General features: G+C 67.6%; 64 protein-coding genes (1 of these 64 cut by a window edge). 23 read left to right on the top strand and 41 right to left on the bottom strand.

The features are described from left to right. The 3 genes from ACREEF_RS03780 to thiE form a co-directional block, all read right to left on the bottom strand. Positions 1-222: hypothetical protein (locus ACREEF_RS03780; protein WP_431564278.1), on the bottom strand; the 222-nt coding region annotated here is incomplete at its 3' end. A gap of 41 nt (positions 223-263) precedes the next feature. Then, positions 264-1,943 (bottom strand): ATP-binding protein, encoded by a 1,680-nt coding sequence (locus ACREEF_RS03785; RefSeq protein ID WP_431564279.1) that lies wholly within the window; start codon positions 1,941-1,943, stop codon positions 264-266. Between the two features lie 64 nt (positions 1,944-2,007). After that, the gene (thiE, locus tag ACREEF_RS03790; protein ID WP_431564280.1) at positions 2,008-2,667 is read right to left on the bottom strand and encodes a thiamine phosphate synthase; all 660 of its coding nucleotides are present in this window, start codon (positions 2,665-2,667) and stop codon (positions 2,008-2,010) included. Positions 2,668-2,789: 122 nt separating this feature from the next. On the opposite strand from thiE, the gene ACREEF_RS03795 reads away from it, so the two are divergent. Together ACREEF_RS03795 and bfr are read left to right on the top strand one after the other, a co-directional pair. Then, entirely contained in the window at positions 2,790-2,975 is a 186-nt protein-coding gene (locus ACREEF_RS03795) for a (2Fe-2S)-binding protein (protein ID WP_431564281.1), read from the top strand. 169 nt (positions 2,976-3,144) lie between these two features. After that, complete coding sequence (bfr, locus tag ACREEF_RS03800; RefSeq protein ID WP_431564282.1) at positions 3,145-3,645, top strand: bacterioferritin; 501 nt, start codon at positions 3,145-3,147, stop codon at positions 3,643-3,645. A 103-nt stretch (positions 3,646-3,748) separates the two neighbouring features. Here the strand turns inward: bfr and ACREEF_RS03805 are convergent, their stop codons facing one another. Continuing rightward, a complete protein-coding gene (locus tag ACREEF_RS03805) occupies positions 3,749-4,432 on the bottom strand; it encodes an ABC transporter permease (RefSeq protein ID WP_431564283.1) in 684 nt (227 codons plus the stop codon). Beyond that, on the bottom strand, positions 4,432-5,367 hold the full coding sequence (locus ACREEF_RS03810) for an ABC transporter ATP-binding protein (RefSeq protein WP_431564284.1): 936 nt from the start codon (positions 5,365-5,367) through the stop codon (positions 4,432-4,434). Before ACREEF_RS03810 ends, ACREEF_RS03805 begins: the two co-directional genes overlap by 1 nt. 149 nt (positions 5,368-5,516) lie before the next feature. Between ACREEF_RS03810 and ACREEF_RS03815 the strand changes: the two genes are divergently transcribed. From ACREEF_RS03815 to ACREEF_RS03835, 5 genes are all read left to right on the top strand, one after another. After that, complete coding sequence (locus tag ACREEF_RS03815; RefSeq protein WP_431564338.1) at positions 5,517-5,951, top strand: DUF2975 domain-containing protein; 435 nt, start codon at positions 5,517-5,519, stop codon at positions 5,949-5,951. Continuing rightward, entirely contained in the window at positions 5,951-6,196 is a 246-nt protein-coding gene (locus tag ACREEF_RS03820) for a helix-turn-helix domain-containing protein (RefSeq protein ID WP_431564285.1), read from the top strand. The genes ACREEF_RS03815 and ACREEF_RS03820 overlap by 1 nt, the downstream gene beginning before the upstream one ends. Before the next feature lie 135 nt (positions 6,197-6,331). Beyond that, complete coding sequence (gene efp / locus ACREEF_RS03825) at positions 6,332-6,898, top strand: elongation factor P (protein ID WP_431564286.1); 567 nt, start codon at positions 6,332-6,334, stop codon at positions 6,896-6,898. 136 nt (positions 6,899-7,034) lie between these two features. Next, positions 7,035-7,841 (top strand): inositol monophosphatase family protein, encoded by an 807-nt coding sequence (locus ACREEF_RS03830; protein ID WP_431564287.1) that lies wholly within the window; start codon positions 7,035-7,037, stop codon positions 7,839-7,841. A 106-nt stretch (positions 7,842-7,947) separates the two neighbouring features. Then, positions 7,948-8,982, top strand: a complete 1,035-nt coding sequence (locus ACREEF_RS03835; RefSeq protein ID WP_431564288.1) for a glycerophosphodiester phosphodiesterase — start codon at positions 7,948-7,950, stop codon at positions 8,980-8,982. Between the two features lie 3 nt (positions 8,983-8,985). On the opposite strand, the gene ACREEF_RS03840 is transcribed toward ACREEF_RS03835, so the two are convergent. Further along, positions 8,986-10,845 carry an ABC transporter transmembrane domain-containing protein gene (locus ACREEF_RS03840; protein WP_431564289.1) on the bottom strand — a complete coding sequence of 620 codons (1,860 nt, stop codon included), beginning with the start codon at positions 10,843-10,845 and terminating at the stop codon, positions 8,986-8,988. Positions 10,846-10,976: 131 nt separating this feature from the next. On the opposite strand from ACREEF_RS03840, the gene rpmE reads away from it, so the two are divergent. Beyond that, on the top strand, positions 10,977-11,201 hold the full coding sequence (rpmE, locus tag ACREEF_RS03845; RefSeq protein WP_105562861.1) for a 50S ribosomal protein L31: 225 nt from the start codon (positions 10,977-10,979) through the stop codon (positions 11,199-11,201). Positions 11,202-11,354: 153 nt separating this feature from the next. Beyond that, positions 11,355-12,911: a L,D-transpeptidase family protein gene (locus ACREEF_RS03850; protein ID WP_431564290.1), complete on the top strand. Its 1,557-nt coding sequence runs from the start codon at positions 11,355-11,357 to the stop codon at positions 12,909-12,911. A gap of 18 nt (positions 12,912-12,929) precedes the next feature. On the opposite strand, the gene ACREEF_RS03855 is transcribed toward ACREEF_RS03850, so the two are convergent. Together ACREEF_RS03855 and ACREEF_RS03860 are read right to left on the bottom strand one after the other, a co-directional pair. After that, positions 12,930-13,421: a DUF1465 family protein gene (locus tag ACREEF_RS03855; protein ID WP_431564339.1), complete on the bottom strand. Its 492-nt coding sequence runs from the start codon at positions 13,419-13,421 to the stop codon at positions 12,930-12,932. Positions 13,422-13,562: 141 nt separating this feature from the next. After that, positions 13,563-13,766 (bottom strand): DUF1192 domain-containing protein, encoded by a 204-nt coding sequence (locus ACREEF_RS03860; protein ID WP_114818774.1) that lies wholly within the window; start codon positions 13,764-13,766, stop codon positions 13,563-13,565. A 79-nt stretch (positions 13,767-13,845) separates the two neighbouring features. Here ACREEF_RS03860 and ACREEF_RS03865 point away from each other — a divergent pair, with 79 nt between their 5' ends. After that, a complete protein-coding gene (locus tag ACREEF_RS03865; RefSeq protein WP_431564340.1) occupies positions 13,846-14,817 on the top strand; it encodes an NAD(P)H-quinone oxidoreductase in 972 nt (323 codons plus the stop codon). A 46-nt stretch (positions 14,818-14,863) separates the two neighbouring features. Here ACREEF_RS03865 and ACREEF_RS03870 read toward each other — a convergent pair whose 3' ends face one another. Then, positions 14,864-15,469: a beta/gamma crystallin-related protein gene (locus tag ACREEF_RS03870; protein ID WP_431564291.1), complete on the bottom strand. Its 606-nt coding sequence runs from the start codon at positions 15,467-15,469 to the stop codon at positions 14,864-14,866. Between the two features lie 214 nt (positions 15,470-15,683). On the opposite strand from ACREEF_RS03870, the gene ACREEF_RS03875 reads away from it, so the two are divergent. Beyond that, positions 15,684-16,349: a DUF1013 domain-containing protein gene (locus ACREEF_RS03875; protein ID WP_431564292.1), complete on the top strand. Its 666-nt coding sequence runs from the start codon at positions 15,684-15,686 to the stop codon at positions 16,347-16,349. 88 nt (positions 16,350-16,437) lie between these two features. On the opposite strand, the gene ACREEF_RS03880 is transcribed toward ACREEF_RS03875, so the two are convergent. Continuing rightward, positions 16,438-16,611, bottom strand: a complete 174-nt coding sequence (locus ACREEF_RS03880; RefSeq protein WP_431564293.1) for a YdcH family protein — start codon at positions 16,609-16,611, stop codon at positions 16,438-16,440. A 115-nt stretch (positions 16,612-16,726) separates the two neighbouring features. On the opposite strand from ACREEF_RS03880, the gene ACREEF_RS03885 reads away from it, so the two are divergent. Genes ACREEF_RS03885 through ACREEF_RS03895 form a run of 3 tightly spaced genes read left to right on the top strand, consistent with a single transcriptional unit; the run spans position 16,727 to position 18,072 of the window. Next, complete coding sequence (locus tag ACREEF_RS03885; protein WP_431564294.1) at positions 16,727-17,344, top strand: UbiX family flavin prenyltransferase; 618 nt, start codon at positions 16,727-16,729, stop codon at positions 17,342-17,344. Continuing rightward, positions 17,341-17,808: a TIGR02444 family protein gene (locus ACREEF_RS03890; protein ID WP_431564295.1), complete on the top strand. Its 468-nt coding sequence runs from the start codon at positions 17,341-17,343 to the stop codon at positions 17,806-17,808. Before ACREEF_RS03885 ends, ACREEF_RS03890 begins: the two co-directional genes overlap by 4 nt. A 39-nt stretch (positions 17,809-17,847) precedes the next feature. Further along, entirely contained in the window at positions 17,848-18,072 is a 225-nt protein-coding gene (locus ACREEF_RS03895) for a YdcH family protein (RefSeq protein WP_431564296.1), read from the top strand. Here the strand turns inward: ACREEF_RS03895 and ACREEF_RS03900 are convergent. Further along, on the bottom strand, positions 18,069-18,380 hold the full coding sequence (locus ACREEF_RS03900) for a hypothetical protein (protein WP_431564297.1): 312 nt from the start codon (positions 18,378-18,380) through the stop codon (positions 18,069-18,071). The genes ACREEF_RS03895 and ACREEF_RS03900 overlap by 4 nt on opposite strands. Continuing rightward, positions 18,380-18,946, bottom strand: a complete 567-nt coding sequence (locus ACREEF_RS03905) for a GGDEF domain-containing protein (protein ID WP_431564341.1) — start codon at positions 18,944-18,946, stop codon at positions 18,380-18,382. The genes ACREEF_RS03900 and ACREEF_RS03905 overlap by 1 nt, the downstream gene beginning before the upstream one ends. A gap of 137 nt (positions 18,947-19,083) precedes the next feature. On the opposite strand from ACREEF_RS03905, the gene purE reads away from it, so the two are divergent. Continuing rightward, the gene (purE, locus tag ACREEF_RS03910) at positions 19,084-19,575 is read left to right on the top strand and encodes a 5-(carboxyamino)imidazole ribonucleotide mutase (RefSeq protein WP_431564298.1); all 492 of its coding nucleotides are present in this window, start codon (positions 19,084-19,086) and stop codon (positions 19,573-19,575) included. Between the two features lies 1 nt (position 19,576). Further along, the gene (locus ACREEF_RS03915) at positions 19,577-20,650 is read left to right on the top strand and encodes a 5-(carboxyamino)imidazole ribonucleotide synthase (protein WP_431564299.1); all 1,074 of its coding nucleotides are present in this window, start codon (positions 19,577-19,579) and stop codon (positions 20,648-20,650) included. Positions 20,651-20,741: 91 nt separating this feature from the next. On the opposite strand, the gene ACREEF_RS03920 is transcribed toward ACREEF_RS03915, so the two are convergent. Next, positions 20,742-21,095 (bottom strand): endonuclease domain-containing protein, encoded by a 354-nt coding sequence (locus ACREEF_RS03920; protein WP_431564300.1) that lies wholly within the window; start codon positions 21,093-21,095, stop codon positions 20,742-20,744. A 115-nt stretch (positions 21,096-21,210) separates the two neighbouring features. Further along, on the bottom strand, positions 21,211-21,891 hold the full coding sequence (locus ACREEF_RS03925; RefSeq protein WP_431564301.1) for a COQ9 family protein: 681 nt from the start codon (positions 21,889-21,891) through the stop codon (positions 21,211-21,213). Positions 21,892-22,081: 190 nt separating this feature from the next. On the opposite strand from ACREEF_RS03925, the gene rpsU reads away from it, so the two are divergent. Then, a complete protein-coding gene (gene rpsU, locus ACREEF_RS03930) occupies positions 22,082-22,324 on the top strand; it encodes a 30S ribosomal protein S21 (protein ID WP_105562988.1) in 243 nt (80 codons plus the stop codon). An 88-nt stretch (positions 22,325-22,412) separates the two neighbouring features. Here rpsU and ACREEF_RS03935 read toward each other — a convergent pair whose 3' ends face one another. The 5 genes from ACREEF_RS03935 to ACREEF_RS03955 all read right to left on the bottom strand — a co-directional run bounded on the left by ACREEF_RS03935 (position 22,413) and on the right by ACREEF_RS03955 (position 26,678). After that, positions 22,413-22,709 (bottom strand): hypothetical protein, encoded by a 297-nt coding sequence (locus tag ACREEF_RS03935; protein ID WP_431564302.1) that lies wholly within the window; start codon positions 22,707-22,709, stop codon positions 22,413-22,415. A gap of 130 nt (positions 22,710-22,839) precedes the next feature. Beyond that, a complete protein-coding gene (gene dxs / locus ACREEF_RS03940; protein WP_431564303.1) occupies positions 22,840-24,750 on the bottom strand; it encodes a 1-deoxy-D-xylulose-5-phosphate synthase in 1,911 nt (636 codons plus the stop codon). A 65-nt stretch (positions 24,751-24,815) separates the two neighbouring features. Beyond that, positions 24,816-25,721, bottom strand: a complete 906-nt coding sequence (locus ACREEF_RS03945) for a polyprenyl synthetase family protein (protein WP_431564304.1) — start codon at positions 25,719-25,721, stop codon at positions 24,816-24,818. Positions 25,722-25,731: 10 nt separating this feature from the next. Next, positions 25,732-25,989 (bottom strand): exodeoxyribonuclease VII small subunit, encoded by a 258-nt coding sequence (locus tag ACREEF_RS03950; protein ID WP_431564305.1) that lies wholly within the window; start codon positions 25,987-25,989, stop codon positions 25,732-25,734. A gap of 50 nt (positions 25,990-26,039) precedes the next feature. Next, positions 26,040-26,678, bottom strand: a complete 639-nt coding sequence (locus tag ACREEF_RS03955) for a histidine phosphatase family protein (protein WP_431564306.1) — start codon at positions 26,676-26,678, stop codon at positions 26,040-26,042. Positions 26,679-26,890: 212 nt separating this feature from the next. On the opposite strand from ACREEF_RS03955, the gene ACREEF_RS03960 reads away from it, so the two are divergent. Together ACREEF_RS03960 and ACREEF_RS03965 are read left to right on the top strand one after the other, a co-directional pair. Then, entirely contained in the window at positions 26,891-27,418 is a 528-nt protein-coding gene (locus ACREEF_RS03960) for an N-acetyltransferase family protein (protein ID WP_431564307.1), read from the top strand. A 20-nt stretch (positions 27,419-27,438) separates the two neighbouring features. After that, positions 27,439-28,617, top strand: a complete 1,179-nt coding sequence (locus ACREEF_RS03965; RefSeq protein ID WP_431564308.1) for a vWA domain-containing protein — start codon at positions 27,439-27,441, stop codon at positions 28,615-28,617. An 811-nt stretch (positions 28,618-29,428) separates the two neighbouring features. Here the strand turns inward: ACREEF_RS03965 and ACREEF_RS03970 are convergent. The 15 genes from ACREEF_RS03970 to ACREEF_RS04040 form a co-directional block, all read right to left on the bottom strand. After that, positions 29,429-29,872, bottom strand: coding sequence for an NUDIX domain-containing protein (locus tag ACREEF_RS03970; protein WP_431564309.1), 444 nt, complete (start codon positions 29,870-29,872; stop codon positions 29,429-29,431). 56 nt (positions 29,873-29,928) lie between these two features. Further along, entirely contained in the window at positions 29,929-30,978 is a 1,050-nt protein-coding gene (locus ACREEF_RS03975; RefSeq protein ID WP_431564310.1) for a sensor histidine kinase, read from the bottom strand. Further along, a complete protein-coding gene (locus ACREEF_RS03980) occupies positions 30,975-31,397 on the bottom strand; it encodes a response regulator (RefSeq protein ID WP_431564311.1) in 423 nt (140 codons plus the stop codon). Before ACREEF_RS03980 ends, ACREEF_RS03975 begins: the two co-directional genes overlap by 4 nt. Then, on the bottom strand, positions 31,394-32,926 hold the full coding sequence (locus tag ACREEF_RS03985) for a sensor histidine kinase (RefSeq protein ID WP_431564312.1): 1,533 nt from the start codon (positions 32,924-32,926) through the stop codon (positions 31,394-31,396). Before ACREEF_RS03985 ends, ACREEF_RS03980 begins: the two co-directional genes overlap by 4 nt. 55 nt (positions 32,927-32,981) lie before the next feature. Beyond that, complete coding sequence (gene flhA, locus ACREEF_RS03990; RefSeq protein WP_431564342.1) at positions 32,982-35,063, bottom strand: flagellar biosynthesis protein FlhA; 2,082 nt, start codon at positions 35,061-35,063, stop codon at positions 32,982-32,984. 68 nt (positions 35,064-35,131) lie between these two features. Then, positions 35,132-36,010, bottom strand: coding sequence for a class A beta-lactamase (gene bla / locus ACREEF_RS03995; RefSeq protein ID WP_431564313.1), 879 nt, complete (start codon positions 36,008-36,010; stop codon positions 35,132-35,134). A gap of 2 nt (positions 36,011-36,012) precedes the next feature. Further along, complete coding sequence (gene flbD / locus ACREEF_RS04000) at positions 36,013-37,425, bottom strand: sigma-54-dependent transcriptional regulator FlbD (RefSeq protein WP_431564314.1); 1,413 nt, start codon at positions 37,423-37,425, stop codon at positions 36,013-36,015. A 44-nt stretch (positions 37,426-37,469) separates the two neighbouring features. Beyond that, complete coding sequence (fliN, locus tag ACREEF_RS04005) at positions 37,470-37,802, bottom strand: flagellar motor switch protein FliN (RefSeq protein ID WP_431564315.1); 333 nt, start codon at positions 37,800-37,802, stop codon at positions 37,470-37,472. Next, on the bottom strand, positions 37,802-38,458 hold the full coding sequence (locus ACREEF_RS04010) for a flagellar assembly protein FlbE (protein ID WP_431564316.1): 657 nt from the start codon (positions 38,456-38,458) through the stop codon (positions 37,802-37,804). Before ACREEF_RS04010 ends, fliN begins: the two co-directional genes overlap by 1 nt. A 1-nt stretch (position 38,459) precedes the next feature. Beyond that, positions 38,460-39,494 carry a flagellar motor switch protein FliG gene (gene fliG, locus ACREEF_RS04015; RefSeq protein WP_431564317.1) on the bottom strand — a complete coding sequence of 345 codons (1,035 nt, stop codon included), beginning with the start codon at positions 39,492-39,494 and terminating at the stop codon, positions 38,460-38,462. After that, a complete protein-coding gene (gene fliF, locus ACREEF_RS04020; protein WP_431564318.1) occupies positions 39,494-41,131 on the bottom strand; it encodes a flagellar basal-body MS-ring/collar protein FliF in 1,638 nt (545 codons plus the stop codon). The genes fliG and fliF overlap by 1 nt, the downstream gene beginning before the upstream one ends. Before the next feature lie 308 nt (positions 41,132-41,439). Beyond that, positions 41,440-42,537, bottom strand: a complete 1,098-nt coding sequence (locus tag ACREEF_RS04025; RefSeq protein ID WP_431564319.1) for a Glu/Leu/Phe/Val family dehydrogenase — start codon at positions 42,535-42,537, stop codon at positions 41,440-41,442. 95 nt (positions 42,538-42,632) lie between these two features. Further along, a complete protein-coding gene (locus ACREEF_RS04030; RefSeq protein WP_431564320.1) occupies positions 42,633-43,640 on the bottom strand; it encodes an alpha/beta fold hydrolase in 1,008 nt (335 codons plus the stop codon). A gap of 32 nt (positions 43,641-43,672) precedes the next feature. Beyond that, positions 43,673-44,278 (bottom strand): uracil-DNA glycosylase family protein, encoded by a 606-nt coding sequence (locus tag ACREEF_RS04035; protein ID WP_431564321.1) that lies wholly within the window; start codon positions 44,276-44,278, stop codon positions 43,673-43,675. Next, positions 44,262-44,582, bottom strand: coding sequence for a DUF3253 domain-containing protein (locus ACREEF_RS04040; RefSeq protein WP_431564322.1), 321 nt, complete (start codon positions 44,580-44,582; stop codon positions 44,262-44,264). The genes ACREEF_RS04035 and ACREEF_RS04040 overlap by 17 nt, the downstream gene beginning before the upstream one ends. Before the next feature lie 47 nt (positions 44,583-44,629). Between ACREEF_RS04040 and ACREEF_RS04045 the strand changes: the two genes are divergently transcribed. Then, positions 44,630-45,064: a PaaI family thioesterase gene (locus tag ACREEF_RS04045; protein ID WP_431564323.1), complete on the top strand. Its 435-nt coding sequence runs from the start codon at positions 44,630-44,632 to the stop codon at positions 45,062-45,064. 18 nt (positions 45,065-45,082) lie between these two features. On the opposite strand, the gene ACREEF_RS04050 is transcribed toward ACREEF_RS04045, so the two are convergent. The 4 genes from ACREEF_RS04050 to ACREEF_RS04065 all read right to left on the bottom strand — a co-directional run bounded on the left by ACREEF_RS04050 (position 45,083) and on the right by ACREEF_RS04065 (position 48,352). Beyond that, on the bottom strand, positions 45,083-45,358 hold the full coding sequence (locus ACREEF_RS04050) for a hypothetical protein (RefSeq protein ID WP_431564324.1): 276 nt from the start codon (positions 45,356-45,358) through the stop codon (positions 45,083-45,085). Between the two features lie 50 nt (positions 45,359-45,408). Beyond that, positions 45,409-46,026, bottom strand: coding sequence for a glutathione S-transferase family protein (locus ACREEF_RS04055; protein WP_431564325.1), 618 nt, complete (start codon positions 46,024-46,026; stop codon positions 45,409-45,411). Between the two features lie 31 nt (positions 46,027-46,057). Continuing rightward, positions 46,058-47,332 (bottom strand): NupC/NupG family nucleoside CNT transporter, encoded by a 1,275-nt coding sequence (locus tag ACREEF_RS04060; RefSeq protein ID WP_431564326.1) that lies wholly within the window; start codon positions 47,330-47,332, stop codon positions 46,058-46,060. Between the two features lie 141 nt (positions 47,333-47,473). Continuing rightward, positions 47,474-48,352, bottom strand: coding sequence for a branched-chain amino acid aminotransferase (locus ACREEF_RS04065; RefSeq protein ID WP_431564327.1), 879 nt, complete (start codon positions 48,350-48,352; stop codon positions 47,474-47,476). A gap of 88 nt (positions 48,353-48,440) precedes the next feature. Here ACREEF_RS04065 and ACREEF_RS04070 point away from each other — a divergent pair, with 88 nt between their 5' ends. The 3 genes from ACREEF_RS04070 (at position 48,441) to ACREEF_RS04080 (ending at position 51,097) form a co-directional block, all read left to right on the top strand. Next, positions 48,441-49,172 carry a response regulator gene (locus tag ACREEF_RS04070; protein WP_431564328.1) on the top strand — a complete coding sequence of 244 codons (732 nt, stop codon included), beginning with the start codon at positions 48,441-48,443 and terminating at the stop codon, positions 49,170-49,172. 7 nt (positions 49,173-49,179) lie between these two features. Beyond that, positions 49,180-50,523, top strand: a complete 1,344-nt coding sequence (locus ACREEF_RS04075) for an ATP-binding protein (protein ID WP_431564329.1) — start codon at positions 49,180-49,182, stop codon at positions 50,521-50,523. An 82-nt stretch (positions 50,524-50,605) separates the two neighbouring features. Beyond that, positions 50,606-51,097: a hypothetical protein gene (locus ACREEF_RS04080; RefSeq protein WP_431564330.1), complete on the top strand. Its 492-nt coding sequence runs from the start codon at positions 50,606-50,608 to the stop codon at positions 51,095-51,097. A 12-nt stretch (positions 51,098-51,109) separates the two neighbouring features. Here ACREEF_RS04080 and ACREEF_RS04085 read toward each other — a convergent pair whose 3' ends face one another. The 3 genes from ACREEF_RS04085 to ACREEF_RS04095 form a co-directional block, all read right to left on the bottom strand. Next, positions 51,110-51,904, bottom strand: coding sequence for a pyrroline-5-carboxylate reductase family protein (locus ACREEF_RS04085; protein ID WP_431564331.1), 795 nt, complete (start codon positions 51,902-51,904; stop codon positions 51,110-51,112). Next, entirely contained in the window at positions 51,904-52,407 is a 504-nt protein-coding gene (locus ACREEF_RS04090; protein ID WP_292032930.1) for a YbjN domain-containing protein, read from the bottom strand. The genes ACREEF_RS04085 and ACREEF_RS04090 overlap by 1 nt, the downstream gene beginning before the upstream one ends. Before the next feature lie 78 nt (positions 52,408-52,485). Further along, positions 52,486-52,744 carry the 3' portion of an accessory factor UbiK family protein gene (locus ACREEF_RS04095; protein WP_431564332.1) on the bottom strand. The gene runs 29 nt beyond the window's last position, so 259 of the gene's 288 nt are visible here — the last part of the coding sequence; the start codon falls outside the window, past its right edge; the stop codon is at positions 52,486-52,488.

Genomic DNA, 52,744 nt, shown 5'->3' on the forward strand with positions numbered 1-52,744 from the left:
CGACTGTCCGGGTGCTGGCGCAGGCCTCGGCGTGGGCGCCACCGTCGGCCGAACGGGCGCCGCCGCCGTCGGCGCGGGGGTCGGCGTAGGCGTGGTCGCAGGGGCCGGGCGCGTCGCCGCCGGCGGCCCGCCGTTCAGCCGCCGCGTCAGATCCTCGGCGCTCGAAGATTGGGCATGAGCCGCCATCGGCGCGGCGCTCAACAGGACGGTAGCGAGAAGCACGGTTTTCATCCCCGAACCTTGGCGCGCGCCTTGGTCAATGGTCAAGCCGCCGGCAGTTCGACCCAGAAGGTCGCGCCCTCGCCCGACACCGAGATCACGCCGATCTCTCCGCCCTGAAGCTCGGTCAGACGTTTGGCCAGGGCCAGACCGATGCCGTGCCCCTCGATGGCCGAGCGTTCTAGGCCCAGCCGGTTGAACGGCTCGAACAACTGCGCCTGTTTCTCGACCGACAGACCGGGGCCGCGGTCGATGACCTCGATCCGCACCCGGTCGTCGGCCCAGGCTGCGCGCAGCCGCACCATTCCGCCCGCAGCGCCGTATTTGACGGCGTTCCCGGCCAGGTTGCCGATGACCTGGGCCAGACGCTGCGAATCCGCCTGGGCGATCAAGGCGTCGCCCTCGACCACCACTTCGACCGACAGCCCCCTGGCCTCGGGCTTCAGGATCAGGGCGCGCCGCACGTCCTCCAGCAGACCCGGCACGTCCGTGGGGCGCAGCTCAACCTTGACCGCCCCGGACTCGGCGCGCGCCACGTCCAGCAGGTCATGGGCCAGGGTCTCGACCTGACGCGCCGTCTTGACCAGCATCTGCGCCATTTCAACCTGGGTCGCCGAGACCCCGCCCAGCTGGCCGCCGGCCCACAGTTCGCCGATGCCGATGATGCCGCCGACGGGGCTCTTGATCTCATGCGCCACGTTGGCCAGCAGACGCGACTTGGCCGCGGAGGCTCGCTCGGCCCGTTCACGCCCGGCCCGCGCCCGCTCGGCCAGCCGGTCGCGTTCCTCCAAAAGGGCCGCCACCATCAGGATCGGCATATAGCCCAGCAGCACCAGAAGCTGAGCCAGCAGGGCCCGGTTCGCGGGTGTAAATGAATGATAGGGACCGTGCCCCGCCATCGTCCCGGCGATCGCCACGACCGAGACCACCACCAGGGCGGCGGCGATCCCGACGACCCGGAACCGCACCGCCATCATCAGCAGCAACGGCATCAGCAGGAAGCCGTAAGGCAGGCTCAGATGCGAGAAGATGGCGTAGCAGGCGCCGCCGATCAGCCCCAGCAGGGCCGCGCTCTCGGCCAGGCGGGCGGGCTGACGCACGATCAACAGATGCCGACGCTGCAAGGCCAGCCCAAAGGCGCCGACCACCACGAATCCCAACGCATGGCCAAACCACCAGATGCGCAGGTTGTTGACGATGTCCGATCCGTTCAACGCATTCAGCGCCAGGGCGCTCAGGATGGCCGCCGGCAGAGGCGCGGCGGCGCAGACGGCCAGGAAACGCGTCAGCCCCTCAACCGAATTGACGCTCAGCCCTGAAACGAAACGGCGCGTCAGAACCACCGCCAGAACGATCTCCAGCAGGTTCATCGCAGTGAACATGACCGACAGGAGCGGCCCGTTTCCGACTAGGAACTCGCCCGCCAGAACCCCGGTGGTCAACAGGACGCCGAAACCCAGGTCATAGGTCAGGCCGCGCCCGCCTCGCAGCCAGACCGCCAGCGCCAGACCGCCCGCGCCCCACAGGGCGGCGATCAGGCCGTTGGTCCGGGCGAAACTGATCGCCAGGACAACCAGCACGGTCACGCCGACAGCCGTCAGGATCGGCGCAAGCGGTTGGCGGAAGAAGGCGGCGCTGGGCGCAGTTGCGATCGCGCCCTTGCCGTCTGCGGAGGCAATGTCGAGAATGGGCTCAGGCCTGTCGAGCGCGGGGCTCATTGTCATGATCGGGTCCGATGTACGCGACTAACACCCCATCCTGCCCAAGCTTCCTAAACATCCTCTGAAGTCAGAAGGCGTTCGCGAGGACCGCGTTGAACGCCCGCACGGCCTCCGCCGGCCCCTTCGGATGTTTCCAGACCCCGGCGCTGACGGCCACGAAATCGGCCCCCGCCGCAGCCAGTCCGGCTGCGTTCTCGACGGTGATCCCACCGATGGCGACGCAGGGGGTCTCCATCGTTTCCTGCCAGATGGTCAGATCGGCCAGCTCGGGCCGATGCGTGGTTTCCTTGGTGTCGGTCGGGAAGAAGGCGCCGAAGGCGACATAGTCCGCGCCCGCCTCGGCCGCCTCCATCGCCAGATGGCGGCTGTCATGGCAGGTGGCGCCGATCATGGCGTCCGGGCCCATGATGCGCCGCGCCTCGGCCACCGGCGTATCCTCCTGCCCGACATGAACCCCGTCGCAGCCCGTGGCCTTGGCCAGGTCCGGGCGGTCGTTCAGGATCACCGCCACGCCGTGCGCCTGGGCGACCGGCGCCAGCCGCGCCGCGGCGGCGCGAATCTGATCGTCCGAGGCGTCCTTGAGGCGAATCTGGAGGGCCGCGACGGGTCCCGCCGACAGGGCCTGGTCCAGCAGGCCGGCAAAGGCCTCCAGGTCGACGATGACCGGGGGCGTGATCAGATACAGCTGACAGGGCGGGCGGGGCGGAAGAGCGGGTTGACGAGCCATGTCCCCGCCCTGCCCGTCCCCGCGCCGGGCGTCAATGTCGCAACCCCATGCGAACGATTTGCACTCGCCTTAATAAATGCTATAGCGAGCCATTCTCAGTAACTGCCTCGGGGCGCGTCGCCTTGTACGTCTGCAACTGTAACGGTCTTCGCCAGCGTGACGTCGCCCAGGCCATCGAAGCCGGCGCCACTCGCCCGCGTGAGATTTTCGCGTCCAATCAATGCACTGCCCAGTGCGCCAAATGCGTCTGCGAAATGCGCCAGATGATTCAGGACACCCAGGCCGCCTTCGCCCTCGCCGCCGAGTAATCTGGCGCGTCGAAAGACGAAATTCACTCGCACTATCAATGCAGTGATAAATACTCGCAAATAAATTTCGCCGCCTTTGCCGTGGTAAAAGCTCTCGCGACAGGCCGTGGATCGAGTCTGGACGCCGTTCGGGCGTCCGTTCCGCCGCCGACGACGAAAGGCGACGACCATGAAGGGCGACCCGGCGATCATCCGCACCCTCAACGCGGTTCTGACCAACGAACTGACGGCGGTTAATCAGTACTTCCTGCACGCCCGCATGTTCGAGAGCTGGGGCCTCAGCCACCTCGGCGAGGTGATCTATCAGGAATCGATTGGCGAGATGAAGCACGCCGACATGCTGATCAAGCGCATCCTCTTCCTGGACGGCCTGCCCAACCTGCAAGACCTGCACAAGCTCAAGGTCGGCGAGGAGCCGATCGAATGCCTGGGTGCCGACCTGAAGCTGGAGATCGACAGCCGCGCCACGACGCGCGACGCCGTCACCCAGTGCGAGGAAGCCCGCGACTACGTCAGCCGCGACCTGCTGATGAAGATCCTGGCCGACACCGAGGAACACGTCGACTTCCTGGAAAACCAGCACAAGCTGATCGAACTGCTGGGCGCCCAGAACTACCTCCAGTCCGCCATGAGCGAGATCAAGACCGACGGCGCCGCCACCGGCGGCTGATCGCTCACTGAACGTCCGCAAGATGAAGGGGCGGCCGGTCTTCGGCCGCCCCTTTTCGTTGGCTAGAGCACTTCGCGTCGCGCCAGATGCGCCACGGCCAGGATCAGAACGACCAGACCCAGCCCCCGCCCAGCCCCAGGGCCGCCTGCATTCGCCACGCCTCGCCGGCCAGGATGTTGACCGGCATCTGCCAGGGCATGAAGACGCCCTGCTTGGCCGAGGTCGCCACCACCGCGAAGAAGGCGCCGCCTATGCCCACGATCAGGGCGGGGACAAAGCTGGCGAAACGCATGGCCACCCAGAACTGGATGGCGATCATCAGCGTGCCCGCGACAAGCATCAGCCCCAGAGCCCGTGCGTAGCTCGCCAGATCGAACGCCCCCGTCGGCGCGACAGCGGGTTTGATCAGGGCCGCCAGCGACACCGAGGCCGTCGACAGCGCCAGCACGCCGGCGCTCATCAGCACCACCAGACCGACCACGCAGGCCGCCTTGGCGGCGTACAGACTCCACCTCGGGATCGGCAGGGCGCGCAGGTGATCCCAGGACTTCGGCCCGTGCTCCATATGCGCCACCAGGGCGGTCAGAGCCGTCACGCTCATCGGCATCATGAAATAGGCCCAGATGGCCGAGCCCGTCCCGATCCACATATCCCAGGGCGAGGGTTGCTTGGCGCGCAGCATCATGAAGAAGGCGAAGACGGCGATCAGGCTGGGCGCGGCCACCGCCAGCAACAGGGCCAGCGACCGGTTCAGCTTGCGAACCTCGACGGACAAAACGGACAGCATCACGCGGCCTCCGGCAGGGGTTGCACGGTTTCCGTGACCTGGCGGTACAAGGCCTCCAGCGAATGCTCGCGCGCGCCGACGGCGAAGACGGCGACGCCCTGCTCGACCAGGGCCCGGTTCAGGCGCGCCGTCACGGCGTCGTGGTCCTGCCCCGCGCGCAGCCGCGCCGTCAGGCCTTCGGCGCTCTTCGTCACGGTCAGGTCGTGTCCGGCCAGCACCGCCGCCGCTCGCTCATGGTCGTCCACGCGTAGATGGATTTCCGGCGCCTCGGCCGCCTTCAACGCCGCCAGTTCGCCCTCCAGCACCAGCCGCCCCTGATGGATGACGCCGACATGGGTGGCGATCTGCTCGATCTCGCCCAGCAGGTGGCTGGACAGCAGGACCGTCGCTCCGGTCCGGGCCGGCAGGTCGCGCAGAAAGCGGCGCATCTCGGCGATGCCGTCGGGGTCCAGACCGTTGGTCGGCTCGTCCAGCACCAGAACCTGCGGCGCGCCCAGCATGGCGCGCGCCAGACCCAGCCTCTGCCGCATCCCCAGGGAATAGCCCGCGACCCGGCGGCCGCCATCGGCCCGCATCTCGACCACGCCAAGCACACGGTCGATCTCTGTCGTCGGCCGGCCCAGCAAGCGGCGGCTGATGTCCAGGTTCTCGCGCCCGGTCAGGTTGCCGTAGAAACCGTGCGTCTCCAGCAAGGCGCCGACCTTGCGCGCCGCCGCGATCCGGTCCCGCGCCACATCGACGCCGCCGATCCGCGCCGTCCCGGCGGTCGGCCGGATCAGGCCCAGCAGCATCTTCAGCGTCGTCGTCTTGCCCGCACCGTTGCGGCCCAGGAAGCCATAGACCGCCTGATCCGGCACGGTCATCGACACCGCATCCACCGCCGTCCGCGCGCCGAAGCGCCGCGTCAGCTCCTCCGTCTCCACCATTCCGGCCATCGCCGCCTCCATTTAACTCTTAGATAAAGTTGCGAAGCAGTGATCTTTAAGTCAAGATTAAAGAAACGTCAGAATCGGAGACCCTCGTGACCCGAGACCTCGACCGCTTTCGCCGCCTCTGCGGCCAGTACCGCTGGCTGGCGATCTTCATGGTGGCCAGCGTGGGCGGCCTGCTGGCGCTGATGCACGTCGTCGCGCCGGCAGCGCATTGGCTCCGCAACCCGTCGCCCGACTTTCCATGGCGGTTCGGAGGTGACCTGATCTGGGCCTCCCCTGCCGTCTGTTACCTGCTCGGCGTCTGGTTCATCGGGCGGGCGATGGGGCAGCTGGCGCGCGGACGGCTGATCCAGCCGACCCTGGCCTCGGCCCTGCGCCGTGTCGGCCTGTCGCTCGGCTTCGGCGGGGTGATCAGCGTCTTCGTCGTCACCAACCTGCTTCGCCTGCTCGGGCACACCAGCGGCGGCTACCTGCATTTCGACGTGGCGGGCATGACGCTCGGCATGATCGGCGGCGCCCTGTTCCTGCTGGGTCGAGTGGTCGATCAGGCCGGGGCCGTCCAGGCCGAACTGGACGAGATGATCTGATGGCCGTCCGCGTCACCCTCGACGCACTGATCGTCGCCAAGGGGATCAAGGCCCGCGATCTCGCCGCCCAGGTCGGGCTCAGCGAGACCCAACTTTCATTGTTCCGTTCGGGCAAGGTGAAGGGCATCCGCTTTCGCACCCTGGCCCGACTGTGCGCGGCCCTGGGCTGCCGGCCCGGCGACCTGCTGGACTATGACCTCGATCCCGCCGATCTGGAGCCGCCCGGCGGGGAAGAGGCGGACTGACGAGGCCGGTTCAATCGACCGCCGATCGGCGCCCCATTGCCCTTTTTCCGCTGTTCCTCTACGGCTCGCCGCGATTTCGCGCGCCCGCCTTTGATGCGGCCGGGCCGCCCCCAGCCCTCAGATCCAGCGGTTTCTATGAAAATCAACGGCAACAACATCAAGCCCGGCATGGTCCTGCAGCACAACGGCGGCCTCTGGGTCGTCACCAAGGCCAGCCACGTCAAGCCCGGCAAGGGCGGCGCCTTCGCCAACGTCGAGGCCAAGAACCTCGAAACCGGCAACAAGCTGTCCGAGCGCTTCCGGTCGGAAGACAAGGTCGAGCGCGTCACCCTGGAACAGAAGGACTTCTCCTACCTGTTCGACAACGGCGACAGCCTGGTCTTCATGGACGACGCCACCTACGAGCAGATCGAACTGCAAAAGGGCTGGGTCGGCGACGAGCGCATCCCCTACCTGCAAGAGGGCATGAAGGTCATCATCGAGATGCACGAAGAGCGTCCGATCGGCCTCGAGCTGCCGGAACAGGTCACGCTGGAAGTGGTCGAGACCGAGCCCACCGTGAAGGGCCAGACGGCCTCGTCGTCCTACAAGCCGGCCAAGGCCAACAACGGCGTCCGCATCATGATCCCGCCCTACATGGGCGTGGGCGAGCGCATCGTCGTCGACACCTCAACCGGCGAATACGTCCGCCGCGCGGACTAACAAACACCGTCTTTCCCGGCCAAGGTCGGGCGCTGTAAGACGTATCTACAGGGGCGCGGATGGTCCGCGCCCCTTTTGCTTCTCCGTCTCTCCGGGCCGACAGGGCCTTCAAGGATAGCCGGACCAGGAGAACCCCATGGCCCTCGCCTCTGCTCTCGTTCAGGTCATCATCAGCGCGGTCCGCAAGACGGCCCGCCCCATGCTCCGCGATTTCGGCGAAGTCGCCCAGCTTCAGGTTTCGCGCAAAGGGCCCGGCGATTTCGTCACGGCCGCCGACCTGAAGGCCGAAGACACCCTCTACGAACTGCTGATGAAGGCCCGCCCCGGCTACGGCTTCCTCGGCGAGGAACGCGGCCTAGTCGAAGGCACCGACAAGTCGCACACCTGGATCGTCGATCCGATCGACGGCACCACCAACTTCATGCACGCCATGCCCCACTTCGCCATCACGGTGGGCCTGGAGCGCAAGCACCCCGACGGCTCGTCCGAGATCGTCGCCGGCGTCACCTACAACCCGGTGATGAACGAGCTGTTCTGGGCCGAAAAGGGCAAGGGCTGCTATCTGAACGACCAGCGCATCCGCGTCTCGGGCCGTCGCGACCTGTCGGAAAGCCTGATCTCGACCGGCCTGCCCTTCATCGGCAAGTCGGGCCACGCCCAGTCGATCAAGGACATCCACGCGGTCGGCCAGCGCGTCGCCGGCATCCGCCGTCTGGGCGCCGCCTCGCTGGACTTCGCCTGGGTCGCCGCGGGCCGCTACGACGCCTTCTTCGAGCGTAACCTGCAGCCGTGGGACGTGGCGGCGGGCATCCTGTTCGTCACCGAAGCCGGCGGCGTGGTCACCACCATCGACATCGACGGCGACCCCAAGAACGGCAAGCAGATCGTCGCCGCCAACCCGGAACTGCACCCGCAGCTGCGCAAGCTCCTGCAAGCGGCCTAAGACCCGGCGTCCATCGACATCGGCAAGAGGCGGCGCGGCGAAAGCCCCGCCGCCTTTTCCTTGCGCCCTTCACAGCCACGTCGTGCGCGCCCCCTACCCTCGGCGCATGATCCGTCTCATCCTGAGCGCCGCTCTCGTTCTCAGCGGAACCCCTGCCATGTCTGCGCCCCATCCACAGGTCATCGCCCATCGCGGCGCGTCCGGCGAACGGCCCGAGCATACGGCCTTGGCCTATCAGCTCGCCGTCGAACAGGGGGCGGATTTCATCGAGCCGGATCTGGTCATGACCCGCGACGGACAGTTCGTGGTCCGCCACGAAAACGAGATCGGTGGCACGACCGATGTAGCCGAGCGGCCCGAGTTCGCGGATCGCAAGACGACCAAGACCATCGACGGCGTCGACACCACCGGCTGGTTCACCGAAGACTTCACCCTGGCCGAGTTGAAGACCTTGCGCGCCCGCGAGCGCCTGCCGCTGCTCCGCCCCGCCAACACCGCCTGGGACGGTCAGGAGCTCATCCTGACCTTCGACGAGGTCGTCGCCATCGCCCGCGAGGAAACCGCCCGCACGGGGCGCGTCATCGGCGTCGCGCCGGAGCTGAAGCACCCCTCCTATTTCGCCGGCATCGGCTTGCCGATGGAGGACGCCTTTGTCGTCGCGCTTGAGCGTCACGGCCTGACCGAAGCAGACGCCCCGATCCTGGTCCAGTGCTTCGAGGTCGGACCGCTGCAACGGCTGAAGGCCCGCATCGACGCGCCCCTGCTACAACTGATGAGCGTCTCTGGCGGCCCCGCCGACCGTCCCGACCTGACCTACGCCGCCATGAGCACGCCGGACGGCCTGGGCGCCGTCGCCGCCTATGCTGATGCGGTCGGGGTCGAGACCGGGATGATCCTGCCGCGCGACGACATGGCCCGCAGCCGACCCGCCACTTCGCTGGTCGCCGACGCCCATGCGGCGGGGCTGAAGGTCGTGGTCTGGACCTTCCGCGCCGAGAACGCCTTCCTGCCGCTAGACCGCCGCCACGGCGACGCACCCGCCGACCACGGCGACCTGAGCGGCTATCTGCAGGCCTTCTACGCCCTCGGCGTCGACGCCGTGTTCAGCGACTTGCCGGGCGCGGCGGTCGGAGCGCGCTAGGCCTTACGTCCCCTGGAACTGCAGGGCCGCCAGACGCGCATACAGGCCGCCGCGCGCCGTCAGCTCGGCGTGGGTGCCTTCTTCGACCACCTTGCCGCCGTCCATGACGACGATGCGGTCGGCCCGCAGAACCGTCGCCAGACGGTGGGCGATGACCAGGGTGGTGCGCGCCTCCATGGCCTGATCCAGCGCCGCCTGCACCAGACGCTCGTTCTCGGCGTCGAGCGCGCTGGTGGCCTCGTCCAGCAGCAGGATGGGGGCTTCACGCACCAGGGCGCGAGCGATGGCCAGGCGCTGGCGCTGGCCGCCCGACAGGCTCTTGCCGCGCTCGCCCAGCGGCGTGTCGAAGCCCTGCGGCAGGGCCTCGATGAAGCCCAGAGCCTGGGCCTCGTCGGCCACGGCGCGGGCTTCGGCCAGGCTTGCGACTTCACGGCCGAAGCGGATGTTCTCCAACGCCGAGCCCGAGAACAGGGGCGCCTCTTGCGACACCCAGGCGAAGCGCTCGCGCACTTCGATCGGATCGGCGGCGCGCACGTCCACGCCGTCCACCGACACCAGACCCGATTGCGGATCATAGAAGCGCAGCAGCAGACGGAAGACCGTCGACTTGCCCGCCCCCGACGGCCCGACCAAGGCCACGGTCTCGCCCGGACGCACGGTCAGGCTGAAGCCCTTCAGCGCCGGCAGGTCGGGACGGCCCGGATAGGCGAAGTCCACCGCCGACATCGACACCTCGCCCAGCGGCGGCTGCGGCAGGGCGACCGGCGTCGCGGGCGGGGCGATGGCGGGGACGGCCCGCATCAGTTCGTCGATCCGCTCCATGGCCCCGGCGGCCTTCTGCACGTCGCCCCAGCTTTCGCCTAGCGCGCCGACAGCCCCCGCCGCGAAGACCGACAGCAGGACGAACTGCAGCAGCGCCCCCGGCGTCATGCTTCCGGCGATCACGTCCTGCGCGCCCAGCCATAGCACCAGGGTCACGCCGCCGAACATGACGACGATGATCAGGGCGGTCATCACCGCCCGCGCCCGCATCCGGATCAGGGAGACGCCGAAGGCCTCCTCCACCGCCGCGCCAAAGCGGCCGATGGCGCTCTTTTCACGGCCAAAGGCCTGGACCGTCTCGATGGCGTCCACGCTCTCGCCGGCGAAGCCGACAGCATTGGCGAAGGTGTCCTGCGACTTGACCGTCAACTTGCGCACCTGACGGCCGAAGACGAACAGCGGCACGATCAGCACCGGCACGATCAGCAGCACGAAGCCGGTCAGCTTGGGGCTGACGAAGAACAGCAGGATCACCCCGCCGATTAGGGTGAAGAAGTTGCGCAGGGCATAGCTGACCGAGGTGGTCAGCAGGGTGTCGACCAGTTGGATGTCCGTGGTCAGGCGCGACAGCACCTCGCCGGTCCGCATATGGGCGAAGAAGACCGGATCCAGCGTCAGGATGCGCTTGAACAGGGCGGTGCGCAGGTCGGCGATGACCCGCTCGCCGGTCTTGGTGACGTAGAAATAGCGGAAGGCCGTCGCCAGCCCGAGAATCAGGGCATTGGCGCCCAGAATCAGGAACCACAGATTGATGTCGCGGCCGCCGTTATCGAAGCCGTTGTCGATGGCCCCCCGCGCCGTCGCGGTCAGCGCCAGCGACGCCGCGGTCGAGCCGATCAGCCAAAGGCCGGCGATCCCCGCGTCCAGCCGATGGCGCATCATGAAGGGCAGCAGACGCCCCAGGGGCTTGATGTTGCGGGTCTTGGCGCGCTTGCCGCCCGCCTCGTCCATCTGCTCGACCAGAAGGGCGCCGGCGCCGGGGCGGCCCCGAGCCGCTGAGCTGGCTTCTTGAGGAGCGGAAGGTGAGGAAACCTGGGTCATACCCGCGCTCTTGCCCCGGAACGCCCCCCGGTGTAAACGCCGCCCCTCATTCCCGCCGCAGCCTCGGCGGGTTTCTCTATTTACGCGCACTGACGGTCGGCATCGTCGCCGCGCAGAGACGGATCAGACCTATGAAAGCGGACACGCACCCCGACTACCACTTCATCACGGTTGTGAAGCCGGATGGCAGCACCTTCCAGACCCGTTCGACCTACGGCAAGGAAGGCGCCTCGCTGGCCCTCGACATCGATCCGTCGACCCACCCCGCCTGGACCGGCGGCAACGCCCAGATGCTGGACCGCGGTGGCCGCGTGTCGCGCTTCAACAACAAGTTCGGCGGCTTCATCAAGAAGTAAGCCTTACAGCCTGCGACATAGTCGCCACAGAAGCGCCGGTCCGATGGGCCGGCGCTTTTTGTTTGCCCGGAACGTCGATAACATGGCTGCGTTCGATCCTTCGGGGCGCAGGCGACGGGTCTGGCGCCGGACCGGACTTAAGAGCTTTTGCATATGAACCGACGGGAATTGGGCTTTGGCGTCGCCACGACGACCCTGACCCTTGGCGCGGCCTCCTCCGCACTGGCGCAGAACCGACCGGTCGATCCCCAGGCCTTTATCGCCGGCTTCGACGCCCAGGCCAGCCGCCTGCCCGAGGCCGTGCAGGCTGACGTCCGCGCCGTCTATCAGCTGACCGGCGGCAAGCCGATCTGGACCGCCGATCGCCTGCGCGTGCTTCAGGAAGTCGCCGCCGGCGCCGAGCGTCACGCCCTGCCCGCCGGGGACTTCTTCGACTTCGTCGGCCTGGCCGCCGATCCCGCCTCGGCCGAGATCCGCACCACCGCCGCCGCCGTGACCTACGCCCGCGTTCTGGCCGAGGGCCGCGTCCGTCCCGAGACGGTCGAGGACCTGTGGGAGATGAACAAGAACAGCGTCGACATTCCCGCCGGCCTGACCCAGGCGATCAGCGCCAACCGCCTGAGCCAGTGGTTCGACGGCCTGGCCCCGACCGACATCGGCTACACCAATCTGTCGGCCGGCTATGCCCGCTATCGTCGCATCACGCGCGCGGGCGGCTGGCCCGCCTTCCGGTCCGGTCCCACCATCGAACCGGGCGCCAGCGACAACCGCATCCCCGCCCTGATCGCCCGCCTGGTCGCCGAAGGCGACCTGAGCGCCGCCGCCGGCGAACGGCTCAAGGGCAATCTGGCCTATGGCGCTGAACTGCAACAGGCCGTGCGCGGCTTCCAGACCCGTCACGGCCTGGGCGCCGACGGCCGGGTCGGCCCCGGCACCCAGCGCTCGCTCGGCGCCTCGGCCGAAGACCGCGCCCGCCAGATCGCTCTCAATCTGGAACGCCGCCGCTGGCTGAAGCGCGAACTGAATCCCGAGCGGATCGAGGTCAACACCGCCGCCGCCATCATGGTCTACTGGAAGGACGGCAAGCCGGTTCACTCCAACCGCGTCGTCGTCGGCACGGCCGAGAACCAGACCCCCAGCCTGGAGAAGCCCTTCGCCTCGGTCGTGGCCAATCCGCCGTGGACCGTGCCCATGGGCATCGCCCGCCGCGAGATCCTGCCCAAGGGTCCCGGCTATCTGGCCGCCCACGACATGTACATCAACGCCGACGGCTGGGTGGTGCAGCGCGCCGGTCCGCAATCCTCGCTGGGCTATGTGAAGTTCGAGCTGCGCGACAGCTACGCCATCTTCCTGCACGACACCCCGGGCAAGGCCGCCTTCAACCTGACGGTGCGCCAGCGCAGCCACGGCTGCGTGCGGGTGCAGAACGCGGTCGAATTCGCTCGCCTGCTACTGTCGCCCGATCCGACCAAACTGGCTGAGTTCGACGTCGCCCAGGAAAGCCGTCAGACCACACGCGTCACCACCGGCCGCGAGATCGCCGTCCGTCTGCTCTACTGGACCGCCTTTGTGGACGGACAGGGGCGGGTCGCCTTCCGCGAAGACGTTTATCAGCGGGACGCCAAACTGGCCGACGCCCTCGGCATCGCCGTCAACCTGCCGCGCGTGATCGCCGACGGACCGAGCGACGCCAACGACGTCGGGCCGTAGAACTAAAGTTTCGGGGGCTCAGCCCCCGAACGCCGCCTGCAAGCGATCCAGCTGGCTCTGCACCGGATTGACGGGCTGCTCCTCGCTGCCTTCCACATACATCCGCTGGTCCAGATGCAGGACGCGGTCGTACAGCTTCTCGGCGCGCACGGCGTATTCGATCAGGGCGATGGGCAGCTCGCGGTGGCTGGGTTCGCTCTCGATCTTGCGGTCGGCCAGCCGATAGCGCGGCTCGCAGGCCGCAGCGGCGCTCATGTCGTCCTCGCGCACGGCCCGCTGCACCAGCAGCCAGGACGCGATCTGCATCAGCCGCGTGGTCAGCTTCATGCTCTCGCCAGCGTAGGCCAGGGCCGCGGCGCGCGACAGCAGACGCGAATCCTGGCGTCCGTCGCCGTCCAGATAGGCGGCGGTCTCCTCGACCAGCTCCATCCCCTCGCGGAAGGTGCGCTCGAACAGTTCCGAGCGCGCGAAATCCAGCACCTCAGCGCTGCGCGAACGCAATCCGACCATGTCAGCGTCGATGGCAGTCAACTCGATTCTACCCATGAAACGTCACGCGCGTCCGTCAAAAACTCGCGGGTCGAAAGGACGCCGCACGGACCGGAACTGCAATCGTCATGCCACGGATTACGAAATCGCGGGAGAGGCTTCTCAGCGGAAATTGAACAGGGCGTCGGCGGCGCTGCGCTTGGAGGACTTGCCGTCGATGGCGGCTTTCGACCGAGCGATCTCGGCTTCCAGCGCGGCGATCCGCTCATGCAGTTCGTCCACGGCGTAGAGGTCCAGGTCCTCGCGCCCCAGCGCCCTCAGCGCCTCGCCGCCTTGGGGTCTGGGCTCCAGATCTTCGAACGTCATCACCGCCTCCGTGGCCAGAAACCACACGAACCCGTATGAAAACGCCCCAATGACGACGATTGCAAGCGGCGGAGGCATCATGCGGGTCATCGAGATCGAAGGCGGCAAGGGCCCGGCCGAGGCCCTACGGCTCGCCGAACGGCCCATGCCGACGCCCGCGCCAGGCGAAATCCGCATCCGCCTGCGCGCCGCCGGGGTCAATCGGCCCGACATCGTTCAGCGCCTGGGCCTCTATCCGGCCCCGCCCGGCGCCTCCGACATTCTGGGGCTGGAGGTCGCCGGCGAGGTAGACGCGCTGGGCGACGGCGTGACCCGCTGGAATCTGGGCGACCGGGTCTGCGCCCTGCTAGGCGGCGGCGGCTATGCCGACTACGCTGTGGTGGACGCTCGGCACGCCCTGCCCGTCCCCGCCGGCCTCGACTTCGTTCAGGCCGCGGCCCTGCCCGAGACCGCCTTTACCGTCTTCGCCAACGTCTTCGAGGGCGGCGGGCTGAAGGCGGGCGAGACCCTGCTGATCCACGGCGCCACCAGCGGCATCGGCGTCATGGCCATCCAGATGGCCAAGGCGGCGGGCGCCCGCGTCATCGCCACCTCGCGCGGCGCGGCCAAGGCCAAGGCGGCCTACGAGCTCGGCGCCGATGTCAGCCTGGACGCCGTGACCACGGACCTGGCCGTCGCCATCAAGGCCGAGGGCGGCGCCGACGTGGTGCTGGACATGGTGGGCGCGGCCTATGCCGAGCTGAATCTGAACGCGCTTAAACCCGGCGGCCGCTGGGTGGTCATCGCCACATTGACCGGCGCCCTGGCCCAGATCGACCTGATGCGGATCATGCTGAAACGGATCGTGCTGACCGGCTCGACCCTGCGCAGCCGCTCAGGTGACGAGAAGGCGCGTCTGGCCGCCGCCGTCGAACAAACCGTTTGGCCCTGGGTCGCCGACGGCGCCGTGCGTGCGCGGGTCGAGGCGACCTTTTCCCTGGACCAGGCCGCCGCCGCGCATCAGCGGCTTGAGGCTGGCGACCACGTCGGCAAGATCGTCCTGACGCTCTGAGCGCCCCAAAGAAAAACGGGAGGCCGAAGCCTCCCGTTTCATACGCTTACCAGTTGCCGCCGCGGCGGGCCGGCCGCAACGAAGAAATCCGGTCGTTCAGGCCATTGGAACGCAGGTCGCGGACATCGCCACTGATGATCTGGCAGTTGCCGCGGAAATAGGCGTCGGTGCAGACTTCCCAGTCGCCGCGGCCCAGACGCAGGGAGCTGATGACGTCGTTCAGACCGCTGTTGCGCAGGTTCGAGACCTCCTGACGGAAGGTCATCGACTGGCCGCGATAGTTGGCGTCGCGATAGACGGTGATGGAGGCGTTGCCCCAGCCGCCGCCGCCGCCGCCGCCGCCGCCGCCGGGGCGTCCGTCCTCATAGTCGCCGCGATGGCTGCCGCAGACCAGAAGGCCGTTGTCGTTGCCGATGTCGCTGCTGGAGCAGCGAGCCAGTTCGATCGACGTCTCGCGCACCTGATTCCGCGTGTTGCGGCAATCGGCATACAGGCGCCCCTGGTTGACGTAGGAACCTGTGCAGGACTGGGCGTAGCTGCCGCGCGGCGCGCCGCGCACCTGGGCCTGAGCTTCGGCCGGCCCCGAGGGGACGGCGACGAAGCCTGCGGCGGCCACGACGGCTCCTGCCGCCATACTCACGAACTGTCTCATGAACTGTCCTCCTGTGAATCTCCTGGCGCACAACGCACCACAAGCGAGACTGTTCAACATTCTGCATGAACCTTTGCTGTACGCCACATTCGGACAGCGTTTTCTTTTGTCGCGAATGCGCCTATACAGAAGGCCTCAGCGCCCGGCCGAAAGGTCGGGCGCCGTCGATTCAAACGCCCGATTTTCGGGCCGCAAACGCCGGGACGCACGCCCCATGACCGACATCCTGATGCCCAAGGCCACCGCGGTCTGGCTGGTGGACAACACCTCGCTCTCGTTCGAGCAGATCGCCGCCTTCTGCGGCCTGCACCCGCTGGAAGTGCGCGGCATCGCCGACGGCGACGTGGCCCGCGACATCCGCGGCGTGGACCCGGTCACCGGCGGCCAACTGACCCGCGAAGAGCTGGAAAAGGCCCAGGACAACCCCGACTACCGCATGAAGGCCGTGGTCAGCCGCCACGCCGAACTGCTGAAGCCGACCAAGACCGGACCGAAGTACACGCCCGTTTCGCGGCGCCAGGACCGCCCGGACGCCATCGCCTGGTTCGTGCGCAACCACCCGGAAGTGACCGACGCCCAGATCGCCAAGCTGCTGGGCACGACCAAGTCCACCATCGAAAGCGTGCGCAACCGCACCCACTGGAACTCGGCCAACATCAAGCCGGTCGATCCCGTGACCCTGGGCCTGGTCGGCCAGCTGCAGCTTGACGAAATCGTCAAGAAGGCCGCCGACAAGAAGGCCAAGGACGACATCAAGACCGGCGGCGCCGCCCTGCAATCCATCGAAGCCGAACCGGAAGAGCCGGAGTTCGTCCCGGAAGAGCGGGTGCGCCCCGGCGCCGAGCCGACCGCCGAGTCGGTCTTCGGCAAGAACGACTGATCGTTCTGCTCTGAAACAGGAAACGGCCCCGAAGATCGCTCTTCGGGGCCGTTCTCGTTTTGGGAGGGGCGTTTTCGGGAGGTCCGCCCTATTGGGCTCCGGCCTCCAGACTAGTGATTTCTTCCTTGAGCCTGAGCTTTCTCTGCTTGAGTTCCCTGAGGTGTGTCGGGTCCGCGGTGGGGCGGCGCGCCTCCTGCTGGATCGTCTCATCCAGCGACCGGTGCCGATTTCCCAGTTCGCGAATACGAGCCTCGATGGTCATGGCTTGCGCCTCCATGTCTAAGGGACCACTACACTGAGCGCCCGGAACGACGGCCTGTGGAATCACATTGCAGTGACCCTCCGTCGCTCCGAACACGGAGACTGTGGAAGTCAAAATGGCCGATGATGTGAACTCGACCATACGGAACCCGAAGCCGTCGCGGTTGGTCGTTGGAATCTCTGGCGCTTCCGGCGCGATCTATGGCGCGCGGGTGCTGGACGCCCTGCGCGAACTGGGCGTGGAGAGCCATCTGGTGGTCACGAAAGCCGCCCTGCTCACATTGTCGCAGGAGACGGAACTGAGCCCCGACGATCTGATGTCGAAGGCGGACGTGACCTACAAACTGGCCGACGTCGGCGCCGCTATCGCCTCGGGCTCGTTCCGCACGCTCGGCATGATCGTCGCCCCTTGCTCGGTGCGGACCATGAGCGAGATCGCCACCGGCGTGACCTCGACCCTGCTGACCCGCGCCGCCGACGTGGTGCTGAAGGAGCGCCGCCCGCTGGTGCTGATGGTGCGCGAGACGCCGCTGCATCTCGGCCATCTGCGCACCATGACGGCGCTGGCCGAGATGGGCGCGACCATCGCCCCGCCCCTGCCCGCCTTCTACGCCAAACCGACCAGCATCAACGAGATGGTGGACCAGTCGGTCGGCCGGGCCCTGGACCTGTTCGGCCTGGACTGGTCCGCCGTGCGCCGCTGGGAAGGCCTGAACGCCGGCCCCCAGGCATGAGCGATCTGTGGACCTGGGCCGTCACGGCCTATGAGGCCCCAGGCGTGGCCGAGGCCTGCCTGAGCCTGCAGGATCACAACGAGCAGAACGTGCCCCTGCTGCTCTGGGCCGCCTGGGTCGCCGTCACCGGCCGCCGCCCGGACGAGGAAACCCTGGAAGCCGCCTGCGATGCGGCCCGCGCCTATGATACCGTGATCGTGGCCCAGTTACGCGCCGTCCGCCGCACCCTGAAGGCGCCCATCCCCGACATCGACGACGACCACCGCGAAGCCCTGCGCCAGCAGGTCAAGGCGCTGGAACTGGACGCCGAGCGCCGCCTGATGCTGGAGCTTGAAGAACTGGCGCCGGCCCCGTCGGGCGCCCCGCGCCGCGCCATCGACGGCCTGGCCGAGACGGCGAAGCTGTGGGCTCGCGTCGTGCCGCGCCCGGCGCTGACCACACTGGCCGAACGCCTTCCCGCCTGACCGCCGGTCGGCTATAAGCAGGGACGTCCGGGGCGAGCCATGAACGACGACCAACCTTTCCTGTCCGATGAAGACCAGCAGCTTCGGGCCGAGCTGAAATCGCTTCAGCAGGAACACGCCGACCTGGACGCCTCGATCGAGGCGCTGAACCTCATGCCAGCCAAGGATCAACTGCTGATCGCACGCCTCAAGCGCAAGAAACTGGCCCTGCGCGATGACATCGTGAAGGTCGAAGACCGCATCCTGCCCGACATCATCGCCTAGCTGTCGACTGGCGCCTGCAGGGTCCAGCTTGAAAGCAGGTCCGGGTCGCGAACGATCTCGCCGGTAGATCTCAACCGATATTCGCCGGGCCGAGCCGCCTCGAAGGCGCCGAGTTCAGGCGGAAGCCAGTAGCTTTCGCCCATCCGATTGCCCGACAGGTCGAGCTCGATGCCGTTCACGGGATCAACGGACACGATCAGGCCATGCACCTGCTCCTGGCGAAGGAACTCTCCGCCCGCGTCTACATAGGTCAGCCCCACGACAACCACGGCCCCGATCCATTCGCGTTCAGCCGTCGCCCAATCCATCAGCGCGCCTTCTTCCTCAGCCACATGGCGGCGTCGGCTTCCGACAGCCAGGCCTCGGGATCGGTCTGGCCCGCATAGGCGCGAACGCCGAACGAGCCGCCCAGCGCCACGGTCGAGCCCTCCCAGACGAAGCCCTCGGTTTCCAGCGACGCAGCCAGGCGCCTGGCCTTTTCACGCCCCTCGTCCGCGCCCGCGTTCATCAGCAACAGGGCGAACTCGTCGCCGCCCAGGCGCCCGACCGCATCGGATCCGCGCACATTGGCCAGCAACAGGTCCGCGACGGCCATCAGGGCGGCGTCGCCCGCGGCATGCCCCAGACCGTCGTTGACGCCCTTGAACCCGTCCATGTCCAGATAGAGCAGCGCCGCCTCGACCTCGTGACGGCGGCAATAGGCCATGCTGCGGTTCAGCACTGTCATGAAGCCGCGCCGGTTCAGCGCCGGCGTCAGAACGTCATGGTCCGCCAAGGCCTCGGCCGTCTCGGCGCGGATGGTCAGGGCGGCGACTTCGGCGCGCAGCCGTTCGATCTCGGCGTGCAGATCGGTCTCTGCAGTCGGTTCGGCCACGTCGGTCAAGTCAGGCTCCGGTGTCGCGAATCGCGGACGACTCAGGCCCTCGCGACGCAGATGATTCTAACGACCTTGGTTGCGGGCGCAACGCGCGTGCTGTAACGGGCCGCTTTCCGTGTGGGGAGCCTTTGCGCATGACCGCCTCGACGCCACCTGTCGCCATCATCATGGGCAGCCGTTCCGACTGGCCGACCATGAAGCTGGCCGCCGAACGCCTGGATCAACTGGGCGTCGCCTGGGAAGCCAAGGTCGTCAGCGCCCACCGCACGCCGCAACGCCTCTATGACTTCGCCACGACCGCCAAGGCCAAGGGCCACAAGGTCATCATCGCCGGCGCCGGCGGCGCGGCCCACCTGCCCGGCATGGCCGCCTCGATGACCGACCTGCCCGTTCTGGGCGTGCCGGTCCAGTCCAAGGCCTTGAAGGGCATGGACAGCCTGCTCTCCATCGTCCAGATGCCCGGCGGCGTGCCGGTCGCTACCCTGGCCATCGGCGAGGCGGGCGCCGCCAACGCCGGCATCCTGGCCGCGCAGATCCTGGCCCTGTCGGACCCCGCCCTGGCCGAACGCCTCAGCGCCTTCCGCGCCGCCCAGACCGATTCCGTCGCCGAAACCGTCGAGGACTGACTTGCCCAACCTGCCCCTGCCCCCCGGATCGACCCTCGGCATTCTCGGCGGGGGCCAGTTGGGCCGGATGCTGAGCCAGGCCGCCTCGCGCCTGGGCTTCGACGTGGTGATCCTCGATCCCCAGCCGGACTGCCCGGCCGCCCGGGTTTCGCGCGCCCAGATCACCGCCCCTTACAACGATCCCGACGCGCTTCAGGCGCTGGGCCGGCTGTGCAACGTCGTCACCTTCGAGTTCGAGAACGTCCCGGCCTCTTCGGTCGAGACTCTGGCCGAGGCCGGCGCCCTGGTTGCGCCGGGCCCGACGGCGCTTGCCGTCGCCCAGGACCGGGTGGACGAGAAGACCTATCTAAACGCCGTCGGCGCGGTAACCGCCGACTTCGCGCCCGTCACGACCCTGGACGACCTGACCAACGCCATTGGCAAGCTTGGCCTGCCCGCCGTGCTGAAAACCCGCCGCGAAGGCTATGACGGCAAGGGCCAGGTCTGGATCCGCGACGCCGCCGACGCCGAGGCCGCCTTCGACGCCATCGGCCGCCGCCCCGCCGTTCTGGAAGCCGCCGCTGTCTTTAAGCGCGAACTGTCGGTGATCGCCGCGCGCGGCCGCGACGGCGCCGTCGCCGTCTATCCTCTGGGCGAGAACATCCACGCCAACGGCGTGCTGAAGACCACCCTGGCCCCCGCCGCCGTCGATGCGAAGACGCAAGGACGCGCCCATGAGATCGCCGCCGCCGTCCTCGACGGCCTCGACTACGTCGGGGTCATGGGCATCGAACTGTTCGACATGGGCGACGGAGTCCTGCTGGTGAACGAGGTCGCCCCGCGCGTCCACAACACCGGCCACTGGACCCAGGACGGCTGCGTCTGCGACCAGTTCGAGCAGCACATCCGCGCCATCGTCGGCTGGCCTCTGGGCCCCACCGAAGCCCACGCGCGCATCGAAATGACCAATCTGCTGGGCGACGAGGTCGATCAGTGGCGCGCCCTGGCCGCCGAGCCCAACGCCCGCCTGCACCTCTACGGCAAGCACGAGGCCCGCGCCGGTCGCAAGATGGCGCACGTGAACCGCATCCTCTGAACTCCCTCCCCGACATCCCTCTCCCGATGGGAGAGGGCTTGAGCCTCCGAGAGCGAAGCGATTGGCAAGGCGAAAGGGTGAGGGGCGGCGCTCAGCCGTGAAGACGCCGCGCGTGCATCCTTACGGCTTCGAGTAACCGCTCTGGCGCTTCATAGACCTGGTCATTGGTCACGCGGATCACAGTCCAACCCAACGCCTCAAGCGCCTGCTGCCGCTCAAGGTCGCGCGCCGCGACCTCATCCAGCCGATGCACGCCGCCATCAACCTCGATGATCAGGCGTAGTGGATCGCAGGCGAAGTCCGCAAAATACGGTCCCACAGGATGCTGACGGCGGAACTTGTACCCGTCGATCCTTCCCCCGCGCACGGCCGACCAGACACATTCCTCGGCGCGTCCGGAAGCTTGGCGCAACACACGCGCACGGTGGGCTCGTGGGGATGTCATGGTTCGAGTGTGCGGGCCACGAGACACAACGGCAAGCCGCGAACCCTCACCCTTTCGCGCAAGAACGATCGCTTCGCTCTCGTGCGCTCAAGCCCTCTCCCATCGGGAGAGGGAACTACGTTTCCTTCGCCCCATAGCGCAGCCGCCCCAAGGCGTCCGTGACGGCCTTCATCGGCGCGTCGAAGTCCTTTCCCGCCTTCCACTTCTCGAAGGCCATGACGTTCTCGATGCGGCGGGCGACGAAGGCCTCGGCGGCTTCGCGTCCCTCGAACCAGCGCATGGTCAGGGCGGGGATCAGGATGCCGCCCAGGATGGCGCGCTTGGAATAGTGGTTCTGGTCCGTCGCCGTGTCTCCGGCCCAGCGCCACAGATGGTCGGCGCTCTCCCAGGCCAGCTTGAAGCCCAGGTCCACATTGGTCGGCAGGGTCAGGAATCCGGCGCAGCGTTTGGCCGCCTCGATGTCCTGCGCCCCCGCCTCCATCCGCGCTGAGACGGCGGCGGCGATTCGTTCGCGAATCTTCATCGTAGCGGCGGGCGTGGCCTCCAGCGCCTTCAAGGCCCGCGAATCGTGACGCCGCGACAGCAAGACGGCCAGGTCGCGCGCCCCATTCGGCAACAGCAGCTCCTCGTCGCCCAGAGACAGGCCGTTCGCCTCGCAGGCCGCGCGGACCAGTCGGCTGTTCCAGCCCAGCGCTGGCGCGCGCTCTATGGCGGCGTCCAGCACGGCCTGCTCCATACGAGAGGCCCAGTCGTCCTTGGGGGCGGATTTGGGAGCGGCGTCGGCGGTATCGGTCATATCCCCAGAATAGTCCGCTCCTCCGGGCTTTTCGACCCATCACGATTGCCTGTGTCGATCTGGACAGGCCCCCGCGCGTCGTGTATCAGCGCGCCTTCATCCGAGAGCCCAGTCTTTCGGGAGAGGTTTTTATTTTGTCTGCCCGTCTCCCTTCGAAAGGACGCGGCGGGCGGCCAAAGGAGAGATAACCCTGGTTCAGATTTTCGTCCGCGACAACAATGTCGATCAGGCGCTCAAGGCCCTGAAGAAGAAGATGCAACGCGAAGGCAGCTTCCGTGAAATGAAGCGCCACGTGCACTTCGAAAAGCCGTCGGAAAAGCGCGCCCGTCAAAAGGCTGAAGCTGTCCGCCGCGCCCGCAAGCTGGCTCGCAAGCGCGCCCAGCGCGAAGGCCTGCTGCCGGCTCCGAAGCCCCGCACGCCGGGCGGCCGTTAATACGGCCCCAGCTTCGGCTGAAAGATCAAGGCCCGCCCCGGGAAACCGGAGCGGGCCTTTTCTTTGTCTGATCGGCCAAGCGTGCGGCCTAGAAAACGCCGACGGCGGCGTCGGCCCAGATGATCAGAACGGCAAGCAGCAGAACAGCCCCGATGGCCAGTCGCCATGCCAGGCTCCGCGTCGCTCTGGCGGCCAGCTCAAACAGAATCCCTGCTCCAACCAGCAGGACGCCCGCAAAGGCGAAGTCAGCGCCGTCCCAGGCGACCTCGCGGGTGAACTGCATGGCGATGAGCGGCGTCAGCAGAAGCACCGCAATAAGGCTCCACAGACCCAGCCGCCAGAACCGGCTTAGGCGCTCGCCCCCCTTCTTCGTCGTACTCGTCATCCTCCGCCTCCATGCATGAAAGACGGCCTCAGTATGACTGAAGACCGGGCGCTCTCGTGTGGAGGTTTCAAGGATTTTCGGCGCGCTCCCGAGGACCGCAACGGGGCCAGGAGCGCCGAGGTATCGGGACCTACGCCCGCACAGCCCGGCTGGCGTCAACGCCCAGGGCGGTCAGAGCCGTCGCCGCGATGTGGTCGGCGTCGAGGCCGGCCTGGGCGTACATGATCTCGGGCTTGTCCTGGTCCTGGAAGACGTCGGGCAGGGTCAGGGTGCGGATCTTGAGGCCGCCGTCCAGCGCGCCCTTCTCGGCCAGAAGCTGCAGCACGAAGGCGCCAAAGCCGCCCATGGCGCCCTCTTCCACCGTGATCAGGCATTCATGCTCGCGCGCCAGACGCAGGATCATGTCGGCGTCCAGCGGCTTGGCGAAGCGGGCGTCGGCGACGGTGGCCGAGACGCCGCGCGCGGCCAGCATGTCGGCGGCCTTGAGCGATTCCTGCAGGCGGGTGCCCAGCGACAGGATGGCGACGGACGTGCCTTCGCGGACGATGCGGCCCTTGCCGATCTCCAGCGGGGCGGCCAGTTCGGGGATTTCCACGCCGACGCCGTCGCCGCGCGGATAGCGGAAGGCGCTGGGGCGGTCGTCGATGGCCAGCGAGGTCGAGATCATGGCGGCCAGTTCGGCCTCGTCGGCGGCGGCCATAAGCACCATGCCGGGCAGAGCCCCCATGAAGCCGATGTCGAAGCTGCCCGCGTGGGTCGCGCCGTCGGCGCCGACCAGCCCGGCGCGGTCCATGGCGAAGCGCACCGGCAGGGACTGGATGGCCACGTCGTGGACAACTTGGTCATAGCCGCGCTGCAGGAAGGTCGAGTAGATGGCGCAGACCGGCTTGATGCCGTCCGCCGCCAGACCGGCCGCGAAGGTGACGGCGTGCTGCTCGGCGATGCCGACGTCGAAGGTGCGGTCGGGGAAGGCCTGACCGAACAGGTCCAGACCCGTGCCAGTCGGCATGGCGGCGGTGATGGCCACGATCGAGGGGTCGATGCGGGCGTGCTTGATCAGCTCGGTGCCGAAGACCTTGGTGTAGCTGGGGGCGTTGGAAACGGCCTTGGCCTGCTTGCCCGAGACCACGTCGAACTTGACCACGCCGTGATACTTGTCGGCGCTGTCCTCGGCCGGAGCGTAGCCCTTGCCCTTTTGCGTCACGACGTGGACCAGCACCGGTCGGTCGGTGATGGCGGCCGCGTTCTTAAGAATCGGGACCAGGTTCTCCATGTCGTGACCGTCGATCGGACCGATGTAGTAGAAGCCCAGCTCCTCGAAGAAGGTGCCGCCCACGATCATGCCGCGGGCGTATTCCTCAGCCTTGCGCGCCGCGTCGCGGAAGGGGCGCGGCATGTGGTCGACGAACTTCTTCCCGACCTTGCGGATGTTCTGATAGGCGCCGCCCGAGACCTGCTTGGCCAGATAGGCGCTCATGCCGCCGACGGGCGGGGCGATCGACATGTCGTTGTCGTTCAGCACCACCATCAGCTGGCCGTGGGTGGCCTCGGCGGCGTTGTTCATCGCCTCATAGGCCATGCCCGCCGACATGGAGCCGTCGCCGATGACGGCCACGACGCGGTTCTTCTCGCCCTTGGCGTCGCGGGCGGCGGCGAAGCCGAGCGCGGCGCTGATCGAGGTCGAGGCGTGGGCCGCGCCGAAGGGGTCGTATTCGCTCTCCGAGCGCTTGGTGAAGCCCGACAGACCGCCGCCCTGACGCAGGGTGCGGATGCGGTCGCGCCGCCCGGTCAGGATCTTGTGCGGGTAGCACTGATGGCCGACGTCCCAGATCAGGATGTCCTTGGGCGTCTCGAACACATGGTGCAGGGCGACGGTCAGCTCGACCACGCCGAGCGCCGAGCCCAGGTGGCCGCCGGTGACGGAGACAGCGTCGATGGTCTCGGTCCGCACGTCGTCGGCCAACTGCTTCAGCCGCGCGATGTCGAACCCGCGCATGTCGGCGGGAACGGTGACGGTGTCGAGAATGGGGGTGTCGGGCATGGAGATCGGGGGCCTTTGACGCAGGACGTCATTCAGTAACCCGCGGGAGGCGGGCGCGTTTCCTATCAGGACCGGCGTTTGAGCACAAAGTCCACGCTGGCCTTGAGGATTTCGCCCTCATGGCCGAACAGGTCAAGGTGCGAGCGGGCCTGATCGGCCAGGTGCGCGACCCTCTGTCGCGCCGCCTCGACGCCCAGCAGGGTGACGAAATTGGTCTTGCCGAGGGCGGCGTCCTTGCCGCCGGCGGCCTTGCCCATCTCCTCGGCCGAGCCTTCCGCGTCCAGAACATCGTCGATGATCTGATAGGCCAGACCCACGTCGTGGGCGAAGCTGGTCAGGGCGTGCCAGGCGGCGTCGTCGGCGCGCGAGATGATCAGCGGGATCTCGAAGGCGTAGGCGAACAGGGCGCCGGTCTTCAGGCGCTGCATCCGGGCCACTCCGCCCAGGTCGTCGCGGACGCCCAGCAGGTCGATCATCTGGCCGCCGGCCATGCCGCGCGCGCCGGACGCAAAGGACAGGCGCCGGGCCAGCTCGCAGCGGATCGCCGCGTCGTCGTGGGTGTCCTCGTCCAGAATGATGTCGAAGGCGGCGGTCTGCAGCGCGTCACCCGCCAGAATCGCGGTCGCCTCATCGTAGGCGATGTGCAGGGTCGGCCGGCCGCGCCGCACGTCGTCGTCGTCCATCGCCGGCAGGTCGTCATGCACCAGCGAATAGGCGTGGACGCATTCCAGGGCGCAGGCGGCGCGCAGGACGGCGCGCTCGTCGACCTCCAGCATCCGGCCCGCTTCGATGGCGAAGAAGGGGCGCAGGCGCTTGCCCGGGCCGAGCGCGGCATAGCGCATGGCCTCGGTCAGTCGGGATTCCGGGCCGTCGGCGCGGGGCAGCAGCTCGTCGAGCGCAACGGTGACCAGATCAGCGATCTCGGCCACCCGGTCGATGACGGCCTGTTCCGGGGAATTGGCGGCGAGCATGGTCAGGCCGTCAGCCGAACTCGGCGGGTTCGACGCCCTTGGCCTGGCCATCGGCGCCAACGACGATCTTCTCGACGCGCAGCTGGGCAGCCTTCAGTCGGGCCTCGCAGTGGGCCTTGAGGCGCGCGCCCTCTTCGTACAGGGCGATGGATTCTTCCAGCGGGGCCTGCCCCGACTCCAGTCGCGAGACGATGCCCTCCAGACGCGACAGGGCGTCCTCGAAGCTGAGATCGGCGGAAACGGCGGGGGCAGCGGAGGCGTCGGTCATGATGCGGGCAACCTAGAGACGCCCGCGCGGCGCATCAACGACGAAAGGCGTCAGCGCTTCTCGTAGCGACGTTGTGACCAGTATTTGAAGCCCTGGTTTTCGGCCAGACGCCAGCCGTGGAGCTTCAGCTTCTGGCCGACCATGTGGTTGAAATAGCCGTGCGCCAGAACCAGGACGTCGCGGCCTTCGCCGGCGCGGGCGATCAGGATGCGGGCGGCCTGATCGGCGCGGACCTCAGCCTCGCGGCGGGTTTCCTGGCCTTCGTGGTGATTGAAGGCGTGCCACCAGATGCGCGAGACTACGCCCCAGTAGCGCGGCGACAGCTTGAGCCAAGCGGGGAATCGCGGCGGCGGCAGGGGCGCCTCGATGAACAGGGCGTCGACCAGGACCTCGCGGTCGCGGGCCACGGCGCGGGCCGTTTCCTGAGCGCGCGGACGGGTCGAAGCGTAGATGGCGCCCGCGCCCTCGGCGGCGGCCAGCAGGGTCTGCGGCGGCGTCTGGCCGGCGCGCAGGCCGCCGACCTCGTAACGGCCCCACCAGTCGCGATACTGATCCGAGGTGATCATGCATTTGCGCGACAGCGCCGGCTCGCCGTGCCGCGCCAGGATGATGGCGCCGACAGCCGGCGTCGCCTTATGGACGTTCGTCGCCTCGGACGGCGTGGGTGCAGCGGATTCGGAATGAGTCATGAGCGCAGGAGAGGTCATAGCACGGGGAGCGGCCTGTCAAATCAAGGCGTTGGCGTCCCTCAATCCTCCCCGGAGCCGGTAAGACGAACGGCCGTGAAACACGCCGTCCAGAGCAGGTGGTAGCCCCCCTCACGCGGCGACACAACCACGAACGGATGACACCCTCGCGAGCGGCTCTCGACCACCGCACCGCGCGGCGCTAAGGCCGACCCATGAGCGACATCGTGATCCGCCCCGCCCGCCTCGAAGACGCCGCCGCCCTGAGCGTGCTGGGGCGCCAGACCTTCGTGGACACCTTTGTCGAGGGTTTCGACATTCCCTACCCCGCCGCCGACCTGACCGCCTTCCTCGACAAGAGCTTCAGCGTTGAAACCATCCAGACCAAGCTGGCAGAGCCCGGCGCCGCCTGGTGGGTGGCCGACCGCGACGGCGAGATTCTGGGCTTCGCCAACACCGGGCCCAACACCCTGCCCCATCCCGACGCGCAGCCCAGCCACGCCGAACTGCGCCGCCTCTACATCGGCCGCGACGCGCAAGGGTTGGGTCTGGGCACCCAACTGCTGAAGATCGCCCTGGAATGGATGGAGGCCCACACCGACGGCCCCCTGTGGGTCGGCGTCTGGAGCGGCAACGACAAGGCCCAGAAACTCTACGCCGCCTACGGCTTCGAGAAGGCCGGCGAGTACGACTACCCGGTCGGCGCCTGGAACGACCACGAGTTCATCTTGCGGCGCGGCTGATCCCGGCCCAGTCTGATCCCATGCTCCTGCCCTTCTTCACCGCCCTGCGCGAAGCCCGTGTTCCGGTTTCGCTGAAGGAATGGCTCCATCTGATGGAGGCCATGGACAAGGACGTGGCGGGCCGGGATGTCGAGGCCTTCTACCACCTGTCGCGGGCGGTGCTGGTCAAGGACGAGAAGCACTATGACCGCTTCGATCAGGTCTTCGCCAAGGTGTTCAAGGGGCTGGAGACGGTCGGCGCGGGCGAGGACCTGACCACCGATATTCCCGAGGAATGGCTGCGGCTGCTGACCGAGAAGTTCCTGACCGACGAGGAGAAGGCCCAGATCGAGGCCCTGGGGGGCTTCGACAAGCTGATGGAGACGCTGAAGCAGCGTCTGGAGGAGCAGAAGGAGCGCCACGCGGGCGGCAATCGCTGGATCGGCACCGGCGGGACCAGTCCCTTTGGCCACGGCGGCTACAACCCCGAGGGCGTGCGCATCGGCGGGCCGGGCAAGCATGGCCGCGCGGTCAAGGTCTGGGAAAAGCGCGAATACAAGAACTTGGACGACACGGTCGAGCTGGGCACCCGCAACATCAAGGTCGCCCTGCGCCGCCTGCGCCGCTTTGCGCGCGAGGGCGCGGCCGAGGAACTGGATCTGGACGGCACCATCGACGGCACGGCGCGTCAGGGCTGGCTGGACATCCAGATGCGGCCCGAGCGACGCAACACCATCAAGGTCCTGCTGTTCCTCGACATCGGCGGCTCGATGGATGGCCATATCAAGCTGTGCGAGGAGCTGTTCTCGGCGGCCAAGACCGAGTTCAAGAACCTGGAGTTCTTCTACTTCCACAACTGCCTCTACGAAGGGGTGTGGAAAGACAACCGGCGGCGGCACACCGAGAAGATTCCGACCTGGGACGTGCTGAACAAATACCCCGGCGACTGGCGGGCCATCTTCGTCGGCGACGCCACGATGAGCCCCTATGAGATCACGATGCCGGGCGGCTCGGTCGAGCACTGGAACGAGGAAGCCGGCGCCGTCTGGCTGAAGCGCGCCCGCCAGCAGTGGGACAAGTCGGTCTGGCTGAACCCCGTGACCGAACGCTACTGGAGCTACACCCAGTCGGTCGGCCTGATCCGCGAGGTCATGGACCAGCGCATGTTCCCCCTGACGCTGGACGGGCTGGACAAGGCCATGCGGGCGCTGACGCGCTGAGGGCTGCGCCCCATTGCGGACGCTTGCCTTTTGGTGGCACGGTCGAGCTATGAATAGCGGGACCCTATCTGCTGTCGCGTTGTTCGCGGCGACGCTGTCCGGATGCGCTTCCCTGCCCCGACCAATGCAGGCCGTCGAACGGATTTCTTTTCAACCTCAGCCAGCCCCTTTCTGTGGCCGCTGCGAAGTTACGAATTTAGAGGTCACGGCCGACGGCCTTGTCATCGAGGCCGGGCACTGGGGTGGCAACTATCGCAACTGGAAGCAGAGGCGCAGCGTCAGGCCAATCACGCTAGCGCAGTTCGCGGATTTCAAACGGCGACTGGAGCCCTACAGGCCCGCCGAGGATGTCTTGCGAGGCGATGCAGCCTGCGTGAACTACGTCACCGACCAAGACGGCGTCCTCGTCGAATGGACCAACGGTGAAGAACGTCGAACTCGCGTTTTTGACTTCGGATGTCTGGATGACCGAGCAATGAACGAGGCCGTTCGCACAGCGCCGAGGGCTTTGGGACTGTAAGCCCCCGCAGCGCCTTTATGAACTGGCGCCCAACTTCGCCCTGAGGCTGAGCGTCGTGGACGGCAAGCTGATGACCCAGGCGACCGGACAGCAGCCGCTGGAGCTGTCGGCCGAAGCCGCAGACGCCTTCTTCCTCAGCGTCATGGACGCCCACCTTCACCCGCGACGCGGCGGGCGCCATCGACGGTCTGGTCCTGCATCAAGGCGGGCGCGAGATGCCGGCGAAGAAGACGTAGGGGCTGCGTTCAGGCGGGCTCTCAAGCCTGAAAACCCGCCGTCCGCGCGCGGTCCCTAGACCCGCGCGCGCAGCCATTTGGCCACGGCCCAGGCGTGGGCTTCGTGGCGCAGGCGGGAGATGGCCTCCAGCGGGTCCAGCCAGACCAGTTCGTGATCGGCCTCGCATTGCGTCGAGGCGTCGAAGCCGGTGACGCGCACGGTCCAGAAACCACCGGCGTTGTTGACCGGCGAGCCGTCGGTGCGGCGGAAGTACTGGGCGGCCTCGGCCAGACGGTCTTCGGGCTCGACGATCAGGCCGGTTTCCTCGGCGAACTCCCGCACCAGGGCCTGCTGTTCGCTTTCCTCGCCGTCGACGGCGCCGCCGGGCAGATCGAAATAGCCGCCGCCGCGCTCCACGCGCACGCAGGCCAGCTTGCCGTCCTGTTCGACCAGACCGAAGGTCGCGGGACGGTGAACGTAGTCGAGGCCCGGGCGGGCCGTTCCAAACTGAAGCTTCATCGGAGCAGACTAACGCGCGCCGAAGCCGAAGCGAAAGGGCCTAAAAATCAAAGGTCCTAAAGATCAAAGACCAGGCGCGCGCGCACGCCGGGGTGGTCGGGATCGAACTCGACCGCCGAACGCAGGCCGCCGGCCATGGCCGAAATGATCTTGGCGCCCAGGCCGGTGCCCTTGGGGGTTCCATCGCCCAGGCCGGGGCCGTCGTCCTCGACGGTCAGCATGGCTCGCCCTTCGGCGGCGGTTTCCAGCACCACGCGGATTTCGCCACCCTCGCCCGGCTCATAGGCGTATTTGACGGCGTTGGTGACCAGTTCGGTGACGATGACGCCCAGCGACACCGCCTGATCCGTCGTCACCCGCATGGGCTCGGCGCGCAGGGTCAGGCGGGGCGAGGTCTCGTCCGGACCGACCGACTTGCCCAGTTCCTCGACCAGGCCGGTCAGGTATTCGTCCATCGCCACGGTGGCGAGGTCCGAGGAGGTGTAGAGGCGGCGGTGGACGTGGGCGACGGCCTCGATCCGCACCTGGGCCTCGCGCAGGGCCGAGCGCGCGCCCTCGTCGGCCAGCTGGCGCAGTTGCAGGGAGATGAAGCTGGACACCAGTTGCAGCGAGTTGCCGACGCGGTGATTGACCTCGCGCAGCATGGCCTCGGCGCGGTCTCGAGCCAGGCGGATCTGCTCCTGGACCTCCTCGTTCTCGCGCTCCAGACGGCGGCGCAGCAGGGCGTCCTCGATGGCCGAGCGCAGCAGGGCGGTGAAGTCCTCGGACACGTCCTTGATGACGTAGTCGGCGGCCCCGGCGCGCAGGGCGGCCACCGCGATCCGCCCGTCCTGGGCTCCGGTGACATAGACCACCGGCGGCGGGGTCGGCAGGGCCAGGATGTCGGGCAGGACGTCCAACCCCTCGCGGCCCGGCATGTAGTGATCCAGGGCGCAGACATCGAACGTCCCGGCGCGCAAGGCCTCCAGCCCCGCCTCGCCTTCGGGCGCGCAGGTCACGTCATAACCGTGACGGGCGAGCTCCTTCTGGACCAGCCGCGACAGGCCGCGGTCGTCGTCGATGTAGAGCAGGCGGATAGGCTCCCCCATGTCGTTCAGGTCGCTCAAATCTCGGGCGCCTGCATGACGGACAGGAAGAGGCCCAGTTGCTGGATCGCTCCAGCGAAGGCTTCATAGTCCACCGGCTTGGTGATGTAGACGTTGCAGCCCAGGTCGTAGCAGCGCTGGATCTCGACCTTGTCGTCGGTCGTGGTCAGGATGACGACGGGGGCGCGGCGCAGGCGCTCGTCCGACTTGACCTTCTCCAGGATGTCGGTGCCCGACATATCCGGCAGGTTAAGATCCAGCAGGATCAGCAGCGGCCCGTGGGCGCGCACCTCGTCGCTGAACAGATAGTCCAGAGCCGCCCCGCCCTCGGCGAAGTGGACGATGTCGTTGGCGATATTGGCGCGACGGATGTTCTTTTCGATGAGCTTGGCGTGCCCGTGGTCGTCCTCGACCATGACGATCTTCACGGAGTGGCTCATAGGCGGTCTCCTGCGTCCCCCGGCACGATCAATCGTGTGGGGAATTTCAGATGGAATGTCGAGCCTTGCCCCAGCTCGGACTCCAGGGTGATGGTTCCGCCCAGGCGGCGCACGCTGTTGCGCACGAAGGCCAGGCCGAGGCCCTCGCCGGGCAGGTCCTGCTTCCCGGCGCGGCGGAACAGTTCGAAGATGCGCTCGTGGTCGCGATCGGACACGCCACGACCGTTGTCGACGATGCGGTAATGGACGCGGCCGTCGTCGTCCGCCTCGCCCTCGACCACGATGCGGATCGGTCGGCCCGGCTGCTGATACTTGACGGCGTTGTCGAGCAGGTTGCCGAAGATCTGCTCGATCGACAGCCGGTCGCTTTCCAGCACCGGCAGGGCGCGCACGACGATCTCGCCGCCGGTCTCGATGGCCTGATGGTGGACGCTGTCGGCGATGGACTGGACCACGGCGGTCATGTCCAGGGTCTCGGGGACCAGCCGACGACGGCCGTCGCGCGACAGTTTCAGGATGGCGTTGATCAGACGATCCATCTTGGCGGTCGAGGCGCGGATGAAGCCGACGGCCTCGGGCACATCCTCGCGCACGGCGCGGATCGCTTCGGGCTCGATGGCGTCAGGGTGGGTCTGGGCCAGGGTGGTCAGCTGATGATCGAAGATCTTGCCGACCTGCTCCAGCTCGGAGGTGTAGCCCATGACGTTGACCAGGGGCGCGCGCAGGTCGTGGCTGACGATATAGGCGAAGCGCTGAATCTCCTCGTTGGCGCGGGTCAGTTCGGCGGTGCGGTCGCGGACCTGGTTCTCCAGCCCGGCGTTGACCCGGTCCAGCTCAAGATGCGCGTCCTCGATCTCCTCGACATAGCGCCGCACCAGCCAGGTGCTGATCCCGGCCAGGATCAGGATCAGCACCGCCGCCAGGGCGTTGACCGAGACCGTCACCGCCGAGGCGCGTTCGGACTGACGGGTGCGGTCGGCCAGACGTCGGGCCTCGACCGCGTCGATGGCGGTCAGTTCGATCCGCATCTGATCCATCAAGGTCTTGCCCTGACCGCTGCGGATCACCGACACCGCCTCGCCGATCCGGCCCGTTCGGGTCATCTCGATCGTGCTTTCCAGCAGGTTCAGGCGTTCCTGATAGAGCGAGCGGACGCGAGCCAGGCGCGGCGTCAGTTCGTCATCGGTTCCGATCAGGCTGTCGAGACGAGTGAACACTGCAGGAAGCGCGGCGATCGCCCGGTCATGCACCGCCAGATACTCCGGCCGCGCCGTCAGCATGAAACCGCGCTGCCCCGTCTCGGCGTCGGCCAGCAGGGTCAGGACGTCCTTGGCCGCCAGCCGCACCTGCTGACTGTGATCGACCGTGTCGTTGTAGGCCGAGGTCCGCCGGATCATGACGAAGGTGGCGGCGTTCACCGCCAGCAGGAGCAGGATGGCCAGGGCCAGCAAGGCGATGATGGAGCGGCTGAGCGTCGGCGTGCGCAGGAAGGCGCCAAAGGTCCGCAGGGCCGGCCGAATGCGTTTCATGATTCGAGCATCCGCGACCCAACCCCTTGAGTCCAGTCGTTAACCTCGTTGCCGGTCAGACGGTGCCGATGGTTCGCAGACGGGCCTTGGGGTGGACCTCGTTCTGGCTCATCACCACGGTCTGGCCGCGGAAACGCTCGATGATCGAACGGACATAGGGGCGGACCTGCGGCCCGGTCAGCAAGACGGCGTTCTCGCCTGCCATGGCCGCGCGCTCGAAGGTGTCGCGGACGGCGCGGATGAAGTCCTGCAGGCGGCTGGGGGCCATGGCCAGTTGCTTGTCCTCTCCGGGACCGATCAGGGCCTCGGCAAAGGCCTGCTCCCACTCCTGGGACAGGGTGACGATGGGCAGGGCGCCGTCGTCGCCCCGGTTGGCCCAGCACAGCTGACGCGCCAGACGGGTGCGGACGTGCTCGACCAGGGTGGTGACGCTGGTGGTGTGGGGCGCCGCCTCGGCCAGACCTTCGAGGATGGCCGGCAGGTCGCGGATCGAGACCTTTTCGCGCAACAGGGTCTGCAGCACGCGCTGCAGGGTGGTGACGGTGACGACCGTGGGGATCAGTTCGTCGACCAGCTTCTTCTCCTCGCCCTGCAGTTCCTTCAGCAGCTTCTGCACCTCGGCATAGGACAGCAGCTCGGCCATGTTCTCCTTGAGGATCTCGGTCAGGTGCGTGGTCAGCACCGTCGAGGGGTCCACCAGGGTGTAGCCGCGGAAGGTGGCCTCTTCGCGCAGGCTCTCGTCGATCCAGGTGGCGGGCAGGCCGAAGGCGGGCTCGCGCGTGTGTTCGCCCGGCAGTTCGACCTGGCGGCCCGCCGGGTCCATGGCCATCAGTTGGGCCAGACGCACCTCGCCCGCCCCGGCCTCCATCTCCTTGATGCGGATGGCGTAGCCCTGGTTGGGCAGGCGCATATTGTCGAGGATGCGGACGCTGGGCATGACGAAGCCGTATTCCTGGGCCAGCGAGCGGCGCAGGGCGCGGATCTGATCGGTCAGGCGGCGGCCCTCCAGATCATTGATCAGCGACAGCAGGGCGTAGCCCAGCTCGATCTTGACCTCGTCGATGGTCAGGGCCGTGGCGATCGGCTCCTCGACGTCCTCCTTGGGCTTGCCCAGGTCCACGGTCTCGACCTGGGCGGGCTTGAGACGATCACGCCCCAGTTTCCACGCCATGAAGCCCGAGCCGATGGCCAGGGCCGCGAACGGGATCAGCGGCATCCCCGGGATCAGGCCGATCAGGCCCGCCGCGCCGGACACCACGCCCAGGCTGACGGGGTTGCTCGCCAACTGGCTGACCAGGGCCTTGTCGGCGGAGCCCTCGACGCCGGCCTTCGACACCAGGAAGCCGGCGGCGACCGAGACGATGATGGCCGGGATCTGGGTCACCAGACCGTCGCCGACGGTCAGCTGGACATAGGTGTTGGCGGCCTCGCCTACCGGCATGCCGTGCTGCAGCACCCCGATCAGCAGGCCGCCGATGGCGTTGATGAAGGTGATGATCAGACCGGCCACGGCGTCGCCGCGCACGAATTTGGAGGCGCCGTCCATGGCCCCGAAGAAGGTGGATTCCTGCTCCAGTTCCTTGCGGCGCAGCTTGGCCTGGTCCTCGGTGATCAGGCCCGACGACAGGTCGGCGTCGATGGCCATCTGCTTGCCCGGCATGGAGTCCAGGGTGAAGCGGGCCGAGACCTCGGCGATGCGGGTCGAGCCCTTGGTGATGACGACGAAGTTCACCACCAGGATGATGGCGAAGATGATCACCCCGATGATGAAGTTGCCGCCCATCATCAGTTCGCCGAAGGCGTTGATGACCTGACCGGCGCTGTCGTGGCCTTCCTGGCCGTGGGTCAGGATCAGGCGCGTCGAGGCCAGGTTGAGGCCCAGACGGAACAGGGTCGAGACCAGCAGGACCGTCGGGAAGATGGCGAAGTCCAGCGGCCGCTTCATCATCACGGCCGTCATCAGGATCAGCACGCTGGACACCAGCGAGATCGCCAGCAGCAGATCCAGAAGCATCTTCGGGATCGGCAGGATCAGCAGCATGATGACCGCGATCACGCCGACCGCCAGCCCCACGTCGCCGCGCAGCAGCCAGCCGAGCGCGTCGCGCCCGGTGGGGCGCGCATAGCCGTCCTTCATCAGGATCGGCGCATCAACCATGGCGGCGGACGAAGTTCATCCGGCCAGATGACAGGATTCGCGGATTCTCAGCCATGCCCCAGCGCCTTGAGCGCCAGACGGGTCGCCTCGGCGATGACCGCTTCGCGCTGGGCGTCGGTCTGGTCAGCGGTTCCTGCGTAATAGACGGCGATGCGGATTGGTTCGCCGGATGGGGGATAGATAACGCCAATGTCGTTGGCCAAGCCGTCACCGCTGGTGCCGGTCTTGTGCGCCACGCGCCAGCCGGCGGGGACGCCCGCCTTGATCCGCCCCAAGCCGGTCGGGCTATCGAACAGCCATTGCTCCAGCATGGTGCGATGATCGTCGTTCAGCAGGCCAGGACGTTTGGTCAGAACGGTCCAGAGGTTGGCGACTGTCTGCGCCGGCGTTGTGGTGTCGCGCTCGTCGCCGGTCTGATTCAGTTGAGGTTCCAGCCGGTCCACCCGCGTAACCGCATCACCAATGGACGGATACCAGGCTTTCCATGCCTCCAGCCCGCCCATTTCGCGAATCAGAATGTTGGCGGCGGGGTTGTCACTGACCTCGACCGTCGCCTTGCATAGATCCCGGATCGTCAACGTTCTCCCGACAGCGGGTTCCGTGACCGGGGCGTGGGAGATCATGTCGGCGAAGGTGATCGGGATGGCGCGATCCAGACGCTCCTCGCCATTCTGCGCCCGCTCCAGGGTGGCGGCCGCGAGGAAGAGTTTGAAGGTCGAGCAGTAGGTGAACCGCTCGTCGGCACGCCATGAAACCATGTCGTCGCCCATCGCGTGAAGACCAATGCGACCGCCATGCTGGACTTCGAGTTGCCGTAGGTCGACTTCCCATGCGCCGGGATCGGACCTGATCTCCAAAGCTTCCCCGCAGGCCGCCAACGTCAGCGCGCCCGCGCCCAGCAGAACCGTCCGGCGGTCGGCGCGCATAATCAGCCCGCCGCGCCGTAGGCGGCGGCGACGCCCGACTGCGGGGCCGGGATGGCCGTGCCTTCGTCGGCGTATTCGTTCAGCTTGTTGCGCAGGGTGCGGATCGAGATGCCCAGGATGGTCGCCGCGTGGGTGCGGTTGCCCAGGCAGTGGTTCAGGGTGTCGAGGATCAAGGTTTTTTCCATCTCGGCCACGGTCTGACCGACGAAGCTGCGGGTCATGGCGTCGGCCATCTGGGCCGCATGACCGGCGACGCCGGCGTCGTAGGTCGAGGCGATCGGCGACGGCGCGGTTGCAGCACCTTCCAGCAGCGGCCGTCCGTCCGGCAAGCGGATGGCGTCGACGTCGATCTCGGCCCCCGTCGCCAGCAGGACGGCGCGGTGCATGGCGTTTTCCAGCTCGCGCACGTTGCCCGGCCAGCGGTGGCCGACCAGGGCGCGGCGGGCGTCAGACGAAATGGGGCGCGGCGGCACGCCGTTGGCGGCGGCGTATTTGCGGATGAAGTGGTCGCACAGGACGGCGATGTCGCCCGGACGTTCGCGCAAGCTGGGCAGGCGCAGGTTCACCACGTTCAGGCGGTAGAGCAGGTCCTCGCGGAAGCTGCCCTCGGCCACGGCCTTGGCCAGATCGCGGTTCGAGGTGGCGATGATGCGGATGTTGACCGGCACCGGCTTGGAGCCGCCGACACGGTCGATGACGCGTTCCTGAATGGCGCGCAGCAGCTTGGCCTGCAGGCGGGCGTCCATCTCGCTGATTTCGTCCAGCAGCAAGGTGCCGCCGTCGGCTTCTTCGAACTTGCCGATGCGGCGGGCCACGGCACCGGTGAAGGCCCCCTTCTCGTGGCCGAACAGCTCGGATTCCAACAGGTTGTCGGGAATGGCGGCGCAGTTGACGCTGATGAAGGGCTTGTCGGCGCGCTTGGACCCGGTGTGCAGGTGACGGGCCATCACCTCCTTACCCACGCCGCTTTCGCCGGTGATCAGGATCGAGGCTTCCGAGCGCGCCACCTGGTCGGCTAGGCTGATGACCGCCTTCATGGCCGGGTCGGCCGAGATCATCGGGCGCTCGTCGTCGGCCACGGCCGACAGGACAGCGGCGATCAGGTCCGCCTCGGGCGGCAGGGGAATGAACTCCTTGGCCCCGGCGCGGATGGCGTCGGCGGCCTCGCGGGCGTCGGCGTCGACGCCGCAGGCCACGACCGGGACGTGGATGCGCTCGGCGTCGTTGGCGGCGATCAGGGCAGCGATGTCGATGCGGTAGTCGACCATCATCAGGTCGGCCCCCTGCCCGCGCCGCAGTTGCTCGGTCGCCTGATCGGCGCGTTCGACGTGCTGGACCTTGGCGCCGTGCGCCATCGCCATCTTCACCGCCGTCGCCAGCTGTCCGCTGAGCCTGCCAACCACCAGAAGCCGCATGGGTCTTCTCCTCTAGATCTCTACTGCGAAAACGCGGTCGCCGATCAGGCGCCCGAGTCCTCGGTCTTGATGATTTCCGTCATGGTCACGCCCAGGCGGTCTTCGACGACGACGACCTCCCCGCGCGCCACCAGGCGGTTGTTGACGAAGATGTCGATAGCCTCGCCGACCTTGCGGTCCAGCTCCAGCACCGAGCCGCGGTTCAGCTTCAGCAGCTGAGCCACCGACATATGGGCCTTGCCCAGCACAGCCGAGATATTGACCGGCACGTCGAAGACCGTGGCCAGATCGGCGGCGGACTTGTCGCCGCCCTCGTCGGCGACAGTCAGGGCGGTGGAGTCGCCGAACTCTTCCAGCGAGAGATCGTCGGTAGCCATCAGAAGGCGCTCCTGTCGAGGGATTCAGCATGGCCGGCTTCGGCCGCGAGCGCGGCCTCCAGCGCGGCGGAAACGCGGGCGGCGACGCCCTGGGGATCGAACTCGGCGCGGCCGTCGGCCCATTCCAGGGCGAAGGCGGCGGCGGGGGCGCCGACATCCTCGCGGAAGGCGATCAGGCCGGTGAAGCCGGCGTCGGCGCACAGGGCCTCCACGTGGGCGCGGGCCGTCTCGTCCAGACCGGCGGCGCGGACCAGCAGGCGCGGCGAGGCGTCGATTTCCTGGCCCAGTTGCTCGATGGCGGCCTCCAGCGGGCGACGCGGGAAGCGGTCGAAGGCGGCAGAGGCCAGGACGCGGGCGGCGGCGACCGACAGCTCGGCCGACTGGCGACGATGCGCCTCAGCCACCGCGCTCAGGGTCGTGGCCGAATGGGCGACCGCCTGGGCCAAGGCCGACAGGGCGTCGGCGCGCAGGGCCTCGACCTCGGCCAGGGCCTGCTGGCGCGCTTCCAGCCTCGCCTGGGCGATCAGGGCGTCGACCTCGGCGGGGGCGAAGGACCGCTTCACCGGCTGCCAGGCCGAGGGACGCACGACATCGCCCGACGCGTCGAACTCGGTGTCGAAGATGAAGGGACGGGCGGTGGAGGGCATGGCGGTCATGTCAGTAAATCAACTCGTCGTCGGAACCCTGGCCGGCCAGCATGATGTCGCCGCGCGCGGCCAGATCCTTGGCCACCTGGACCATGGTCATCTGGGCGGCGTCGACGTCCTTGAGACGGACCGGGCCCATCGACTCCATGTCCTCGCGCATGATCTTCGAGGCGCGCTCGGACATATTGGAGAAGAACATTTCGCGCAGCGCGTCCGAGGCGCCCTTCAGCGCCAGACCCAGCTGATCCTTCTCGACCGCACGCAACAGGGTCTGGACGCCGCCCGGATCCAGCTTCGACAAATCCTCGAACACGAACATCAGCGAGCGGATGCGCTCGGCGGAGTCGCGGCTGCGCTCTTCCAGGGCGCCGATGAAGCGGGCCTCGGTCTGGCGGTCGAAGCTGTTGAAGATGTCGGCCATCAGCTCATGGCTGTCGCGCTTGGACGTGCGCGCCAGGTTGGACATGAACTCGGTGCGCAGGGTCTGCTCGATCTTGTCGAGGATGTCGCGCTGCACCGGCTCCATCCGCAGCATCCGCTGGACGCATTCCAGGGCGAAGTCTTCCGGCAGGGCCGTCAGCACGCGCGAGGCGTGGTCGGGCTTGACCTTGGACAGGACCACCGCGACCGTCTGCGGGTATTCGTTCTTCAGATAGTTGGCGAGGACGGCCTCGTTCACATTGCCGAGCTTGTCCCACATGGTCCGCCCGGCCGGGCCTCGGATTTCCTCCATCAGGGCGTCGACGCGATCGCCGGACATGAAGGAGGCCAGCAGGCGCTGGGTCTGTTCGTAGCTGCCCATCAGCGAGCCGGAGCCGCCGATGCCGGAGACGAATTCGACCAGGACTTCTTCCACCACGCCAGCGGTCACGGCGCCCAGAGCAGCCATGGCCTGAGAGACTTCCTTGATCTCCTCCTCGTCCAGCTGCTGCCACAGGATGGTGTGCTCCTCGCCCAACGACAGCAGGACGACGGCGGCTTTCTCGGGGCCCGTTAGCTTGCGGGCGTCATCGACTACGGCTTTCTTGCTCACGAGGCGGGTCATTAGCTCTCATGCACCCACGACCGGAGGATCGCGGTCGATTCCTCCGGGTGGGAGTCCACGAAGTCGGCCACCTTCTTGATCGAGGAGGCCTTCACCTGCCCCTCGATGCGAGCGATGTCGAGCCGCTGGTCCATGTCGCTGGGACCGGCCAGCATCTGGGGCGCGCCCTGCAGAACGCCGCCGACGATATGGGTGTCCAGCGCCGTCACCGGCATCCCGTTCGCGCCAACCAGGGCGGGCGCGCCGCCGCCGCCCGAGGCGGTCTTCAACAGCGGCCGTACGACGAAGAAGATCAGCAGCAGGCCCGTGACCAGCAGGACCAGCAGTTCGACGCCGCGCATGATGTCATTCTTGTCGAAGTTGAACATCGACGAGCCCTCGTCCGCGCCCGGCGCCGCGGAGGGCTCGCGGTTGAAGCGGACGTTGACGACCTCGATCTTGTCGCCGCGCGTCTCGTCGATGCCGACGGCGGCCGCGACCAGGGTCTTGATCTGCTGCACTTCCTCGGCCGTGCGCGGGGCGTAGGTCGGTTCGCCCTTGCCGCCGGCGGCCGGGGTGTATTTGCCGTCCACCGCGACCGAGACCGACAGCTTCTTGACCTCGCCCGGCTCCTTGACCGTCGTGGTGGTGGTGTTGGAGATCTCGTAGTTGGTGGTCTCGGTGTTTTCCGAGTTGGTCGAGCCGATCGGCGTGGTGTTCGGGGCCTGACCGCCGGGGATGTTGTTGGTGGCCGTCGCGCCGCCGTCGGCCTGACCGGTCGTGTCCTGCGACTGCGAGCCGTTGGTCGAGGTCGAGCGGACGACCTGGCCGTCGGGATCGAACTTCTGTTCCTGGGTGGTCGAGCGGCTGTGGTCGATGTCGGCGGTGACAGAGACGCGGGCCGCCCCGGCGCCGACGACGCCCTCGACGATGTCCTGGATCCGGGTCTGCAGTTGGGCCTCGGTCGTGGCCTTGGCGGCCTCGGCGTTGGCCGAGGTGAAGCCGGTGTCTTCCGAGCCCGCGGCCAGGGTGCGGTTGGACTGATCCGTCACCGTGACCTTGTCCGGCTTCAGGTTCGGCACCGAGGAGGCGACGACGTTGCGGATGGCGCGCACCTGATCGGCGCTGAGGTCGCGACCGCCCAGGCCCACAACCACGGCCGCAGTCGGATCGACGGCGGCGGCCTGGAACATTTCCCGGCGCGGCATGGTGATATGGACGCGGGCCGAGGTGATGCCGCGCATCGACATGATGGTGCGCGACAGTTCACCTTGCAGGGCGCGCTGCTCGTTCAGGTTCTGCTGAAACTCGGTCTGGCCCAGCACCGACTGGTTGTCGAAGATCTCGTAGCCGACGCTGCCCGAGGTCACGAGCCCCTTGCCCGCCAGCATCAGACGCGCCGTGCCGACTTCGTCGCGGCTGACGAAGATGGTCGAGCCGTCGCCCTTGGACGAATACTTGATGCCCGCCTGATCCAGGGCGGCGCTGATCTCGGAAGCTTCGCGCAGGTCGAGGTTGGAATAGAGCAGAGCGTCGGGCGCCTGGCCCACCCGCAGCATGACGGCGACCAGCACCGCGGCCACGCCGGCGGCGACGCCGAGCACCGCGGCCAAGCGGCCGATACCGAACTTCTGCAACGCCGCCGTGAAGCCGCCCACGCGTCCCCGCCTCATACTGGCGGGAGGACCACACCGCCCCGCTAGGCAGAAAGTGCCGCGTGGATGGTAAACGGGGCGTTAAGATGCGTTAAAGATTGAGGGAATCTCCCCTCCCTTCTCCCCTTGCGGGAGAAGGTGGCTCGCGCAGCGAGACGGATGAGGGGTGTCGACGCGACCGGCTACCGTCAGGCGAACAACAGACACGAAAAAGGTGCGGCCCTGCCGGCAGCGGCAGCGCTCACACCCCTCATCCGAGCGCCTGCGGCGCCCACCTTCTCCCTCAAAGGGAGAAGGACGCATATTTGCGTCTAGGCCGCCTTCAGCAGCTCCGCCTTCTTTTCCGCCGCCGCGTTGATGCGGGCTTCGGCGATGGCGTCGGCGATCAGGTGGGTCGGCTTGTTCTCGACGGCCGAACGCTCGAGGATCTCCTCGAAGGTCTCCATCAGACGCGACAGCTTGCCTTCGACCCACGAGGCGTCATAGGCGCCGCTCGACTGACGGGCGTTCATTTCCGAAGCGACGTTGATGATGCCGCCGCCGTTGACGACGTAGTCGGGGGCGTAGAGCACGCCGCGACGGAACAGCTCGTCGCCGATGTCGGCGGTGGCCAGCTGGTTGTTGGCGGCGCCGCAGACGGCCTTGACCTTCAGGCGGTCCAGGGTCTGCAGGTTCAGCGTCGCGCCCAGGGCGCAAGGCGCATAGATGTCGGCGGCGACGTCATAGATGGCGTCGGGGGCGACGATCTCGGCGCCGGTCGCGGCGGCGACGGCTTCCAGGTTGGCCTGGTTGACGTCGGTGATGATCAGCTTGGCGCCGGCCTTGTGCAGCTTCTCGGCCAGATAGGCGCCCACGTGGCCCACGCCCTGGATTGCGACGGTCAGACCAGTCATGTCGTCCTGCTTGAACAGGCGGCGGGCGACGACCAGGTTCGAGCGGAACACGCCCTCGGCGGTGACGGGGCTGGGGTCGCCCGAGGCTTCCGGGCCGTCCTTCAGGCCCAGGACGTATTCGGTGACCTTGCGGGCTTCGGCGATGTCCTCGACCGAGGTGCCGACGTCTTCGGCGGCGTAGTAGTTACCGCCCAGGCCGTTCAGGGCGCGACCGAAGGCGCGGAACAGTTCGGGCGACTTCTGGGTGCGGCTGTCGCCGATGATGACCGACTTGCCGCCGCCCATTTCCAGATCAGCCACCGCGTTCTTGTAGCTCATGCCCTTGGACAGGCGCAGCACGTCTTCCAGGGCTTCGGCGGCCGAGCCGTAGTTCCACATACGGGTGCCGCCGACGGCGGGGCCGCGCGCGGTGGAGTGAACCGCGACGATGGCCTTCAGGCCGGTTTTCTCGTCGTGGAAGGCGTGGACGCCTTCATGGTTCGCGAAAGAGGGGGAATCAAACAGCGTCTTGCCCATGACAGGCCTTTCCTGGGGTATTTTTTATGCGCGTGGAGATACGCCGCGCCCGCGTACAGAGCAAGCGTGTCAGGAAAAGGATCGCTCGGGCCCGATCAGCGGCCTTTGGGATCGGTCCGCAAGGCCGGCAGGATCGGCCCCGCCCCGGACGGCAGGGGCGCGGCTACGTCGCGCAGCCAGGCCTCGACATCGCGATAGACGACCTCGCCCTGCAGGTCGCGGTTCAGGATATGCCAGCCGTTCGGATAATAGGCCGTCCTCAGGTTGGGCCGCTCACCCGCCCGTTCCAGCGCCAGCCGCATCGGCCGCTTCTGAATGATCTGATCATGCCCGCCGTACAGTAGCAGGGTCGGCTTCTCGACCGCGCCGAGACGCACCGTCGCCGTCTCCATCAGGTCGACCAGGCCATGCATGGAATCGAAGCGGGTGGAGAGAATGCTCTGCGGATCGCGACCGTTGCGGATCAGCTCCTGCGTATTGTCCGAGGCGCGGATGCGGCGCACGGCGAAGGCGGGCGGCTCGACCGTCCTGGCGCCCATCAGCCGGGCGGCGGCCCAGAGCCCTGCGCGGTTGAACGGGCTCTGGCTGGACCAGCCCCAGACGCCGGGGGCCAGCAGGACGACCCGGTCGGCGTCGGGCGGGGCCTCGCCTCCGAAGGCGGCGATGGTCGAGGCCCCACCCATGCTCTCTCCCGCCACCACGATCAGGGCGTTCGGGCGTTCTGCGCGAACCAGGGCGACGATGGTGCGCAGGTCGGCGCTGGTCAGGCTTTCCGACGCGAACTCGCCGCGATGGGGCGCCAGGCCGAAGCCGCGCTGGTCATAGGCCCAGGTCTCGATGCCCCGCGTCGCCCACCACGGCCCTGCCAGCCGAAAGGAGGCGTAGTGGTCGTTGAACCCATGCAGGGCGACGATGACAGCCCAGGGCTCCTGCCCCTCCGGGGTCCAGCGCAGATAGGGCAGCCGGGCTCCGTCCTGCACGACGAAGGCCCCGCGCCCTTCAGTTCCCGCCTCGATGCGCGGCCCGTTGAAGCCGACCGGCGGGGTCAGGGGCGACTGCAGATGCGGCGTGGCGCAGGCGGACAGGGCGAGAGAAAGGGCCACAAGGCCCGCCGTCAATCCGCTCCGCCCGATGCTCACGCCAAAATCTCCACAGTCCGCTCGCGAAGATAAGGCAGAACCTCGCGCTCGAACCACGGGTTTTTCTTCAGCCAGGCCGTGTTGCGCCATGAGGGATGCGGCAGGGGCAGGACGGCAGGGGCGTAGTCGCGCCACGCCCGCACCGTCTCGGTCATGTTGGATTTGGCCCGGTCGCCCAGCGCCCAGTCCTGCGCATAGCCACCGACCAGCAGGGTCAGCTCGACGTTCGGCAGTTCGGCCAGCAACCGGGGCCGCCACAGCTCGGCGCAGCGGCGCGGCGGCGGATAGTCCCCGCCCTTGGGGTTGGTCCCCGGAAAACAGAAGGCCTGGGCCGCGACGCCGAGGCGCGGATCGCCGTAGAAGGTCGCCGCGTCCACGCCCAGCCAGTCGCGCAGGCGGTCGCCGGACGGATCGGTGAAGGGCAGACCGCTTTCATGCACCCGTCGCCCCGGCGCCTGACCGCAGATCAGCAGACGCGTCTCAGGCGCGACCATGACCACCGGGCGCGGCGTATGAGGCAACTGTCCCAGACACGCCCGGCAGGCGCGGATCTCGGCCAGGAGATTCTCCAGGCCGATTTCCGGTTCAGTCGAAATCGTCATCCGAAGCTTCGACCGGCGGCAGGGCCGCCAGCGCCGCGGCCGTCTCGGCCTCGGTCGGCAGGCGCAGACGGATCACGCCCTTGAAGGCGTTGGGGTCGACCGCCTTACCCTTCTTGGTGATGGTCAGCTTGCCCTGACGCATCAGGCCCAGGGCCGCGGCGCGGACCTTGGGCAGCATCCGCTGCCATTGCTCGGGCTGCAGCGCCTTGGCCACTTCAGCCGGTTCGATGCTCTTGCCGCCGACGTTCTTGGGGTCGGCCTTGGCCAGTTTTTCAAAAATGGCCGCTTCGATTGGATCGCTCATTGCGCCTATATGCTGCACTGCAAGACCGGAAAGAAGGCGAAACCGACATGGTTGCGAAAATCACCGTCACGGAAGGCGAGTTCACCGGTTGGCAGACCTATGACCTGCACGACACCTTCGACGTGGTGGTAGGGCCCTTCTACGGCAAGCTGGACCCCGACGGCCATATGCGTTGCGCCTTCCGCGCCGAACGAAAGCATATGAACGCCGGCGGCCGGATGCACGGCGGCTGCCTGATGACCTTCGCCGACATCGCCATGTTCCAGATCGCCTATCAGGAGATGGAGGGCGCGTCCGGCGTGACGGTGCAGCTGGATTCCACCTTCATCGACGGCGCCTATGTCGGCGAACTGATCGAGGCGACCGGCCAGGTCACCAAGGCGGGCAAGAGCCTGATCTTCGTGCGCGGTCAGATCAATACGGGCGAGCGGCTGTTGATGACCTTCTCGGGCGTGATCCGCAAGTTCACGCCGCGGGACTGAAAGCCCAGGCCGGGGTCGTCACTTCGACGGCGGCGCGTAGACCACCCGGCATTCGCCATCGACCGTGGTGTACCGGTTGTTCGCGGCGTCCACGAAGGCGATCCGGCCGCTGTCGCTGTATTCGACCTTGCCGGTCGATCGGCCCTTGAAGGTCTCGACGCCGTAGGTCCAGCAGGTGATGTCGGCGGGGCGGTCGCTCCAGGTGGCGTCGTTGCGCGCGCGCCGGCTGTCCGTGCAGGCAGCGGCGGACGCGGCGAGCCCCAGGGCGAGCATGATCGTGAGAGCTTTGTTCATGCCGTCCAGCTTGGCATGACGGACGAGGCCCGAAAAGATGTCTTGCTACCTTAGACCCCGGCCTTCGCCGCTGGACGGGCGTGGCAGGCCTCGAGCCAGCGGGCCAGGTGGATCAATTCCTCGGGCGGGCGGTATTTGACCAGGCGGGCGAAGTCGAGGCCCACCGCCGCGACGATGTCAGCGATGGTGAACCGGTCGGCGGCGATGAATTCGTGCTCGGCCAGTTGGCGGTCCAGCAGGCGCATGAACTTCTCGGCGCCGACGCGGCTGTATTCCGCCACCTGCGGCTGGGGCGCCTCCAGCGCTGCCAGGGCCGGGTGGCTGAAGCGCACGTTCAGCATCATCGGATTGGCCAGATAGATCTCGCAGCGGCGGGTCCACATCTCGATGATCGCCTGCTCCCTCGGGTCGCGGCCGAACAGGTTCGGCTCCGGGTGCAGCGCCTCCAGATAGCGGCAGATGGCGATGGATTCCGAGATGCAGGTCCCGTCGTCCAGTTCCAGCGCCGGGACGTGCGGGACACCGACCCTGGCCCGATACTCCGCCGTGCGATGCTGGCCGGCCAGCAGGTCGATCTCGACCAGTTCGACATCGGTCACGCCCTTTTCCGCCATGACCCAGCGGACCCGGCGCGGATTGGGGGCGCGGCGGCTTTCGTAGAGTTTCATGGAACGGCCCCTCCGGTTGTCGTCAGAAAGGCTACTGTCCGAAGACGGATGCGGGCAAGGCCCCGACGACGCAGGCGGTCATCAGGGTGGCGAGGAAGCCGGCGAACAGGGCCTTCCACACCAGACCCAGAACCTCTTCGCGGCGCTCGGGCATCAGCACCGACAGGCCGGTGACGGTGATGCCCACCGAGCCGATGTTGGCGAAGCCGCACAGGGCATAGGTCATCAACATCCGCGTGCGCTCCGTCATGTCGCCGGCCGGCACCTCGCCCAGCTTCATGAAGGCGACGAACTCGGTCAGGGTCAGCTTGACGCCCAGCAGCCAGCCGGCGGTGTAGGCGTCGGCCCATTCCACCCCGGTCAACCAGGCGACGGGGGCGAAGACCACGCCCAGGATGCGCTCGACCGTCAGTTGTTCGCCACCGACGACGAAGCCGCCCAGGATGACGTTGACCAGGGCCACCAGGGCCACGAAGACGATCAGCACGGCCGAGATGTTCAGCACCACCATCAGGCCGTCCGAGGTGCCCTTGACGATGGCGTCGATGGAGCTGTCGTATTTCAGCGCCGAGTTGTAGTCGGCGACCGCCCCGCCCTCGCCCGGCTTTTCGGGGATGATGACCTGGGCCAGCAGGACGCCGGCCGGAGCCGAGACGATGGAGGCGACCAGCACATGGCCCGCCGCGTTCGACAGCACCGGCGACAGGATGGTGGCGTAGGCCACCATGGTCGAGCCGGCGACGGTGGCCAGGCCGACCACCATCATCAGGAACAGTTCCGACCGGGTCAGCTTGTCCAGATAGGCGCGGATGACGATGGGGCTTTCGATCATGCCGAGGAAGACGTTGGCCGCGACCGCAAGGGCCGAGGCGCCGCCCAGACCCATGGTCCGCTGGAACAGGAAGCCGAAGCCGAGCGTGATCCACTTCAGGATGCGCCAGTGCCACAGCAGGGCCGACAAGGCCGAGATCACCAGGATCAGCGGCAGCACCTTGAAGGCGAAGGTGAACAGAGCGCCTTCGTTGGCCACGGCATAGGGCTGATCCCCGCCCGCCAGATAGCCGAAGACGAACTTGGTCCCCTCCTCGGTGGCCAGCTCCAGCCCCTTCACGGCGTTGTTGATGCCGTCCAGCACCACCTGCGAACCGGGAATGGCGAAGGTCGCCAGCACCAGGGCCGCCTGCACCGCCACCGCGCCCAGCGCCAGCCGCCACGGGAAGACCTTCCGGTTCTCGGACAGGGCCCAGCAGAGGGCGACGATGACGACCAGGCCGAACAGGCTCTGAAGGTTCAGAAGGCTGAACATGGGAAAAGGCGGCTCCGCGACCGGCGCTACGGGAGCCGGTTTCTCATCTGCGCTTGAACGACAGCCGCGCGCGGCTGGCAAGAGGCGCAAGAAAAAGGCGGAGGATGAATCCTCCGCCCCTGGTTCGGCGTCAGACGGCGATCAGAGCTGGCCGCGGACCAGCTTGCCGTAGTCATCCATCAGGCTCAGCGACAGTTCGCCGGGCGTGAAGCGATAGTCGCCGATCTCGCTGACCGGGGTGACCTCTGCGGCCGAGCCGGTCAGGAAGCACTCCGAGAAGTCCGCCAGCTCTTCCGGCAGGATGTCGCGGATCACCACCTCGACGCCCTTGGCCTGGGCCATCTCGATCACGGTCTGGCGCGTGATGCCGTCCAGGATGTGGTCGACGCGCGGGGTGTGCAGGGCGCCGTTCTGGACGAAGAAGACGTTGGCGCCGGTGGCCTCGGCGATGTAGCCGCGCCAGTCCAGCATCATGGCGTCGGCGAAGCCGCGCTTCTCGGCCGCCGTCTTGGACATGGTGCAGATCATGTAGAGGCCGCCGGCCTTGGCTGTCGACGGGGCGGTGGCCGGGTCGGGGCGGCGCCACTTGGCCCACTCCAGACGGATGCCCTTCTTCTTGACCTCGGGGTCGAAGTAGCTGGGCCACTCCCAGGCGGCGATGGCCAGGTGGACCTTGCTGTTCAGCGACGAGACGCTGAGCTGTTCGGCGCCCAGATAGGCCACCGGACGGATGTAGCAGTCGATCAGGCCGTTCTTTTCGCAGGTTTCCTTGCAGGCGGCGTCGATCTCGGCCACGCTGTAGGGAATGTCGAAGTCCAGCAGCTCGGCCGAGCGCTTCAGCCGTTGGCTGTGCGCCGTCAGCTTGAAGATTTCGCCGCCATACATACGCTCACCCTCGAACACCGACGAGCCGTAGTGAAGGCCATGGGTCAGAACGTGCGTTTTCGCGTCCCGCCAGGGCACGAACGCGCCGTCAAACCAGATCCAGCCGTCACGATCGTCGAAAGGAACGAAGGCCATTGAATAACGTCTCCCGCGGATATGATCGGGTTACACTCCTCTCTCCCGCCGCCGTCAACGCCTTGCGTTCGGCAGGATCGCCCAAAGCATGACCGATACGCGTTCCAACGGCCGTTCAGGCCCCGTCGCCGCACCCGGCACAGGCCGCCATCTGCTGATTGTCGATGACGACGACAGAATCCGCGAACTGCTGAAAGAGTTCCTGGCGCGCGAGGGCTATCGCGTCACCGGCGCCGCCCACGCGGGCGCGGCGCGGCGGCTGGTCGAACTGATCGAGTTCGACCTGATCGTGCTGGACGTCATGATGCCGGGCGAGAGCGGCTTCGACCTGACCAGCTGGATTCGCAGCCAGGCCTCCCTGTCCAGGACGCCGGTTCTGCTGCTGACGGCCAAGGGCGATCCCGACGACCGGATCGAGGGCCTGTCGCGCGGCGCCGACGACTATATGTCCAAGCCCTTCGACCCGCGCGAACTGGCGCTGCGGATCGAGGCCATCCTGCGCCGCACCGGCGGCAAGCCGTTGACGCCGCGTGAAATCCACATGGGGCCGGCGGTGTTCGACATGGAGCGGCTGGAGCTGACCCGCGACGGGACGCTGCAGCGGCTGACCGAGGCCGAAGCGCAACTGCTGAAGACCCTGGCCATCCACGCCCATTCGCCGGTCGAGCGGATGAACCTGTCGCCCGACACCGCCGACATCACCGGCCGCGCCGTGGACGTCCAGGTGACGCGCCTGCGCCGCAAGCTGGAGGCCGACCCCAAGAACCCGCGCTATCTCCAGACCGTGCGCGGCGTCGGTTATATGCTGGCGCCGGACTGATCCGACGATGAGGCTGCTGCCCTTCACCCTCTGGGCGCGGATGATCAAGCGCCGCCTGCCGACCTCGCTGTGGGGCCGGTCGCTGCTGATCATCGTCCTGCCGGTGCTGATCATGCAGGGGGCCGTGACCTGGGCCTTCTTCGACGCCCACTGGCAGGCCGTGACCGCGCGCCTGTCCGAAGGCCTGGCCGGGGACGTGGCCTGGGCGGCCGAAAGCTATCGCGATCAGCCGACGCCGCAGAACCTGACCGTCATCGCCGACCGGGCCGAGCGGTCGATGCAGTTGTCCATCGCCTTCCAGGAAGGCGCTGTTCTGCCCAAGGAACAGCGACGCGGCGCTCTGGGCGTGGTCGACCGCACGCTGGAGAAGGCCCTGGCCTCGCGGCTGGACCAGCCCTTCTGGTACGACACGACCCGCTATCCTGCCTATGTCGACATCCGGGTGCAGGAGCCGGGCGGCGTGCTGCGCGTCATCGCCCCGCGTGAACGGGCCGTGGCGACCCAGGCTCATATCTTCGTCCTGTGGCTGACGGTCGCGACAGTGCTGCTGCTGGGCGTGGCGGTCCTGTTCATCCGCAATCAGGTGCGCGCCATCGAACGCCTGGCCGACGCGGCCGAGGCCTTCGGCCGGGGCGAGACCGTGCCCCGCTTCAAACCGCACGGCGCGCGCGAGGTGCGGGCCGCCGCCAGCGCCTTTCTGGATATGCGCGGCCGCATCCAGCGCCATATCGACCAGCGCACAGCCCTTCTGGCCTCGGTTAGCCACGACCTGCGCACGCCTCTGACCCGTCTGCGCCTCGAACTGGCGCTGGCCCCGCCCTTCAAGCGCGCCGAGGCGATGAAGGGTGATCTGGACGAGATGGAGCACATGATCGACGAATACCTGGCCTTCGCGCGCGGCGAGGCGGGCGAAGCGATCCAGGCCGTCTCGGTCCCCGAAATGCTGCGCCGTGCAGCCGACGACGCCCGGCGCGTCGGGGCCGAGGTGACGGTCGAGACGCCGGACGAACTGGACGCCCTGGTGCGGCCGCTGGCCTTCCGCCGCGCGCTGAACAACCTGGCCGGCAACGCCGCCGCCCACGGCGAGCACGTCCGGCTGTCGGCCCGCCCCCTGCCCTCTGGCGGGATCGAGATCGCGATCGAGGACGACGGGCCGGGCATCCCCGAGGATATGCACGAGGAGGCCTTCCGGCCCTTCTCGCGGCTGGACGCCTCACGCAATCAGAACAGCAAGGGCGTCGGCCTGGGCCTGGCCATCGCCCGCGACGTGGCGCGCGGCCACGGCGGCGACATCACCCTGAGCCGCAGCGACCTGGGCGGACTGAAGGCCTCGATCCGCCTGCCGGGATAAATCGCCGCACGCCTCTGGCGTCACTGTAAAATCATCGCCATCTTGGTCCCGTTCCAGGGGGGCCTGGATCAGGAGTCCCATGATGCGTCGTTTCGCATTTCTCGCACCGCTCACCGCCGCGCTGGCCCTCGCCGGCGCCGCAGCGGCCCAACCCTCCGCCGTCGTCGTCACCGTCAGCCCCGACTTCGCCAAGACCGCCGAAGAACTCGGCCAGCGCGACGTCCAGCAACAGGTCGACGACCTGACCCGCACCGTCGAACGCGTCCTGACCGAGCGTCATGCGCTGGACGGGGCCCGTATCGAGCTGACGATCACCGATCTGAAGCCGAACCGACCGACCATGCAGCAAACGATCGACAAGCCGGGTCTGGATTCGATGCGCAGCATCTCGATCGGCGGCGCCGCCATCGAGGGCACGGTCACGACCGCCTCGGGCGAGGTGCATCCGGTCAAGTACGACTACTATTCCTCGAACTTGGCCGACGTGCGCGGCTTCAGCACCTGGCAGGACGCCCGCACGGCCTACGATCGGCTGGCGCGCAATCTGGCAGAGGGGCGCTACGTCAAACGTTAAAGGCGCTGCTGGTCAGCCGCTGAGTTCGGTCGACTTGGCCACAGCCGCCTGAACGGCGCTCTCGACCGCCCGGTCGAGGGCGCCGTTTGCGTTCAGGGCCACAAGACCGGCCTGGGTGACGCCGCCGGGCGACGCCACGCGGTCGATCAGGGCGTCCAGCGCCTCGCTCCCCTCGACGCCCGCCGCAGCGGACCGCAGGGTAGCGCGCGCCAACCGCACGGCGGCTTCGGGCGACAGGCCTTCCTCGACCCCGGCCTGGGCCAGGGCGCGGGTGAAGGCGAAGAAATAGGCGGGACCGCAGCCGGACACGGCGGTCGCGGCGTGCATGGTCGGTTCGTCGTCCAGATGGACGGTCTCGGCGATGGGCGCGAACAGGGCCTCGCCCACCGCGCGGGCGGCGGCGTCGGCGGCCCAGATGGTGGCCACGCCCTGGGCCTGGGCCACGCCGGTCGTCGGCATGACGCGAACGACGGAGCGGCCGTCAAAACCCTGGGAAATCGTCTCGCCCCTCACCCCCGCCATGACCGAGACGATGACGGCGTCGGCGGCCAGATGCGGCAGGATCGGGCGCGAGGCCTCGAACCACTTGGCCGGCTTGACCCCGATGACGAAGGCGCGGGCTTCGGCCAGGGCCTCCAGCGGCGGATTGATCCGCGCGCCTTTCGCCCGCGCCGCCTCGGCGGCGGGCTTTTCCGACGGGGTCAGGATGATCAGGTCGGCCGGATCGACCGCGCCGGTCTTGAGCCACCCCTCCAGGATGGCCGAGCCCAGCCGCCCCACGCCTTGCAGGACAACTGGGCGGCTCATCAGGCGGTGCCCACGGTTTCGAACAGGCAGGCGTCGATGGCTTCCTGCGCCTTCTTGGAGCCGCGCACCATGAAGTCGAAGGCGGGGTAGTAGCGGTCGGCGGCCTCGATGGCGGCGTCGATCATGGACGCGGCCTGGGCCAGGGTCGGACGCTCACTGTGCGGCAGGGCCAGCGAATGGCGGAAGACGATCTCGCCCTCGTCCGGCCAGACCTCGAAATGGCCCAACCAGGTGCGCTGGTTGATCATCGACACCAGCTCATAGGCGGCGGCGCGGCGCGTCTTCATGACCCGAAGGTCCAGGGCGCAGCACAGCTGAAGGCAGTCGCCCTCGGGCCGCCAGGCGAACCACAGCTCATAGTCCTTCCAGTCGCCGGCAAGGGCGAAGGCCAGGTCGCCGTCGTCCGTGCGGTCGAACGGCAGGTTCTCCGCGTTGAGGACGTGCTCCACGACATCCAGAGGATCGTAGGGAACGTCGACCTCTTCGGGCCGGGCTGCATCCATCAGGGGTTCACAATCTTAACTCGAGGGGTCGCGACTCACGACCTGCAAACGAACGGTAAACGTGTTCGGAGATTCGGCTCAACCGGCGGTTTCGGCGTCAGGCTTCGCGCCTGTGGACGTTCCGGCAGACGCCTTTTTTCCGGGCGTTTTCTGCGCCTTAATCTCAGCGAGCTCGGCGCGCAGGGCCGCGATTTCGTCCTTCAGCACGTCGAACTCGTCGCGACGGACCAGATCCATCTCGGCCACGAAACGATCGGTCTGGGCGCGCCAGGCGGCCTTGGCCTCTTCGCCCGCAGCCTGGGCCAGGCCCATGGCGCCGGTGGTCAGCTTGGCGAAC

Origin of the sequence: Brevundimonas sp., from assembly GCF_050729455.1 — a bacterium.
Classification (GTDB): domain Bacteria; phylum Pseudomonadota; class Alphaproteobacteria; order Caulobacterales; family Caulobacteraceae; genus Brevundimonas.

Bases quoted from the DNA above. Each gene is read 5' to 3' on its own strand.
- ACREEF_RS03785 (WP_431564279.1), bottom strand. From the start codon at position 1,943: ATGACAATGAGCCCCGCGCTCGACAGGCCTGAGCCCATTCTCGACATT.
- thiE (WP_431564280.1), bottom strand. From the start codon at position 2,667: ATGGCTCGTCAACCCGCTCTTCCGCCCCGCCCGCCCTGTCAGCTGTAT.
- bfr (WP_431564282.1), top strand. From the start codon at position 3,145: ATGAAGGGCGACCCGGCGATCATCCGCACCCTCAACGCGGTTCTGACC.
- ACREEF_RS03805 (WP_431564283.1), bottom strand. From the start codon at position 4,432: ATGCTGTCCGTTTTGTCCGTCGAGGTTCGCAAGCTGAACCGGTCGCTG.
- ACREEF_RS03810 (WP_431564284.1), bottom strand. From the start codon at position 5,367: ATGGCCGGAATGGTGGAGACGGAGGAGCTGACGCGGCGCTTCGGCGCG.
- ACREEF_RS03815 (WP_431564338.1), top strand. From the start codon at position 5,517: ATGGTGGCCAGCGTGGGCGGCCTGCTGGCGCTGATGCACGTCGTCGCG.
- ACREEF_RS03820 (WP_431564285.1), top strand. From the start codon at position 5,951: ATGGCCGTCCGCGTCACCCTCGACGCACTGATCGTCGCCAAGGGGATC.
- efp (WP_431564286.1), top strand. From the start codon at position 6,332: ATGAAAATCAACGGCAACAACATCAAGCCCGGCATGGTCCTGCAGCAC.
- ACREEF_RS03830 (WP_431564287.1), top strand. From the start codon at position 7,035: ATGGCCCTCGCCTCTGCTCTCGTTCAGGTCATCATCAGCGCGGTCCGC.
- ACREEF_RS03835 (WP_431564288.1), top strand. From the start codon at position 7,948: ATGATCCGTCTCATCCTGAGCGCCGCTCTCGTTCTCAGCGGAACCCCT.
- ACREEF_RS03840 (WP_431564289.1), bottom strand. From the start codon at position 10,845: ATGACCCAGGTTTCCTCACCTTCCGCTCCTCAAGAAGCCAGCTCAGCG.
- rpmE (WP_105562861.1), top strand. From the start codon at position 10,977: ATGAAAGCGGACACGCACCCCGACTACCACTTCATCACGGTTGTGAAG.
- ACREEF_RS03850 (WP_431564290.1), top strand. From the start codon at position 11,355: ATGAACCGACGGGAATTGGGCTTTGGCGTCGCCACGACGACCCTGACC.
- ACREEF_RS03855 (WP_431564339.1), bottom strand. From the start codon at position 13,421: ATGGTCGGATTGCGTTCGCGCAGCGCTGAGGTGCTGGATTTCGCGCGC.
- ACREEF_RS03860 (WP_114818774.1), bottom strand. From the start codon at position 13,766: ATGACGTTCGAAGATCTGGAGCCCAGACCCCAAGGCGGCGAGGCGCTG.
- ACREEF_RS03865 (WP_431564340.1), top strand. From the start codon at position 13,846: ATGCGGGTCATCGAGATCGAAGGCGGCAAGGGCCCGGCCGAGGCCCTA.
- ACREEF_RS03870 (WP_431564291.1), bottom strand. From the start codon at position 15,469: ATGAGACAGTTCGTGAGTATGGCGGCAGGAGCCGTCGTGGCCGCCGCA.
- ACREEF_RS03875 (WP_431564292.1), top strand. From the start codon at position 15,684: ATGACCGACATCCTGATGCCCAAGGCCACCGCGGTCTGGCTGGTGGAC.
- ACREEF_RS03880 (WP_431564293.1), bottom strand. From the start codon at position 16,611: ATGACCATCGAGGCTCGTATTCGCGAACTGGGAAATCGGCACCGGTCG.
- ACREEF_RS03885 (WP_431564294.1), top strand. From the start codon at position 16,727: ATGGCCGATGATGTGAACTCGACCATACGGAACCCGAAGCCGTCGCGG.
- ACREEF_RS03890 (WP_431564295.1), top strand. From the start codon at position 17,341: ATGAGCGATCTGTGGACCTGGGCCGTCACGGCCTATGAGGCCCCAGGC.
- ACREEF_RS03895 (WP_431564296.1), top strand. From the start codon at position 17,848: ATGAACGACGACCAACCTTTCCTGTCCGATGAAGACCAGCAGCTTCGG.
- ACREEF_RS03900 (WP_431564297.1), bottom strand. From the start codon at position 18,380: ATGGATTGGGCGACGGCTGAACGCGAATGGATCGGGGCCGTGGTTGTC.
- purE (WP_431564298.1), top strand. From the start codon at position 19,084: ATGACCGCCTCGACGCCACCTGTCGCCATCATCATGGGCAGCCGTTCC.
- ACREEF_RS03920 (WP_431564300.1), bottom strand. From the start codon at position 21,095: ATGACATCCCCACGAGCCCACCGTGCGCGTGTGTTGCGCCAAGCTTCC.
- ACREEF_RS03925 (WP_431564301.1), bottom strand. From the start codon at position 21,891: ATGACCGATACCGCCGACGCCGCTCCCAAATCCGCCCCCAAGGACGAC.
- ACREEF_RS03935 (WP_431564302.1), bottom strand. From the start codon at position 22,709: ATGACGAGTACGACGAAGAAGGGGGGCGAGCGCCTAAGCCGGTTCTGG.
- dxs (WP_431564303.1), bottom strand. From the start codon at position 24,750: ATGCCCGACACCCCCATTCTCGACACCGTCACCGTTCCCGCCGACATG.
- ACREEF_RS03945 (WP_431564304.1), bottom strand. From the start codon at position 25,721: ATGCTCGCCGCCAATTCCCCGGAACAGGCCGTCATCGACCGGGTGGCC.
- ACREEF_RS03950 (WP_431564305.1), bottom strand. From the start codon at position 25,989: ATGACCGACGCCTCCGCTGCCCCCGCCGTTTCCGCCGATCTCAGCTTC.
- ACREEF_RS03955 (WP_431564306.1), bottom strand. From the start codon at position 26,678: ATGACTCATTCCGAATCCGCTGCACCCACGCCGTCCGAGGCGACGAAC.
- ACREEF_RS03960 (WP_431564307.1), top strand. From the start codon at position 26,891: ATGAGCGACATCGTGATCCGCCCCGCCCGCCTCGAAGACGCCGCCGCC.
- ACREEF_RS03965 (WP_431564308.1), top strand. From the start codon at position 27,439: ATGCTCCTGCCCTTCTTCACCGCCCTGCGCGAAGCCCGTGTTCCGGTT.
- ACREEF_RS03970 (WP_431564309.1), bottom strand. From the start codon at position 29,872: ATGAAGCTTCAGTTTGGAACGGCCCGCCCGGGCCTCGACTACGTTCAC.
- ACREEF_RS03980 (WP_431564311.1), bottom strand. From the start codon at position 31,397: ATGAGCCACTCCGTGAAGATCGTCATGGTCGAGGACGACCACGGGCAC.
- ACREEF_RS03985 (WP_431564312.1), bottom strand. From the start codon at position 32,926: ATGAAACGCATTCGGCCGGCCCTGCGGACCTTTGGCGCCTTCCTGCGC.
- flhA (WP_431564342.1), bottom strand. From the start codon at position 35,063: ATGAAGGACGGCTATGCGCGCCCCACCGGGCGCGACGCGCTCGGCTGG.
- bla (WP_431564313.1), bottom strand. From the start codon at position 36,010: ATGCGCGCCGACCGCCGGACGGTTCTGCTGGGCGCGGGCGCGCTGACG.
- flbD (WP_431564314.1), bottom strand. From the start codon at position 37,425: ATGCGGCTTCTGGTGGTTGGCAGGCTCAGCGGACAGCTGGCGACGGCG.
- fliN (WP_431564315.1), bottom strand. From the start codon at position 37,802: ATGGCTACCGACGATCTCTCGCTGGAAGAGTTCGGCGACTCCACCGCC.
- ACREEF_RS04010 (WP_431564316.1), bottom strand. From the start codon at position 38,458: ATGACCGCCATGCCCTCCACCGCCCGTCCCTTCATCTTCGACACCGAG.
- fliG (WP_431564317.1), bottom strand. From the start codon at position 39,494: ATGACCCGCCTCGTGAGCAAGAAAGCCGTAGTCGATGACGCCCGCAAG.
- ACREEF_RS04025 (WP_431564319.1), bottom strand. From the start codon at position 42,537: ATGGGCAAGACGCTGTTTGATTCCCCCTCTTTCGCGAACCATGAAGGC.
- ACREEF_RS04035 (WP_431564321.1), bottom strand. From the start codon at position 44,278: ATGACGATTTCGACTGAACCGGAAATCGGCCTGGAGAATCTCCTGGCC.
- ACREEF_RS04040 (WP_431564322.1), bottom strand. From the start codon at position 44,582: ATGAGCGATCCAATCGAAGCGGCCATTTTTGAAAAACTGGCCAAGGCC.
- ACREEF_RS04045 (WP_431564323.1), top strand. From the start codon at position 44,630: ATGGTTGCGAAAATCACCGTCACGGAAGGCGAGTTCACCGGTTGGCAG.
- ACREEF_RS04050 (WP_431564324.1), bottom strand. From the start codon at position 45,358: ATGAACAAAGCTCTCACGATCATGCTCGCCCTGGGGCTCGCCGCGTCC.
- ACREEF_RS04055 (WP_431564325.1), bottom strand. From the start codon at position 46,026: ATGAAACTCTACGAAAGCCGCCGCGCCCCCAATCCGCGCCGGGTCCGC.
- ACREEF_RS04060 (WP_431564326.1), bottom strand. From the start codon at position 47,332: ATGTTCAGCCTTCTGAACCTTCAGAGCCTGTTCGGCCTGGTCGTCATC.
- ACREEF_RS04065 (WP_431564327.1), bottom strand. From the start codon at position 48,352: ATGGCCTTCGTTCCTTTCGACGATCGTGACGGCTGGATCTGGTTTGAC.
- ACREEF_RS04070 (WP_431564328.1), top strand. From the start codon at position 48,441: ATGACCGATACGCGTTCCAACGGCCGTTCAGGCCCCGTCGCCGCACCC.
- ACREEF_RS04075 (WP_431564329.1), top strand. From the start codon at position 49,180: ATGAGGCTGCTGCCCTTCACCCTCTGGGCGCGGATGATCAAGCGCCGC.
- ACREEF_RS04080 (WP_431564330.1), top strand. From the start codon at position 50,606: ATGCGTCGTTTCGCATTTCTCGCACCGCTCACCGCCGCGCTGGCCCTC.
- ACREEF_RS04085 (WP_431564331.1), bottom strand. From the start codon at position 51,904: ATGAGCCGCCCAGTTGTCCTGCAAGGCGTGGGGCGGCTGGGCTCGGCC.
- ACREEF_RS04090 (WP_292032930.1), bottom strand. From the start codon at position 52,407: ATGGATGCAGCCCGGCCCGAAGAGGTCGACGTTCCCTACGATCCTCTG.